57 protein-coding genes, 1 tRNA gene and 1 pseudogene (1 of these 59 running past the window's edge) are annotated in these 56,069 nt (G+C 59.4%); 35 read left to right on the top strand and 24 right to left on the bottom strand.

All coding sequences use genetic code 11. The features are described 5' to 3' along the window. Positions 1-45: the final stretch of a GGDEF domain-containing protein gene (locus tag CGA21_RS25375; protein ID WP_110752844.1), read on the top strand. The gene continues 1,062 nt to the left of window position 1, outside the view; 45 of the gene's 1,107 nt are visible here — the last part of the coding sequence; the start codon falls outside the window, past its left edge; the stop codon is at positions 43-45. Further along, a complete protein-coding gene (locus tag CGA21_RS25370) occupies positions 38-973 on the top strand; it encodes an iron-sulfur-binding ferredoxin reductase (RefSeq protein ID WP_188265301.1) in 936 nt (311 codons plus the stop codon). Before CGA21_RS25375 ends, CGA21_RS25370 begins: the two co-directional genes overlap by 8 nt. A 179-nt stretch (positions 974-1,152) precedes the next feature. Here the strand turns inward: CGA21_RS25370 and pyk are convergent, their stop codons facing one another. After that, complete coding sequence (pyk, locus tag CGA21_RS25365) at positions 1,153-2,604, bottom strand: pyruvate kinase (RefSeq protein WP_020797866.1); 1,452 nt, start codon at positions 2,602-2,604, stop codon at positions 1,153-1,155. 172 nt (positions 2,605-2,776) lie between these two features. On the opposite strand from pyk, the gene CGA21_RS25360 reads away from it, so the two are divergent. Continuing rightward, on the top strand, positions 2,777-3,151 hold the full coding sequence (locus CGA21_RS25360) for a tetratricopeptide repeat protein (protein ID WP_020797867.1): 375 nt from the start codon (positions 2,777-2,779) through the stop codon (positions 3,149-3,151). 238 nt (positions 3,152-3,389) lie between these two features. After that, on the top strand, positions 3,390-3,749 hold the full coding sequence (locus CGA21_RS25355; protein ID WP_110752848.1) for a PilZ domain-containing protein: 360 nt from the start codon (positions 3,390-3,392) through the stop codon (positions 3,747-3,749). 28 nt (positions 3,750-3,777) lie between these two features. On the opposite strand, the gene CGA21_RS25350 is transcribed toward CGA21_RS25355, so the two are convergent. From CGA21_RS25350 to CGA21_RS25325, 6 genes are read right to left on the bottom strand one after another with little or no spacing between them, the layout of a single operon-like run. Further along, positions 3,778-5,109, bottom strand: coding sequence for a DUF58 domain-containing protein (locus CGA21_RS25350; RefSeq protein WP_188265300.1), 1,332 nt, complete (start codon positions 5,107-5,109; stop codon positions 3,778-3,780). Continuing rightward, positions 5,106-6,107 carry an AAA family ATPase gene (locus CGA21_RS25345; RefSeq protein WP_110752852.1) on the bottom strand — a complete coding sequence of 334 codons (1,002 nt, stop codon included), beginning with the start codon at positions 6,105-6,107 and terminating at the stop codon, positions 5,106-5,108. Before CGA21_RS25345 ends, CGA21_RS25350 begins: the two co-directional genes overlap by 4 nt. Next, positions 6,104-7,267, bottom strand: a complete 1,164-nt coding sequence (locus tag CGA21_RS25340) for a DUF4350 domain-containing protein (RefSeq protein ID WP_411157090.1) — start codon at positions 7,265-7,267, stop codon at positions 6,104-6,106. Before CGA21_RS25340 ends, CGA21_RS25345 begins: the two co-directional genes overlap by 4 nt. Next, positions 7,264-8,811: a DUF4129 domain-containing protein gene (locus tag CGA21_RS25335; RefSeq protein ID WP_188265299.1), complete on the bottom strand. Its 1,548-nt coding sequence runs from the start codon at positions 8,809-8,811 to the stop codon at positions 7,264-7,266. The genes CGA21_RS25340 and CGA21_RS25335 overlap by 4 nt, the downstream gene beginning before the upstream one ends. Continuing rightward, positions 8,798-9,775 carry a stage II sporulation protein M gene (locus CGA21_RS25330; protein ID WP_110752856.1) on the bottom strand — a complete coding sequence of 326 codons (978 nt, stop codon included), beginning with the start codon at positions 9,773-9,775 and terminating at the stop codon, positions 8,798-8,800. The genes CGA21_RS25335 and CGA21_RS25330 overlap by 14 nt, the downstream gene beginning before the upstream one ends. Continuing rightward, entirely contained in the window at positions 9,772-10,497 is a 726-nt protein-coding gene (locus CGA21_RS25325; RefSeq protein ID WP_188265298.1) for an RDD family protein, read from the bottom strand. Before CGA21_RS25325 ends, CGA21_RS25330 begins: the two co-directional genes overlap by 4 nt. A 184-nt stretch (positions 10,498-10,681) precedes the next feature. On the opposite strand from CGA21_RS25325, the gene sbcB reads away from it, so the two are divergent. After that, a complete protein-coding gene (sbcB, locus tag CGA21_RS25320; RefSeq protein ID WP_188265297.1) occupies positions 10,682-12,112 on the top strand; it encodes an exodeoxyribonuclease I in 1,431 nt (476 codons plus the stop codon). Between the two features lie 97 nt (positions 12,113-12,209). On the opposite strand, the gene mvaT is transcribed toward sbcB, so the two are convergent. After that, positions 12,210-12,587, bottom strand: a complete 378-nt coding sequence (gene mvaT, locus CGA21_RS25315) for a histone-like nucleoid-structuring protein MvaT (protein ID WP_008058684.1) — start codon at positions 12,585-12,587, stop codon at positions 12,210-12,212. 328 nt (positions 12,588-12,915) lie between these two features. Here mvaT and purU point away from each other — a divergent pair, with 328 nt between their 5' ends. Beyond that, a complete protein-coding gene (gene purU, locus CGA21_RS25310) occupies positions 12,916-13,764 on the top strand; it encodes a formyltetrahydrofolate deformylase (RefSeq protein ID WP_020797876.1) in 849 nt (282 codons plus the stop codon). An 85-nt stretch (positions 13,765-13,849) separates the two neighbouring features. Then, complete coding sequence (locus CGA21_RS30035; RefSeq protein ID WP_110752861.1) at positions 13,850-14,029, top strand: hypothetical protein; 180 nt, start codon at positions 13,850-13,852, stop codon at positions 14,027-14,029. Here the strand turns inward: CGA21_RS30035 and CGA21_RS25305 are convergent. From CGA21_RS25305 to CGA21_RS30485, 5 genes and pseudogenes are all read right to left on the bottom strand, one after another. Further along, positions 14,007-15,002, bottom strand: coding sequence for a YbhN family protein (locus CGA21_RS25305; RefSeq protein WP_110752863.1), 996 nt, complete (start codon positions 15,000-15,002; stop codon positions 14,007-14,009). The genes CGA21_RS30035 and CGA21_RS25305 overlap by 23 nt on opposite strands. Beyond that, positions 14,999-15,775 carry a DUF2334 domain-containing protein gene (locus CGA21_RS25300; RefSeq protein ID WP_110752865.1) on the bottom strand — a complete coding sequence of 259 codons (777 nt, stop codon included), beginning with the start codon at positions 15,773-15,775 and terminating at the stop codon, positions 14,999-15,001. The genes CGA21_RS25305 and CGA21_RS25300 overlap by 4 nt, the downstream gene beginning before the upstream one ends. Beyond that, complete coding sequence (locus tag CGA21_RS25295; RefSeq protein WP_188265296.1) at positions 15,768-16,889, bottom strand: glycosyltransferase family 4 protein; 1,122 nt, start codon at positions 16,887-16,889, stop codon at positions 15,768-15,770. Before CGA21_RS25295 ends, CGA21_RS25300 begins: the two co-directional genes overlap by 8 nt. 163 nt (positions 16,890-17,052) lie before the next feature. Further along, complete coding sequence (locus CGA21_RS30490; protein WP_401313163.1) at positions 17,053-17,817, bottom strand: methyl-accepting chemotaxis protein; 765 nt, start codon at positions 17,815-17,817, stop codon at positions 17,053-17,055. A 93-nt stretch (positions 17,818-17,910) separates the two neighbouring features. After that, positions 17,911-18,942, bottom strand: a pseudogene (locus CGA21_RS30485) (cache domain-containing protein); the annotation flags it as partial. Positions 18,943-19,131: 189 nt separating this feature from the next. Here CGA21_RS30485 and CGA21_RS25285 point away from each other — a divergent pair. Next, a complete protein-coding gene (locus CGA21_RS25285) occupies positions 19,132-20,619 on the top strand; it encodes a helicase HerA-like domain-containing protein (RefSeq protein WP_110752915.1) in 1,488 nt (495 codons plus the stop codon). Between the two features lie 102 nt (positions 20,620-20,721). On the opposite strand, the gene CGA21_RS25280 is transcribed toward CGA21_RS25285, so the two are convergent. After that, the gene (locus CGA21_RS25280; RefSeq protein ID WP_188265295.1) at positions 20,722-21,177 is read right to left on the bottom strand and encodes a DUF721 domain-containing protein; all 456 of its coding nucleotides are present in this window, start codon (positions 21,175-21,177) and stop codon (positions 20,722-20,724) included. A 307-nt stretch (positions 21,178-21,484) separates the two neighbouring features. Between CGA21_RS25280 and secA the strand changes: the two genes are divergently transcribed. From secA to CGA21_RS25260, 4 genes are all read left to right on the top strand, one after another. Next, positions 21,485-24,220, top strand: coding sequence for a preprotein translocase subunit SecA (gene secA, locus CGA21_RS25275; RefSeq protein WP_020797884.1), 2,736 nt, complete (start codon positions 21,485-21,487; stop codon positions 24,218-24,220). Positions 24,221-24,341: 121 nt separating this feature from the next. Then, a complete protein-coding gene (gene argJ, locus CGA21_RS25270; RefSeq protein ID WP_020797885.1) occupies positions 24,342-25,559 on the top strand; it encodes a bifunctional glutamate N-acetyltransferase/amino-acid acetyltransferase ArgJ in 1,218 nt (405 codons plus the stop codon). A gap of 132 nt (positions 25,560-25,691) precedes the next feature. After that, the gene (locus CGA21_RS25265) at positions 25,692-26,324 is read left to right on the top strand and encodes a glutathione S-transferase family protein (protein ID WP_188265294.1); all 633 of its coding nucleotides are present in this window, start codon (positions 25,692-25,694) and stop codon (positions 26,322-26,324) included. Further along, the gene (locus CGA21_RS25260; RefSeq protein WP_188265293.1) at positions 26,321-27,265 is read left to right on the top strand and encodes a Nudix family hydrolase; all 945 of its coding nucleotides are present in this window, start codon (positions 26,321-26,323) and stop codon (positions 27,263-27,265) included. Before CGA21_RS25265 ends, CGA21_RS25260 begins: the two co-directional genes overlap by 4 nt. Before the next feature lie 114 nt (positions 27,266-27,379). On the opposite strand, the gene CGA21_RS25255 is transcribed toward CGA21_RS25260, so the two are convergent. From CGA21_RS25255 to CGA21_RS25245, 3 genes are read right to left on the bottom strand one after another with little or no spacing between them, the layout of a single operon-like run. Beyond that, positions 27,380-27,961, bottom strand: a complete 582-nt coding sequence (locus tag CGA21_RS25255) for a cob(I)yrinic acid a,c-diamide adenosyltransferase (RefSeq protein ID WP_110752875.1) — start codon at positions 27,959-27,961, stop codon at positions 27,380-27,382. Positions 27,962-27,963: 2 nt separating this feature from the next. Continuing rightward, the gene (locus CGA21_RS25250; RefSeq protein WP_110752877.1) at positions 27,964-30,000 is read right to left on the bottom strand and encodes a HAMP domain-containing sensor histidine kinase; all 2,037 of its coding nucleotides are present in this window, start codon (positions 29,998-30,000) and stop codon (positions 27,964-27,966) included. Positions 30,001-30,045: 45 nt separating this feature from the next. Beyond that, entirely contained in the window at positions 30,046-30,963 is a 918-nt protein-coding gene (locus CGA21_RS25245; protein WP_110752879.1) for a putative 2-dehydropantoate 2-reductase, read from the bottom strand. 142 nt (positions 30,964-31,105) lie between these two features. On the opposite strand from CGA21_RS25245, the gene CGA21_RS25240 reads away from it, so the two are divergent. Together CGA21_RS25240 and CGA21_RS25235 are read left to right on the top strand one after the other, a co-directional pair. Then, positions 31,106-31,591 carry a YajQ family cyclic di-GMP-binding protein gene (locus CGA21_RS25240; RefSeq protein WP_007977344.1) on the top strand — a complete coding sequence of 162 codons (486 nt, stop codon included), beginning with the start codon at positions 31,106-31,108 and terminating at the stop codon, positions 31,589-31,591. Positions 31,592-31,732: 141 nt separating this feature from the next. Further along, entirely contained in the window at positions 31,733-32,575 is an 843-nt protein-coding gene (locus CGA21_RS25235) for a mechanosensitive ion channel family protein (RefSeq protein ID WP_110752881.1), read from the top strand. 208 nt (positions 32,576-32,783) lie between these two features. Here CGA21_RS25235 and CGA21_RS25230 read toward each other — a convergent pair whose 3' ends face one another. Next, positions 32,784-34,112: an OprD family porin gene (locus CGA21_RS25230; RefSeq protein ID WP_188265292.1), complete on the bottom strand. Its 1,329-nt coding sequence runs from the start codon at positions 34,110-34,112 to the stop codon at positions 32,784-32,786. A gap of 906 nt (positions 34,113-35,018) precedes the next feature. Here CGA21_RS25230 and CGA21_RS25225 point away from each other — a divergent pair. Further along, complete coding sequence (locus tag CGA21_RS25225) at positions 35,019-35,444, top strand: HIT domain-containing protein (RefSeq protein WP_020798466.1); 426 nt, start codon at positions 35,019-35,021, stop codon at positions 35,442-35,444. A gap of 3 nt (positions 35,445-35,447) precedes the next feature. After that, complete coding sequence (locus CGA21_RS25220; protein WP_110752885.1) at positions 35,448-35,654, top strand: SlyX family protein; 207 nt, start codon at positions 35,448-35,450, stop codon at positions 35,652-35,654. Between the two features lie 71 nt (positions 35,655-35,725). Here CGA21_RS25220 and CGA21_RS30270 read toward each other — a convergent pair whose 3' ends face one another. Beyond that, complete coding sequence (locus CGA21_RS30270; protein ID WP_020798465.1) at positions 35,726-36,328, bottom strand: cold-shock protein; 603 nt, start codon at positions 36,326-36,328, stop codon at positions 35,726-35,728. Between the two features lie 306 nt (positions 36,329-36,634). Here CGA21_RS30270 and CGA21_RS25210 point away from each other — a divergent pair, with 306 nt between their 5' ends. The 19 genes from CGA21_RS25210 (at position 36,635) to nadA (ending at position 51,813) form a co-directional block, all read left to right on the top strand. After that, a complete protein-coding gene (locus CGA21_RS25210; RefSeq protein ID WP_020798464.1) occupies positions 36,635-37,105 on the top strand; it encodes a Dps family protein in 471 nt (156 codons plus the stop codon). Between the two features lie 248 nt (positions 37,106-37,353). Continuing rightward, on the top strand, positions 37,354-37,692 hold the full coding sequence (locus tag CGA21_RS25205) for a ribbon-helix-helix domain-containing protein (RefSeq protein ID WP_110752887.1): 339 nt from the start codon (positions 37,354-37,356) through the stop codon (positions 37,690-37,692). Between the two features lie 136 nt (positions 37,693-37,828). After that, entirely contained in the window at positions 37,829-38,050 is a 222-nt protein-coding gene (locus tag CGA21_RS25200; RefSeq protein WP_007977333.1) for an FmdB family zinc ribbon protein, read from the top strand. Between the two features lie 109 nt (positions 38,051-38,159). Further along, positions 38,160-39,935 (top strand): aspartate--tRNA ligase, encoded by a 1,776-nt coding sequence (gene aspS / locus CGA21_RS25195; RefSeq protein WP_020798462.1) that lies wholly within the window; start codon positions 38,160-38,162, stop codon positions 39,933-39,935. Between the two features lie 128 nt (positions 39,936-40,063). After that, on the top strand, positions 40,064-40,810 hold the full coding sequence (locus CGA21_RS25190) for a YebC/PmpR family DNA-binding transcriptional regulator (RefSeq protein ID WP_110752889.1): 747 nt from the start codon (positions 40,064-40,066) through the stop codon (positions 40,808-40,810). A 158-nt stretch (positions 40,811-40,968) separates the two neighbouring features. Beyond that, entirely contained in the window at positions 40,969-41,493 is a 525-nt protein-coding gene (ruvC, locus tag CGA21_RS25185; RefSeq protein ID WP_110752891.1) for a crossover junction endodeoxyribonuclease RuvC, read from the top strand. A gap of 114 nt (positions 41,494-41,607) precedes the next feature. Then, on the top strand, positions 41,608-42,216 hold the full coding sequence (ruvA, locus tag CGA21_RS25180) for a Holliday junction branch migration protein RuvA (protein WP_110752893.1): 609 nt from the start codon (positions 41,608-41,610) through the stop codon (positions 42,214-42,216). Next, positions 42,217-43,278, top strand: coding sequence for a Holliday junction branch migration DNA helicase RuvB (ruvB, locus tag CGA21_RS25175; RefSeq protein ID WP_110752895.1), 1,062 nt, complete (start codon positions 42,217-42,219; stop codon positions 43,276-43,278). A gap of 127 nt (positions 43,279-43,405) precedes the next feature. Beyond that, a complete protein-coding gene (gene ybgC, locus CGA21_RS25170; protein ID WP_110752897.1) occupies positions 43,406-43,873 on the top strand; it encodes a tol-pal system-associated acyl-CoA thioesterase in 468 nt (155 codons plus the stop codon). Continuing rightward, positions 43,863-44,558, top strand: coding sequence for a protein TolQ (tolQ, locus tag CGA21_RS25165; protein ID WP_007995636.1), 696 nt, complete (start codon positions 43,863-43,865; stop codon positions 44,556-44,558). The genes ybgC and tolQ overlap by 11 nt, the downstream gene beginning before the upstream one ends. A gap of 23 nt (positions 44,559-44,581) precedes the next feature. Next, positions 44,582-45,034 carry a protein TolR gene (gene tolR / locus CGA21_RS25160; protein WP_162276380.1) on the top strand — a complete coding sequence of 151 codons (453 nt, stop codon included), beginning with the start codon at positions 44,582-44,584 and terminating at the stop codon, positions 45,032-45,034. Next, positions 45,034-46,131 (top strand): cell envelope integrity protein TolA, encoded by a 1,098-nt coding sequence (gene tolA, locus CGA21_RS25155; RefSeq protein WP_188265291.1) that lies wholly within the window; start codon positions 45,034-45,036, stop codon positions 46,129-46,131. Before tolR ends, tolA begins: the two co-directional genes overlap by 1 nt. A gap of 17 nt (positions 46,132-46,148) precedes the next feature. Further along, complete coding sequence (tolB, locus tag CGA21_RS25150; protein ID WP_173667181.1) at positions 46,149-47,429, top strand: Tol-Pal system beta propeller repeat protein TolB; 1,281 nt, start codon at positions 46,149-46,151, stop codon at positions 47,427-47,429. A 52-nt stretch (positions 47,430-47,481) separates the two neighbouring features. Then, a complete protein-coding gene (gene pal, locus CGA21_RS25145; protein WP_003178634.1) occupies positions 47,482-47,979 on the top strand; it encodes a peptidoglycan-associated lipoprotein Pal in 498 nt (165 codons plus the stop codon). 6 nt (positions 47,980-47,985) lie between these two features. Further along, positions 47,986-48,837, top strand: coding sequence for a tol-pal system protein YbgF (gene ybgF, locus CGA21_RS25140; RefSeq protein WP_188265290.1), 852 nt, complete (start codon positions 47,986-47,988; stop codon positions 48,835-48,837). A 167-nt stretch (positions 48,838-49,004) separates the two neighbouring features. Beyond that, on the top strand, positions 49,005-49,652 hold the full coding sequence (queE, locus tag CGA21_RS25135) for a 7-carboxy-7-deazaguanine synthase QueE (protein ID WP_007995628.1): 648 nt from the start codon (positions 49,005-49,007) through the stop codon (positions 49,650-49,652). A 1-nt stretch (position 49,653) separates the two neighbouring features. Next, the gene (gene queC / locus CGA21_RS25130; protein WP_110752903.1) at positions 49,654-50,346 is read left to right on the top strand and encodes a 7-cyano-7-deazaguanine synthase QueC; all 693 of its coding nucleotides are present in this window, start codon (positions 49,654-49,656) and stop codon (positions 50,344-50,346) included. A 63-nt stretch (positions 50,347-50,409) separates the two neighbouring features. After that, a tRNA-Lys gene (locus CGA21_RS25125) sits at positions 50,410-50,485 on the top strand. 269 nt (positions 50,486-50,754) lie between these two features. Next, positions 50,755-51,813 (top strand): quinolinate synthase NadA, encoded by a 1,059-nt coding sequence (gene nadA / locus CGA21_RS25120; RefSeq protein ID WP_188265289.1) that lies wholly within the window; start codon positions 50,755-50,757, stop codon positions 51,811-51,813. A 134-nt stretch (positions 51,814-51,947) separates the two neighbouring features. Here nadA and CGA21_RS25115 read toward each other — a convergent pair whose 3' ends face one another. The 5 genes from CGA21_RS25115 to CGA21_RS25095 all read right to left on the bottom strand — a co-directional run. Further along, positions 51,948-52,436: an RDD family protein gene (locus CGA21_RS25115; RefSeq protein WP_188265288.1), complete on the bottom strand. Its 489-nt coding sequence runs from the start codon at positions 52,434-52,436 to the stop codon at positions 51,948-51,950. Between the two features lie 94 nt (positions 52,437-52,530). Then, positions 52,531-52,743 (bottom strand): cold-shock protein, encoded by a 213-nt coding sequence (locus CGA21_RS25110; protein ID WP_007977299.1) that lies wholly within the window; start codon positions 52,741-52,743, stop codon positions 52,531-52,533. A gap of 403 nt (positions 52,744-53,146) precedes the next feature. Further along, positions 53,147-54,271, bottom strand: coding sequence for a glycine cleavage system aminomethyltransferase GcvT (gene gcvT, locus CGA21_RS25105; protein ID WP_110752908.1), 1,125 nt, complete (start codon positions 54,269-54,271; stop codon positions 53,147-53,149). A 35-nt stretch (positions 54,272-54,306) separates the two neighbouring features. Then, positions 54,307-55,683, bottom strand: coding sequence for an L-serine ammonia-lyase (locus CGA21_RS25100; protein ID WP_110752910.1), 1,377 nt, complete (start codon positions 55,681-55,683; stop codon positions 54,307-54,309). A 183-nt stretch (positions 55,684-55,866) separates the two neighbouring features. Beyond that, a partial coding sequence (locus CGA21_RS25095) for a hypothetical protein (RefSeq protein WP_188265287.1) occupies positions 55,867-56,069 on the bottom strand: 203 nt, incomplete at its 5' end.

The raw sequence follows: 56,069 nt of genomic DNA, 5'->3' as shown, positions 1-56,069 counted from the left end.
GGCCGCAACCGTTGCGCGGCGGCATGGGAAAACGTCGATGCCTGAGTTGCGCGTTGGTAACCGCCAATGGTCGGTGGCAGCTGGCAGTAATCTGCTTGATGCCCTGAATCAGAACGGCGTGTCGGTGCCTTACAGCTGTCGGGCCGGCAGTTGCCATGCGTGCCTGGTGCAATGCGTGCAAGGGCTGCCGAGCGACAGCCGGCCCGATGCCTTGAGTGCGCTGCAGCGCCAGCAAGGCTGGCGGCTGGCATGCCAGTGCCAGGTGGTCGAGGATCTGCAAGTGCACACCTTCGACCCGCAGCAGGATGGCAGCCCGGCCGAAGTTGCGGCCGTCGATTGGTTGAGCGCCAGCGTGTTGCGCTTGCGCCTCACCCCGCAGCGTCCATTGCGCTATAGCGCAGGTCAGCATCTGGTGTTGTGGGCCGGTAATGTGGCGCGGCCGTATTCCCTCGCCAGCCTGCCGGAGGAAGACCGCTTCCTGGAGTTCCACCTCGATTGCCGCCTGCCAGGTGAATTCAGTGACGCGGCGCGTCAGCTGAGCATTGGTGATCCAGTCCGCCTCGGCGAGTTGCGCGGCGGGGCATTGCATTACGACCCGGATTGGCATGCCCGGCCGTTGTGGCTAATGGCCGCTGGCACCGGCCTGGGGCCGTTGTTTGGCGTGTTGCGCGAAGCGTTGCGTCAGGATCATCAGGGCGCCATCCGTGTCATTCACCTGGCCCATGATGCCAATGAGCATTACCTGGCCAAACCCCTGCAAGCCATGGCCGCCAGTCGTCCGAACCTCAGTGTCGAGTTCTGGACCCCAGCCGGGTTGCCAGCGGCATTGGCGCAAATGCGCCTTGTCTCTCGGCAAACCCTGGCCCTGGTTTGTGGAGCCCCCGACAGCGTTGACGCCTTCGCCCGGCGCCTGTACCTGGCAGGACTGCCGCGTAATCAACTGCTGGCTGATGTGTTCCTGCCCCGTGGTTGAGAGGCTACAGCTCAAGGCAATGGCGGCATTGAACCCAAAAAAGATCGCAACCTGCGGCAGCTCCTACAATGGAATGCATTCCCTGTAGGAGCTGCCGCAGGTTGCGATCTTTTGATCTTTAAAACAAAAAAGCCCCGCCATTCACATGGCGGGGCTTTCGTTTCTCAGCGAGCGGTCACTCAGACCATCGGATCGCCAACGTGCAGGATCTTCATGCCGTTGGTGCCACCGGTGGTGTGGTAGCTGTCGCCCTTGGTCAGGATGACCCAGTCGCCTTTCTGCACGACGCCGCGCTTGACCAGCTCGTCGATCGCCTTCTGGCTGACTTCGTTCGGTGCCAGCGAAGCCGGATCGAATGGAATGGTGTATACGCCACGGAACAGCGCCGCGCGGGCCTGGGCCTCACGGTGTGGAGTGAACGCATAGATCGGCACCGAGGAACGGATGCGCGACATGATCAGCGGGGTGTAGCCACTTTCGGTCAGGGCGATGATCGCCTTCACACCCGGGAAGTGGTTGGCGGTGTACATGGTGGCCAGGGCGATGCTCTCGTCGCAGCGCTGGAACTCCTTGCCAATGCGGTGGCTGGAGGTCTTGCTGGTTGGGTGCTTTTCAGCGCCGACGCAGATTCGCGCCATTGCTTGCACAGCTTCCAGCGGGTACAGGCCGGCGGCACTTTCGGCCGAGAGCATCACGGCGTCGGTGTAGTCGAGCACAGCGTTGGCTACGTCGGACACTTCGGCGCGGGTCGGCATCGGGTTCTGGATCATCGACTCCATCATCTGGGTCGCTACGATCACGGCCTTGTTGTGGCGACGCGCGTGCAGAATGATTTTCTTCTGGATGCCCACCAGTTCGGCGTCGCCGATTTCCACGCCCAGGTCACCACGGGCCACCATTACGGCGTCGGAGGCATTGATCAGGCCGTCGAGGGTTTCGTCGTCGGCTACGGCTTCGGCACGTTCGATCTTCGCCACCAGCCAGGCGGTACCGCCGGCTTCGTCGCGCAGTTGACGGGCGTATTCCATGTCGGCGGCGTCGCGCGGGAAGGACACGGCGAGGTAATCGACCTGCATTTCGGCAGCGAGCTTGATGTCTGCCTTGTCTTTCTCGGTCAGGGCCGGTGCCGTCAGGCCACCACCGCGACGGTTGATGCCTTTATGGTCCGACAGCGGGCCGCCGATGGTCACGGTGCAGTTCAGTTCGGTAGCGGTGGCGGTGTCGACACGCATCACCACGCGGCCGTCGTCGAGCAGCAGCTCGTCACCTACACCGCAGTCCTTGACCAGGTCCGGGTAGTCGATGCCAACCACTTGCTGGTTGCCTTCGGTCAGGGGATGGCTGGTGGAGAAGGTGAATTGATCACCGATCTTCAGCTCGATCTTCTTGTTGGCGAATTTGGCGATACGGATTTTCGGGCCTTGCAGGTCACCCAGCAGGGCAACGAAGCGGCCGTGCTTGGCAGCGAGGTCACGCACCAGCTTCGCGCGAGCCTTGTGCTCGTCGGGGGTGCCGTGGGAGAAGTTCAGGCGGGCTACGTCCAGGCCAGCCAGGATCAGCTGTTCGAGAACTTCCGGCGAGTTACTGGCCGGGCCAAGGGTGGCGACGATTTTGGTACGACGGACGGACATGCAAAGACTCCTGAGTTCAAGCGCTGAGTGAGGCTACTATGCTCTTGGGGTGTAGTCATTGTTCATGTGCACTACTTATTCGTTTGATTCTTTGAATGAACACTTTTGCTGACCTGCCACCTGAAGATTTTCGTCCACGGGTCGATACAGAGCTCAAGTCAGGAGAACTCCCATGCGATTCGTGCTCATAGCCGTCCTTGCCCTCAGTGTCGTGGGCTGCACCCGTTGGTCGATGAACCACCATTTGAACCTTGCCTATAGCGCCTATGACCGTGGCAATTGCGAGCAAGTAACGCTCGAGCTGTCCAAAGTTGAACGCGCCAGCCGCGCGCGTCCTTATGTATGGCCAGAAGTGTCAATGTTGCGCGGATTGTGCCTGGAACGGCAAAAACTGTTTGTCGATGCGGCGCAAACCTACCAGTTCATCATTGCTTCGTATCCGCAAAGTGAATACGCGTATCGTGCCCAGGCTCGCCTGGAAACCTTGCAAGCACTCAATCACTACCCGCTGCGAAGTTCGGCGACGGTACGTCCAACCCGCTTCTGATTACGCTTCTCATCTGGTGGCTGGCTCGCCGGCGACGGTGAGCTATAGTCGAATAGATCGGTTTGGAGCCTTGTCTGCAAACCGACGTAACACCTGTGATCGGCAGGAGTAAGCGGCAGCGGTTCATGGACTGTCGCACCAGGATCGGGGAGAGCGTGCCCATCGCCTGTCTATCAGGCCGGCCCGTTCCGAAGCATTAGTGCGGCCCTGCTTAAGGGCCTGGCATAGCGAATTCAGCATGTTCACTGACCGCCGGATCGAGCGGCATCAACTGCCGTATTTTCTGAAAGTGTTCAACCGCATTACCGACAAGCCCGTTGGCTATCTTGGCAACGTCTCCGAAGACGGGCTGATGCTTATCAGTCAATTGCCGATGATGATCGGCGTGGATTTCGATTTGCGCCTGAAAATCCCCGCGAGCAGCGGGTGCATGCAGGTCATCGATCTGCGGGCGTGTTGCCTGTGGTGCCATGAAGACGCAACTCCTCACTACTATGACGCCGGGTTCAGCCTGCAACGGGCACCCCCGGAGTATGGGCAACTGGTGGAGGCATTGAGGCAGTACTTCAGTTTTCAGCCCTTGCCGGCGTCTGCCTGATGCCGCATGTGTTGCGCTTGGAGCGTTGTTAAATTGTCCCTGCTTTTTTCCAGCTCAAGTACCGGGTGACCAACTCGGGGCCCAACGCCTCGGGTTGCCCATCCACTACCGGTACTCCGTGGGCGATCAAGCGCTCATGGAGTGCTGCGCGCGAATTTAGGTATTCGACCGTCCCGCAATAGGCCAACGCCTCTGACAAGGTTTGAACCGGCAATAGTCGCGTCGTATCCAGGACGTTCTCACGCAAGCTTGCGACCAACACCTGGTGCTGCTTGCTCAAGCGCTTGACGGCAGTCAGCAGTTCATCATCGTCTTCATCGCGCAGGTTGGTGACCAGCAGCACCAGCGCCCGCCGTTTCTGCCGGGACAGCAGTTGGCTGGCAGCGGCTTGATAATCGGCGCTGCGTTGAGTGCTGTTCAGATCGTAGACCGAGTTGAGCAGCACGTTGAGCTGGCCAGCGCCTTTCACCGGGGCGAGGAAGCGCGGATGATCACTGGCAAAGGTGCAGAGGCCTACCGCATCCCCTTGGCGCAGCGCGACGTAGCTCAACAACAGGCAGGCATTGAGCGCATGATCGAAATGCGCCAGCTCGCCGTCCTGGCTGCGCATGCGTCGACCGCAATCGAGCATGAAGATGATCTGTTGGTCACGCTCGTCCTGGTACTCCCGGGCAATGGGTGTGCGTTGGCGGGCAGTGGCTTTCCAGTCGATCTGGCGCAGGCTGTCACCCTCGCGAAATTCCCTTAGCTGATGAAACTCCAGGCCCAGGCCACGTCGTTGGCGCTGGCGAACCCCGAGTTGGCTGAGCCAGTTGTCCACCGCCAACAGTTGGCCGCCGTAGAGTCGGGCGAAGTCGGGATAGACCCGGGTGCTGTCAATCACGCTCAGCAGGCGTTTGCCGTGCCATAGCCCCAATGGACTGGGCAGGCTGATTTCGCAGTTCTCGAAGCTGAAGTGGCCGCGCTTGAGCGGGCGCAGGCGATAGTCGACGCCGCTGTGCTGGCCGGGTTGAAGTTTCACCGACAGCGGCAGGTTCTCGAAGCTCAGGCCGTCGGGTACGTGGTCGTAGAGCTGGATGCTCAGTGGCAGGGAAAAGTCGTGCTCGACTTGCAGTCGCACGACACTCCAACGGCCGAGGGCCAGGCTGCCGGGCAGTTGACGTTGTGCGCGGGGCGACGGCAGGCGCTTGAGACGGATGGCGTCGATTATTGCCAGGGCCAAGAGAGCCAGGAGCAAGCCCCAGCTGATCGAGAACAGCGTTGATGGAACGGCGATGTCCAATGCGTGCAATGTGCCCAGAATGAGACCGATGCCCAGCAAGGTCGCAAGCCAGGCCAGTAGCAGGCGCGAGGGTTTCACAGCCTTGGCGCCGGTACTTGATCGAGCAGTTGCCGCAACACCTGATCGACGTCCAGCCCTTCGATATCCAGTTCCGGCGCTATGCGCACACGATGGCGCAGAACGGCCAGGGCGCAGCCTTTTATGTCGTCAGGGATCACAAACTCGCCACCGCGCAACAATGCCCGTGCCCTTGCGCAGCGCACCAGCGCAATGGACGCCCGAGGCCCGGCACCGAGGGTCAGGCCGGGCCAACTGCGGGTGGTGCGGGCCAGGCGTACGGCATAGTCGAGGACCTGGTCGTCCAGCGGCAAATCGCTGGCAATGCGCTGCAAGGCCAGGACCTCCCTGGCTTGCAGCACCGTGCGCAGCGGTTGCACATCGAGCATGTCGGCCCGGGTCGAGCGGCTGACCTGGCGCACCATGTCCAACTCCTGCTCCGCGTCGGGGTAGTCCATGCGCACCTTGAGCATGAAGCGATCGAGTTCGGCTTCCGGCAACGGGTAAGTGCCTTCCTGTTCGATGGGGTTTTGCGTGGCGAGCACCATGAATGGCTGCGCGATGGGCAGGGCGCGGCCTTCGAGGGTGACTTGGCGTTCCTGCATGGCTTCGAGCAGCGCGGCCTGGGTTTTTGCCGGGGCACGGTTGATCTCGTCGGCGAGCAACAGGTTGGTGAACAACGGTCCCTTGCGCAGCTTGAATTGCTCGGTCTGCAAGTCGTACACCGCATGCCCGGTGACATCGCTTGGCATCAGGTCCGGCGTGAACTGGATACGCGCGAATTCGCCGCCGAAACAACGTGCCAGCGCCCTGACCAACAGCGTCTTGCCCAGCCCCGGCACGCCTTCGAGCAATACATGGCCGCCAGCAAGCAGGGCGGTGAGAACGTCGTCGATGACGGTGTCCTGGCCGATCACGGCTTTTTGCAATTCATGGCGCACCGCCTGGGCCAACTGGCAGGCACGCTGGCGTTGCCGGATGGCGTGGTCGATTGCATCGGGCTCGATCGGTTGACTCATAACGCATTCCTCAAGGTTTGCAGGTGGGCGACCTGGCGGCTGAATTCAGCACTGGAAAACCGCTGTTTTGACCGCGGGCCCATGGCTTGGCTGATTGCGTCTGCGGGCTGGCCGCTCAGACGGGCGAGCACCCGCCATTGTTCGGCGACATCGAGTTGTTCATAGCCAGGATGACGATGTCTCACGCGGCGCAGTATGTCTTGCTGCAAGGCCTGCAACAGGCTGTCCTGGCCACTGTGTCGCAACATGAAATCGGCGCTGGCGCGCAGGTGTTCCTGCAATTGGCGGCGAGCTTTGGCTTGCGGTTGCAACAGTGGCCCATGGCGCACGCCGAAGTGCCAGCAACCCAGGCCGATCAGGGCGGCCAAGGCGACCAACGCCTGGGGGAAATGGCGCAGCAGCAGTGTCAGCAGGCTGTCGTGCTCGGTATTGAACAGCAGGGTCACTCCGGTATCGGCGGTCAGGTACCAGAGCAGCCAGGCGTTGTCGTATTGATCGATGGCCGGGGTTTTCCACAGGTCGGCGTCGGTCACCACAATTATCGAGCCAAGCCCGTGGTTCAGTTGCATCATATGGGTTGCCTTGGCACTGTTGGCCCAGGCCTGGGCGAGGTTTTTCGGGTCTTCGAGATGGAACGTGGTATCGAAGCCGGCGTAGGCCGGTGCGTCTTCATCATCCAGATAGAGTTTGGTCAGTTGTGGGTAGGGATCATCCGGAGTGTCGGGCGGTGGGTCCTTGAGGTCTTTGCTCAGCGACTGTTGCAGTTGCACCCGATCCAGCAACAGGTCATTGCTTTGCCCGGTCTTTTCATCCCACAGCGACTGGGCAACGAACAGCAGGCGCCCGCCAGCTTGGGTCCAGGCCAGCACCTGATCGATCTGCCTGGGCGTCATGTTGTAGCGATCGCCTAGCAACAACAGGCTGTGATGCTGCGGCGCGAGGGTTGGCAGGATATCGAGGCTGTTGGCATGGCTGACATTCAGGCCCTGCTTGCGCAAGAAAAGCTCGGCGGCCAGGTACGGATTGGCCAGGGCTTCAGGCGCCGGGCCATGGTCGATTTCGGCCGGATAGGGCGTTGCCTTCAGGTACAGATAAATCATCAACACGGCCAGCAGGACAGCCGTCATCGTGCTGATGAATGGCCAGGCGCGCCGGTTCAATGGGGGATTCCCGAGTCAAATACGCCACGCCAGCCGTTACACAGTTCGCGCTGTACATGCGCGGGTGGCAATTGGTGCCCATAGGCCATGTTTTGCCAGTGCACGGTCAGGTCTTTGCTGAAGGCCAGCAGGGCCGGTTGCTGTAGTTGTTCGATGCGTTCAAGCACCTGGCCTTCGGTGTCGGCGGCTTTGAGTGGCATGTCGAAATCGTGCAAGAGGCGGCTGAGCAGGGCGCGATAGAGCAAGCCAAGCGCTGCACGCGGGTTGTTCTGCCAGAGGCTTTCGGCACTGGAGGCGATGTCGCAGGGCAGGGTCTCGCGGCTGAGGTCAAGGCCAAATACCTGAGGGGCAGGCGGGTGGGGGGCTTTTTTAGCGGGACGCGGTCGACGGCTGACGAATGCCTGCAACCCCTCACGGTAGTACCAGATCAAGCCCCCGATGGCGGTGATCACGGCTGCCCACAGCACAACTTCGATCAGCGTGGCCAACGCGCCGAAGTCGCGGTTATCAATCATCTGGAGCAGCGCCTTTAACCATTGGGGTGTGTGGTCTTCATTCGCGCCTTGGTCCGCGGCCTGGTTTTCGCCAAATCGATAGCGGGTGACGGTTTCCCTGTTCTTGAACGGAGGCTGGTCGAGGATGGCCTTGATGCTGTCCCTGGACCCCTGGCTGGTCAGTGGTTGCTGCAGCAAGCGCGGACTGTCGGGCGTCGCAAGCGCCGACTCGGACGCCATGGCGGTGGGGGTGATCGGCAGCAGCAAGGTCGCCGCCAGTAACAGGGCAAGGGTTGCTTCGCTCAAACGACGGGACAGGCTGCGAAACACCAGCTCGATATCCCAGGCTTCGAGCGCGGTGCGTCGGTTCAGGTACAGGCTGAAGCCTGCGGCCACGTAGACCGGTTCCCAAACCACCAGCACCAGGACGTAGAAACCATTGGACAGGTGCTCCAGCCAGCGCCAGTCCTGCGTTGCGGCGCTGACCAGCGACTGCCAGCTCCAGTCCAGGGCGACCTGTTGTGGCAGCAGCAGATAAAACAGCACCATCAAACCGATCCATAACGCGCCTTCCAGGTGCGCACCCATCACGGTCAGCCAACGTGCCGCGCTGGCGTCACGTTGCAACAACACTTGCAACCGCTGTTGGCGCGCATCACCGCTCAGGCCTTCGAGCTGTAACACGGGCAGCGTGAAGCTGCGACTCAGGCTCAGGCGTCGCCAGGTCAGGCTGGCCAGCAGTTGTGGCTTGAGCAACCGTGGCCACTGATAAAGCGCCTGCTTGAGGGTGGGCGTGTCTGCAAAAATGGCTTTGGAAAGGATGTACAACGGCAAGCGTTCAAACGCCGGTTTCAGCCACCAGAAGATGAACACGGCCAAGGTCGGCGAATCCCACAGCAACCAGGTGAGCAGCGCGAAAACCGGCAAGGTGACAATCGCCCAACTGCTCATCAGCAGGCGCCGGTGGCGCTGGCTCAACAGCACGCCCAGGTCAATGGCTTCCCAGGTCGGTCTTGGGCGAATGACCACAGTGGTGTCACTCAGGCGCATGGTGCGTCCGTCCGGCGAATATCAAGTAAATCGCCACCAGCACCCAGAGGGCCGCACCGACCAGGTATTTGGTCAGGGGGGCCGGTGTCGTCATCGACGACCAGTAGGCTTCTATAAAGGCCGCAATCAGCAGAAACAACATGACGCCGCAAATCAGCAGAACACTCTTGCGGGCCGCCAGGCGCAAGGCTTCGGCGCGGGGCAGGCGGCCTGGTGCAATCAACGCCCAACCCAATTGCAGGCCGGCGGCACCCGCCAGGGCAATGGCCGTCAACTCAAAGGCACCGTGACCGACCACGAACGACCAGAAGCTTTGCCCGTAGCCGATATGCGTCAGGTGTCCGGCGACCGCGCCGATCATCAAGCCGTTGAAGAACAGGAAAAACGCGCTGCCCAGGCCGAACAGCAATCCGCTGGCGTAGGTCTGAAAGGCGATCCCGATGTTGTGCATGATGTAGTAGCCGAACATCGCCCAGTCTTCACTGGCCGCACGCTCCATGGAGCGTCCCAGGTGACCGGCATCGGGGTCGTACATGCTTTGCATGTCGCTGACCTGATCGGCCGGAATCAGGTTGTAGACCAGTTCCGGAAACAGATAAACCAGCCCTGCAATTGCGAACAGGCTGCCGAAAAACATCAGGCTGGCAGCGAGCACGAAGCGCCATTGTTCACGTACCAGCCGGGGGAAGCCCGCCAGGATGAAACCCAGTGCATGGGCTCCAAAATGGCTGCGATGTCGATACAGCTGCTGATGCCCACGCAACACTTGTTGCTGCAATGCGTCATTCAGGAAACTGCTGTAACCGCGCTCGCGGGCCAGCGCCAGGTGTTGGCAGATGCGCCGATAATCGGCCAGAAAATTGTCGGCCCCTTTGGCTTTGCTGTCCTGCTCCAGCTTGTCCAGCAGCAGGGAGAACTGCTCCCATTCAGCCATGTGCCGATGTTCGAAAAGGCTTTGTTTCATGTCGGACCCAACAAGCCGTGTGCAATGCCGTTGAGTTCGGCCACGGCGCGGGGAGCCGGAACCTGCAAGGGGCGCGCGAGGATCGAGGCCAGCTCATTGACCCTGGCATCGGACAGTCCGGCCTGGCGTTCGGCAAAACCGAGGATGGCACGTTGCTCGGTCAGTGTCAGGGCAAAAGGAGGACGACGGGGTTGCGAGGGTGGGAGTTGGGGACGGGTAAGCGGCTGCTCGCGGTAGACCACCAGCGTGCCGGCGGCCAGGTCACCGAGGCGCTTGAAATTGGGGTGTTGCAGGCAACTGATAGCGCCGAGAAAGTAGCCAAACGGCAACATGTCGACAAATCGCAGCAGGTTGCGCAACAGTGACGTTGACCAGTCTATAGGCGTGCCATCGTCCTGAATGACCCGCAGGCCCATCCATTGTTTGCCCGGTGAGCGCCCCTGGTTGAAGACTTCGAACAGCACCATGTACCACCAGCTCACGCCGAAGAGCAGGATCGAACCCAGTCCCGCACCGAGTTTCCCGAGCATTGCCAGGGCGATGAACATCAGGCCCAGGATCAACCCGCGTATCGCCAGGTCGATGGAAAACGCCATTGCGCGCACCATCAAGCCGGCCGGTCGCAGCGGCAAGTCTATGCCTTCGGGCGTTTCCACCTGATACCGCGTGTCCAGTGGTGGTGGCAGCGTTGCTTTCCGTGGCAGTGCTGTGGTGTCGAGCATGGGCAACCTGATGGTGTGGCCTGATCGGTTTGTCTCTTCACCGGATGCTAGCAGCCTCGCCGGAAAAAACGACATAACTATGTATTGCATATTACGTGGCCAGGGGTGATTCAATGGCACGATTGCTGGCCGGAGCGGGACGGGAACGCCTAGACTTCGCCAATCTTCAGTTCAGGAATAGCCCGTGACCTCCATCTTCTGGTACGACTACGAAACGACGGGTATCAATCCCCGTTGCGACCGCCCACTGCAAATGGCGGGGTTGCGTACTGACTTCGAGCTCAATGAAATCGACGAGCCTGTCAATCTCTTTTGCCGGCCCAGCGACGATATCCTGCCGCATCCCGCGGCTTGCGCAATCACCGGCATCACGCCCGCCCAACTGGCCGAGGACGGGTTGAGCGAAGCCGACTTCATGACCCGGGTGCATGCCCAACTGGCGGCGCCGGGTACTTGCGGCGCCGGGTACAACACCTTGCGTTTCGACGATGAGATGACTCGCTACAGCCTGTACCGCAATTTTTTCGACCCCTATGCGCGGGAGTGGCAGGGTGGTAACAGTCGCTGGGACCTGATCGATGTCGTTCGCGCAGCCTATGCGTTACGCCCCGATGGCCTTGTCTGGCCGACAGACGAAGAAGGGCGAGTGACACTCAAGCTCGAACGGCTGACCGCCGCTAACGGGATCGATCATGGCAGCGCCCACGAAGCGCTGTCGGACGTTCGCGCCACGATTGCCCTGGCGCGCCTGATCCGGGAAAAACAGCCAAAGTTGTATGACTGGTTGTTTCAGCTTCGCAGTAAGCAAAAGGTTCTGGACCAGGTGCGCTTGCTGCAACCGATGGTGCATGTTTCAGGGCGCTTTTCTGCTGCGCGCAACTATGTCGGCGTAGTGTTGCCCTTGGCCTGGCACCCACGCAATAAGAACGCACTGATTGTTTGCGACCTGCACCTCGACCCGCAGGGTTTGCTCGATCTCGATGCCGAAACCTTGCGCCAGCGTTTGTATACCCGCCGCGACGAGCTGGCAGAAGGTGAATTACCCGTACCGCTCAAGCTTATCCACATCAATAAATGCCCCGTGGTCGCGCCGTTATCGGTTCTTCGACCCGCAGATCAGCTGCGCTTGGGGATGGATGTTGCGCTCTATCAGCAACGTGCACTGCGGCTAAGTGACGCGCAGCAGGATTGGCAAGCTAAAGTTCTGGCGATTTATGCCCGGGAAGATTTTTCCTCGAGCGAGGATCCTGAGCAACAGTTATACGACGGATTTATCGGGGACCGTGATCGGCGTTTATGCGAGCAAGTCAGAACAGCCGACCCGCTGCAATTGGCGCAACAGCAATGGCCTTTCGATGATGAACGTTTACCGGAGCTATTGTTTCGATATCGAGCACGTAACTTTCCCGATACCTTGAATCTCGACGAGCAAGAACGCTGGCGAATATTCTGTCAGAAACGTCTATCAGTGCCTGAATGGGGCGCGCCAAATACCCTGGATAGTTTTACAGAGGCGGCAGCCCAGTTGGCCCTTACAGCTACATCGTTGCAGCAGGCGGTTCTCAATGATTGGCGGGAATATGTTCAGGGTCTTCGCAATCGTTTGAATCTTTGAAATCGAAAATGCCCCGGGGCTAAACTCCGGGCATAAAAAAACGCCAGCGTATGCTGGCGTTTTTTTGTCGCAATTGATCCGCGACAAGCGCGTGAGCTTAGCCCAGCAGGGTAGCCCAGCCTTCAACCACGTCACCGCCCCACTTGGCTTTCCACTCTTTCAGTGTTTTGTGGTTGCCACCTTTGGTCTCGATGACTTCGCCGTTGTGCGGGTTTTTGTATTGTTTAACTTTGCGAGCACGCTTGGTGCCAGTAGTTTTTACTGCACCGCCACGTGGCGCTTTGGTTTTGGCTTCTGGATCCAGCAGCGCGATGATGTCGCGCAGGGACTTGGAATATTCGCCCATCAGGGTGCGCAGTTTGCCTTCGAATTCCAGCTCGGTCTGCAGTTTGTCGTCTTGGGACAGATTCTTCAAACGGGCTTGCAGCTCTTTGATAGCTTCTTCGGTGGCGCGATATTCGTTGATCAAGGACATGATTACTACCTTATGTAGGGCGCTGGATGGCAGGTGACAGTGCGGCAATAATAGTCAGGCTGTTTCATCAAGTAAACATTAAACCTGAGTTTATTTAATTAAATTCCAGTGAGTTCAGCGCACATTGGAGGCGCACTTAAATAATGCGCCGCCTGTGCTACAGATATTTACAAATCAGTGCTGGTCGATGGCCAATTAGGGGCGTTCGCCTGGTGCTATGCGAACGTTGGCGCAGGCCGTTGGGGAAGGCGGCGTGTCATCAATACTGCAGTTTTGCTGCACAATCGCTAGAATGCCCGCCTTTGCGAAGTTCTGGAGTTTCCCCCTCATGCGCACTTTTCGGCTGGTGATTTCTTGCCCGGACCGCGTCGGCATCGTTGCCAAAGTCAGTAACTTTCTGGCGTCACATAACGGCTGGATCACTGAAGCGAGCCACCACTCGGACAATCTCAGTGGTTGGTTCTTCATGCGTCACGAAATTCGTGCCGACTCGCTGCCTTTCGGGATCGAAGCCTTGCGCGAAGCCTTTGCGCCGATTGCCGAAGAGTTCTCGATGGACTGGCGTATTACCGATACCGAGCAGAAGAAGCGCGTCGTGTTGATGGCCAGCCGCGAGTCTCACTGCCTCGCCGACTTGCTGCATCGCTGGCACAGCGATGAACTGGATTGTGAAATCGCCTGCGTGATTTCCAACCACGACGACCTGCGCAGCATGGTCGAATGGCACGGCATTCCCTACTACCACGTACCGGTTAATCCCCAGGACAAGGAGCCGGCATTTGCCGAGGTCTCGCGCCTGGTCAAGCAGCATGATGCCGAAGTGGTCGTATTGGCCCGCTACATGCAAATCCTGCCGCCTGAGCTGTGCCGTGAATATGCGCACAAGGTCATCAACATCCACCACAGCTTCCTGCCGTCGTTCGTCGGTGCCAAGCCGTACCACCAGGCTTCCCTGCGCGGGGTAAAGCTGATCGGCGCTACTTGCCACTATGTGACTGAAGAGCTGGACGCCGGCCCGATCATCGAGCAGGACGTGGTGCGTGTCAGCCACAGCGACAGCATCGAAGACATGGTGCGCTTCGGTCGAGATGTCGAGAAAATGGTGCTGGCCCGTGGCCTGCGTTACCACCTGGAAGACCGGGTACTGGTACACGGCAACAAAACCGTGGTGTTCTGACCGCTGCACGACAGGGTTGAAATTCGAAGGGCCTGGGCGTTCAATCGCACAGGCCCTTCGCCGTTTCTGCACCGAGGACATGAGCATGGCCGATCCACTGGATAAAGCCACCTGCAAGGCACCCGCCACCTTGGGTGAGGGTTGCTTGAGTCGGTACGACCCCGATGAACTGAGCCCTGAAGATGGCACGGAGTTTTCGGGGGCTGCCGAGTTGTGGGAGGCGTTGCAGCTAGAGCCTGGGCCTACGGATACACATTCTTCATGAGCTTCTTGAGCAATGGTCGGCCCAGCATCAGTAAAAACACCGGTCCACCCACCAGCAAATAAAAGTAATAGGTCACTGCCCGCCAGATCAGAATGGCGGCCGCCGCCGTGGATTTACCCACCATGGGCGCCAACAGTGCCGCTGACGTCAGTTCAGCCGCCCCCGCACCGCCTGGCAACAGGCTGAACTGCCCCGCACTCAATGAAACCATCTGGATCAGGAAGCTCCAGGCCCACTGCAAGTCCGCGCCGAGCCCGCGCAGCGCCAGGTACAACACGCTGTAACGCAAGATCCAATGCACGCACGTCAAGCCAAACACGGTGATCAATGTCTGCGGGGGTAACTTCAGGGTGTCGGTAAACGCCGCCAGGAAGTGCAGGAGTTTGCGTGCCCAACGCATGCGGGTCGAGGGCTCGACGTTGAGGCGTGCCAGCAGTCGGCCCCCCATACGGATTACCAGGCGGTGATAGCGCGCCACCACCACGCAACTGACCAGCCCACCCAACATCGACAGGGCACTGATGAGCAGCAACCACGCCATGTGCTGGCTGAGATGCTGGAACAGGGCGTAAATCAGAATGCCGGTCAATGCGCAGAGAAAAAACAATAGATCGCTCAATTGGTCCATGGCAAACACGGCGCTGCCCTTGGCCGGTCGCACGCCATTGCGCGCCAGCAAGGCCATGATGGTCAGTGGCCCGCCGCTGCCACCCGGCGTGGCGCAATAGGCAAATTCGGCGGCCATCACCACGCCAAGGCTCTTGACCGGGCTGACCTTGTCGCGCTGATCGCCCAGCAACAGGCGCAAACGCAGGGTATTGACCACCCAACACAGCAAGATCATGCCGAGCATGACCAGCAAACTGCTCAGTGGGAAGTCATTGAGCCGTGACCAGGTTTCGCTGCCGCCCAGGAGCCAGGGAATCAGTAACGCGGCGAGTAGACCGATGCACAGCAGGATCGAGCGGCTCATGCCGCACGCCCCATGCGCTGGCTCTGCAGGGCCAGCCAACGGGTCTTGGTCATGGGTACGCGGCCCTCATCGATCAGGCGCTTGAGGGTTTGCAGCCAGTATGTACGCGAGAACTCATGACGCATGTCCACCGGGTGCAGGCCCAGTCGTATTACCGGCGCCGTTCGCCAGCGCTGTTCGAGTTGCTGGCTGACCAGTTTCGATACGCCACGCCGCCAGGCACTGCGCGCACTCCAAACCAGTCCGGGGGCATCGATTGCAGTGAAATCAGGCAGGCGAAACAGATGCCGGGCGTCACTGGTGTAATCCAGCGGTAATTGGCGCAAGGCCTGGCGCGTGCCTTCGCTCATCAACCAGGCGGGAGCGACGAAACCCTGGAGCGGCCAATCGTATCGCTGGAACATTTCAATGCCGGCGTGCAAGCGGTTGAGAGCGGCTTCGCGAGACAAACTGTAGAACTCGCCTTCGTGGGTGTAGATCCGGCGCATGAACCAGTCGCGGGGGTTGCTCGCCTTCGGCGCGTCATCGCAGTGAAAATAACCATGCAGCACCAGTTCATCGCCGCGCTCGAGCCGTGCGCCGAGCTGGCGACAAAATTGCGGTTGGGCTCGCAAGTCGAACTGTTTGTGGAAGTCCGGCACAACAAGCCAGGTGATCGGCACGCTGCCAAGCGCATCGACGGCGTCGATAAAGGGCTGGTAATCGGCCCAGGTCGGTGGCGCGACATCGTGCAGTACCAGCAGCAGGCTCGGGGCGCTCATAGGTTCAACCATTGGCCGCTCGCGGCCATTGGCTGCCGAGGACGGCGTGATAATGGCCGAGCAGGCTGTTGACCACCGCGTCCCAAGCGTAATACCGCTCGACATGGCGTCGGGCTTGCTGGCCGAGGGCTACGCTGCCCTGGCTGAACAGTTCGCGCACGGCGTTGGCCATGGCCAACGGATCGTTGGGGGCGCACAAGACGCCACATTGATCGGTGATGATTTCCTCAAAGGCGCCCGCAGCCACCGCCACCACGGGGATACCGCAGGCCATGGCTTCGAGGGTCACCAGGCCAAAGGTTTCCTGATCACCGGCATGCAGCAACGCGTCGGCACTGGCCATCAGGCGGGCGACTTGGGTGGCAGGGCGGAACCCGTCGATGACCGTGACGTTTCCCGGCACAGAGGTCGGCATCGACGAACCGACCAGCAGCAAGTGATAGCGTCGGCCCAGGCGCTTCATGCATTCGAGCAGCACCGGCAGGTTTTTCTCCTTGGAACCGCGCCCCGCGAAGATCAATAGATGAGTGTTTTCGTCCAGGCCCAGCTCGGCCCGAAGGTCGCTGTCCCGTTCATCGGGATGAAACACCTGGAGATCGACCCCCAGGGGCTGCACGAACACGTTCTTCACGCCAAGGCCGGTCAGTTTATCGGCCATGACCCTGCTCGGTGCCAGTACCCGGTCGAAGTTTCCGTAGAGCTTGCTGACATAGGCCTCGACGTTTGGCGTGACCCAATTGCCCATTCGATTGCGGGCCAGCAGTGGCAGGTCGGAGTGATAAAAGCCGATGACGGGCACATCCAGTTGGCGACGGGCGTCCAGGGCCGCCCAGGCGGTGAGGTAGGGGTCGCCGACTTCAATCAACTCGGGCTGCAGATCCTGCAGGACGTTGCGCCAGGGCGCGAGACGCAGAGGGAAGCGATAACCTTTGCCGAAAGGCAGGGCGGGAGCCGGAACCGTATAAATGCCATCCTGTTCGCTGAGAACGGCCCCCGGTATCAACACGCTGTGGCGGATACCGGGCCTGGTGCACAGGCGATGATGCTTGGCATCCAGATAAGTGCGTACGCCACCGCTGGCAGGGGCGTAGAACATGGTTATGTCAGCGATATGCACGATGAACATTCCTCCGGTCCGTTGTTCTCCTTGGTTGACCTTAATGAAGAATAGATGTTCGGTCAGGATTTGGCGGGGATGGGGAGGGGAGGGTGTATGGAGGGATTGGTGTCAGGGTATTTCTCTTCGCGGGCGAGCCGGATCGCCGCCCGCGAAGAGGCCAGTCAAAACGCTAGATGCGGAAGCTGCCCACTAGCTGCTTCAATCGCGCGGCCTGCTGCTCAAGGTCCGTACATGCACGCAACGTTGACTGCAGGTTTTCTACACCTTCCTGGTTCAGGGTGTTGATTTCGGTGATGTCGACATTGATCGACTCGACCACGGCAGTCTGTTCCTCAGTGGCGGTTGCCACCGACTGGTTCATGCCGTCGATTTCACCGATGCGTTGCGTCACGCTGCTCAGGCGCTCGCCGGCCAGGTTGGCAATTTCCACGCTGTCCTGACTGTGGCGCTGACTGTCGCTCATCGTGCTAACCGACTCGCGGGCGCCGACTTGCAGCTCTTCGATCATGGTCTGAACCTGCTGCGCCGATTCCTGGGTGCGATGCGCCAGGTTTCGCACTTCATCGGCCACCACGGCAAATCCACGCCCGGCTTCACCGGCCCGTGCCGCTTCAATGGCGGCGTTGAGCGCCAGCAGGTTGGTTTGCTGGGAAATGCTGGTGATGACCTCAAGAATCTGACCAATGTTCACGGTTTTGCTGTTGAGCGATTCGATGTTGCTGCTCGAGGCGCTGAGCATGTTCGACAGTTGGTTCATGGCGGCAATGCTGCGGTCCACCACTTGCTGGCCGTCTTCGGCCAGGTTGCGGGCATCGCTGGCCTGGCTCGACGCTTGCGCGGCATTGCGGGCGATTTCCTGGGCGGCGGCACCGAGCTGGTTGATCGCCGCTGCCACGCTGTTGGTGCGCGACGCCTGCTGGTCGGAGTTGTACATCGACGAGTTCGAGGCGGCGACCACACGTAATGCCACTTCATTGACCTGGCCCGTGGCCGAGGACACTTCGCGGATCGATCCGTGGATACGTTCCACGAAGCGGTTGAACGCGGTGCCGAGGTTACCGAACTCGTCGTTGTTCTGGATCACCAGGCGTTTGGTCAGGTCGCCTTCGCCGTCGGCGATGTCGGCCATGGCCCGGGTCATCACGTGCAGCGGCTGAATCAACAGGCGGATCAGCATGCCCAGCAGGGCGATGATGATGGCGACGGCGATCACCGTGGCAATCACCGCTGAGGTGCGGAATTCGCTGAGCATCGAGAAGGCCTTGTCCTTGTCCACCGACAGGCCGATGTACCAATTGACCGACGGCAGGCCCTTGATCGGGGTAAAGGTGACGATGCGGGTCTTGCCGTCGACCACGATTTCACTGAAGTCGCGGCTGATGCGCGGGGTATTTTGCGGGTATGCCTCGCCCAGGGACTTCATGACCAGGGCTTTGTCCGGGTGGACCAGGATCTTGCCGTCGGCGCTGACCAGAAATGCGTAGCCCATGCCGTCGAAATCCCGGGCGCTGAGGGTATCGATCAAGGTTTGCAGGCTGAGGTCGCCGCCCACTACGCCCACGCCTTGCCCGGCTTTCGTCGAGGCCATGGCCAGGGAAATGATCGTTTGTCCGGTCGCCGCATCGACATAGGGTTCGGTCAGGGTCGGCGTGCTGCTGTTTTGCGCACCCTTGTACCAAGGGCGAACCCTGGGGTCGAAACCGTCCGGCATCTTCGCATCCGGACGGATGGTGAATTGCCCGGTAGCGTCGCCCAGGTAGGACGCCATGAACGTCGACGTCAGAGCTTTCTGTTCCAGCAGGGCGGCGACGTTGGCTTGTTCCGGGTTGATGGCAATGTTTTGCGAGAGGTTCTCGATCAGCAGGATACGGCCGGTCAGCCAGGTCTGGATATTGCTGGCGGTGACGTCGCCCATCTCGTTGAGATAGTTGTCCAGGTCTTCGCGGATGGCATTGCGCTGTAAATAGTCGTTATACAGGGTGAATGAGGCGAAAGTCGCAATGACGATAAGGGCGGCGGCAAGCAGGATTTTGTGGCTGAAGCGTAGATTTTTGTTCATGGCTTGGGGTTCCGCTAAGGTCTTAATGCCCAGCGCGTGCTTTTATAAAGGAACGCACGATGGGCAATGTTGAAAGCAAGTGATATTTCCGTCGCTCCTTAAGGGAAATGTCCGACAGATTTGTGTCTGTCTGCTTTGTCGATATTTCTATCGGCCGTGTAGGACCAAAGATTAACCATGGGTGACCAAATGCCTGATTCATTGCAACTTGTTATCGGCGCCGATCTCGCGGGGCAGCCGATCGCCCAGGCCATGCGCCTGGCGAACCGCCACGGATTGATCGCAGGCGCTACCGGGACCGGCAAGACCGTCACGTTGCAACGTCTGGCCGAAGCCTTCAGCGATGCCGGCGTGGCGGTCTTTGCCGCCGACATTAAGGGTGACCTGTGCGGCCTGGGTGCTGCCGGCAACCCCCAGGGCAAGATCGCCGAGCGCATTGCCGGCATGCCCTGGCTGAGCCACAAGCCTGCGGCCTATCCGGTGACCTTGTGGGACATTCACGGTCAGTCCGGTCATCCTTTGCGCACGACATTGAGTGAAATGGGGCCGTTACTCCTCGGCAGCCTGCTGGAATTGACCGACAGCCAGCAGTCGGCGCTGTATGCCGCGTTCAAGGTGGCCGACCGCGAAGGCTTGTTGTTGCTGGATTTGAAGGATCTCAAGGCGCTGCTCAATCACCTCAAGGACCACCCCGAACTGCTGGGGGATGACGCTGCGCTGATGACCACCGGCTCCAGCCAGGCCCTGCTACGACGCCTGGCAACCCTGGAACAGCAGGGCGCTGAGGCGCTGTTTGGTGAGCCGGCGCTGCAACTGGAGGATATTCTGCAACCGACCGCCGATGGCCGCGGGCGCATCCACCTGCTCGATGCCAGTCGTCTGGTGCATGAAGCCCCCAAGGTCTACGCAACGTTCCTGCTGTGGCTGCTGGCCGAACTGTTCGAGCAACTGCCAGAACGTGGCGACGCGGACAAACCGTTGCTGGCGCTGTTTTTCGACGAGGCACATTTGTTGTTCGCTGGCACGCCCAAGGCGCTGCAGGATCGACTGGAGCAAGTGGTGCGGCTGATTCGATCCAAAGGGGTGGGGGTGTATTTCGTCACCCAGTCACCGGGCGATTTGCCCGATGACGTGTTGGCCCAGTTGGGCCTGCGCATCCAGCACGGCTTGCGCGCGTTCACCGCCAAGGAGCAGAAATCACTGCGAGCGGTGGCCGATGGCTTCCGACCGAACCCGGCGTTCGACGCCCTGTCGGTGCTGACCGAGCTGGGCATCGGCGAGGCACTGGTGGGCACCTTGCAGGACAAGGGCACGCCGGAAATGGTCCAGCGCGTGCTGGTGGCTCCACCGCAATCACGCATCGGGCCGCTGACGGAAACGGAGCGCACGCTGCTGATAGCCGGTTCGCCGTGCAAGGGGCGGTATGACAAGCCGATCGATCGTGAATCAGCCTATGAAATACTGATGGGGCGCAAGGGGCTGGCCCCCGAACCTGAGGCTGCGCCGGCAAAACCGGCTGCGCAGGAGCCGAGTTTCACCGAGCAAGCCGGAGAGTTTCTCGGCACGGCCGCAGGGCAGGCATTGAAATCAGCGATGCGACAGGCGGCTAATCAGCTGGGACGGCAATTGGTGCGCGGGTTGATGGGGTCATTGTTGGGCGGCAGCAAACGCCGCTAACTGTGGGAGCGAGCCTGCTCGCGAATCCGATGTTACATTCAACATTTATGTTGACTGAAGCACCGCTTTCGCGAGCAGGCTCGCTCCCACAGGGGTTTTATGTCATGCCTTGGACTTGGCGTGCGCCGCCAAGCGCTCCAGCGCCGCCCGCAGATTCGGATCGCTGATGCCGTCGGCCGTGGCCTGGATGGTCGCGGCCGCATCATTGGATAAATCCATGGTATGCCCGGTCGCCCCTTGTTTTACGGTAGGCGGCTGGACCTTGAACAGGATTCGCGTGAGGCTGGCGAACTCATCGAACATCTGCAGTTGCCGCTGCAGGCGTTTTTGCTGGTAGCGCAGGCGGGTGGCCCAATGACCATCGGTGACAATGAGCAACAAGCTGCCTTCGCGCCAGGACGCCACGTGGCAATGCGCGCGTGCGGCGGGTTGCAGCTGGCTCTCGAGCAAGCGTTGCAAATGACCCAGGCGTTGAGCATGGCCTAGAATGGCCTTGAGTGGCTTGGCTTCGCGAAGCAGGACGGCGGGTGCTCTGGCCGTAAGAGGGCGAAATGCCATGATCAGACACCTGAAGTAACAGAGCCGCCATGGTAGCAGAAAGCACCGGATGCGCCCGACCCATTGCTTTGCGCGCGCTTTACCCATTAAATCAACCAGTAACTTCTGCCGTGAATGGCTTGAAGTTCAGCGATTTGCCCTTATTTTAAATGAGCCCCGTCACAACGCTGTGCCAGCATCGTGGAGTAACGCCACTTTCCTCACCACCGTTTCCGGGTAGAATGCTCGTTCGCATGCGGCCATGAGGGCTGCTCGGGCGACTCACGGGGCCGCCCTCCATCCCTTTAGTGTGGAAGATCCTGCCGATATGTTTGCGCCTTTGTTAAAAAAACTTTTTGGAAGCAAGAACGAGCGTGAAGTCAAACGCATGCTCAAGACGGTGCAACTCGTCAATGCCTTCGAAGAGCGAATGGTGGCCCTTTCGGACGATCAATTGCGTGCCAAGACAGACGAGTTCAAGGCCCGCTTCGCCAAAGGGGAAACCCTCGACCAGCTTCTGCCGGAAGCCTTCGCGGTTGCCCGTGAAGCCGGCAAGCGCGTCATGGGGATGCGTCACTTCGATGTCCAGCTGATCGGTGGCATGACCTTGCATGAAGGCAAGATCGCCGAGATGCGTACCGGTGAAGGCAAGACCCTGGTGGCAACGCTGGGTGTTTACCTCAACGCATTGTCCGGCAAGGGCGTGCACGTTGTGACGGTGAACGACTACCTGGCCCGTCGTGACGCCAACTGGATGCGCCCGCTCTACGAATTCCTCGGATTGACGGTCGGCGTGGTCACGCCATTCCAGCCGCCGGAAGAGAAGCGCCTGGCCTATGCCGCCGACATCACCTATGGCACCAACAACGAGTTCGGTTTCGATTACCTGCGCGACAACATGGCGTTCAGCATGGAAGAAAAATTCCAGCGCGAACTCAATTTTGCCGTAATCGACGAAGTCGACTCCATCCTCATCGACGAAGCCCGCACCCCGCTGATCATTTCCGGTCAGGCCGAGGACAGCTCCAAGCTGTATATCGAGATCAACAAACTGATCCCGCAGTTGGAGCTGCACGTCGAAGAAGTCGAAGGCGAAGTTACCAAGGCCGGTCACTACACCGTTGACGAGAAGACCCGCCAGGTCGAGCTCAACGAAGCCGGTCACCAGTTCGTCGAAGACGCGCTCACCCGTCTTGGGCTGCTGGCGGAAGGCGAGAGCCTGTATTCGGCGCACAACCTGGCCCTGCTGACCCACGTTTATGCCGGTCTGCGTGCGCACAAACTGTTCCATCGCAACGTTGAATACATCGTGCAGGACGGCCAGGTCGTCCTGGTCGACGAGCACACCGGTCGCACCATGCCCGGCCGCCGTCTGTCCGAAGGCTTGCACCAGGCCATCGAAGCCAAGGAAAACCTGAACATCCAGGCCGAAAGCCAGACGCTGGCCTCGACCACCTTCCAGAACTACTTCCGTCTGTACAACAAACTGTCCGGCATGACCGGTACGGCCGACACCGAAGCGTTCGAGTTCCATCAGATCTATGGCTTGCAGGTCATCGTCATTCCGACGAACAAGCCGCTGGCCCGTAAAGACTACAACGACCTGGTGTTCCTGACCGCCGACGAGAAATATGCGGCAATCGTCACGGACATCAAGGAAAGCATGGCCGCGGGCCGTCCGGTGCTGGTGGGTACTGCGACCATCGAAACCTCCGAGCGCATGTCCGACCTGCTCAACAAGGAAGGCATCGAGCACAAGGTCCTGAACGCCAAGTTCCACGAAAAAGAAGCCGAGATCATCGCCCAGGCCGGTCGCCCGGGTGCACTGACCATCGCCACCAACATGGCCGGTCGCGGTACCGACATCCTGTTGGGCGGCAACTGGGAAGTGGAAGTGGCCTCGCTGGAAAATCCGACCCCTGAGCAGATTGCCCAGATCAAGGCGGACTGGCAGAAACGTCACCAGCAAGTGCTCGAGTCGGGTGGTTTGCAGGTGATCGCGTCCGAGCGTCACGAATCGCGCCGTATCGACAACCAATTGCGTGGTCGTGCCGGTCGTCAGGGTGACGCCGGTTCCAGTCGTTTCTACCTGTCGCTGGAAGACAGCCTGATGCGCATCTTCGCCTCTGATCGGGTGAAGAACTTCATGAAGGCCCTGGGCATGCAGCCTGGCGAAGCGATTGAGCACCGCATGGTGACCAACGCCATCGAAAAGGCCCAGCGCAAGGTTGAAGGTCGCAACTTCGATATTCGCAAGCAACTGCTGGAGTTCGACGACGTCAACAACGAACAGCGTAAAGTGATCTATCACATGCGTAACACGTTGCTGGCTGCCGACAACATCGGTGAAACCATTGCCGACTTCCGCCAGGACGTACTCAACGCTACCGTCAGCGCGCACATTCCACCGCAATCGCTGCCAGAGCAGTGGGACGTGGCGGGTCTGGAAGCTGCCCTGGAAAGCGATTTCGGTGTGAAGCTGCCGATCCAGCAGTGGCTCGACGAAGACGATCACCTGTACGAGGAAACCCTGCGCGAGAAGCTGATGCAGGAGCTGATCGCCGCGTACAACGAGAAAGAAGACCAGGCGGGCGCGGAAGCGCTGCGCACCTTCGAGAAGCAAATCGTCCTGCGCGTGCTGGATGACCTGTGGAAAGACCACCTGTCGACCATGGATCACCTGCGTCACGGCATCCACTTGCGCGGTTATGCGCAGAAGAACCCGAAGCAAGAGTACAAGCGCGAGTCGTTCACGCTGTTCTCCGAACTGCTGGATTCGATCAAGCGCGACTCGATCCGTGTGTTGTCACACGTTCAGGTGCGTCGCGAAGATCCGGCCGAGGAAGAGGCGCGCCTGCGCCAGGAAGCCGAGGCACTGGCGGCGCGCATGCAGTTCCTGCATGAAGAGGCCCCGAGCCTGGAGCAGCCGGAGCAGTTGGGTGAAGAGGTCGATGTGGCCCTTGCCACCGCCCCGGTTCGCAACGAGCAGAAGCTGGGCCGTAACGAACTGTGCTACTGCGGTTCGGGCAAGAAGTTCAAGCATTGCCACGGGCAGATCCAGTAACCCCCGTTTCATACGCTGAAATACCCGCGCCGCGACCGGCTCATGCCGTCGCGGCGTTTTGCCATTTTTACCATCGCTTTTGCTGAAGCGGTGCAGACATCATCTATAAAGGAGCGCATTCATGGCTGTTGGTCTTGGTCCTTTGCCAACGTTGCACCCGGTTGCCGGTTTTGAACTCGGTATCGCCTCGGCCGGTATCAAGCGCCCGGGGCGCAAGGATGTGGTGGTCATGCGTTGTGCCGAAGGCTCGACAGTGGCGGGTGTATTCACCTTGAACGCCTTTTGCGCCGCCCCGGTGATCCTGGCCAAGCAGCGCGTGCAAGGTCCGGTGCGTTACCTGCTGACCAATACTGGCAATGCCAACGCCGGTACCGGTGAGCCGGGCCTGGCCGCGGCCGAGCGCACCTGCGCCAAGCTGGCAGAGTTGACCGGCGTAGACGCCAGCCTGGTGCTGCCGTATTCCACTGGTGTGATCGGCGAGCCGCTACCGGTCGAGAAAATCGAGGGCGCACTGCAAGCCGCCCTCGACGATCTGTCGGAGAACAACTGGGAAGCTGCCGCCACTGGCATCATGACCACCGATACCCTGCCCAAGGGTGCCAGCCGCCAGTTCCAGCACGACGGCGTGACCATCACCGTCACCGGTATCAGCAAGGGCGCGGGCATGATTCGCCCGAACATGGCGACCATGCTCGGCTATATCGCCACCGACGCCAAGGTTGCTCGTGACGTGCTGCAAAACCTGATGCTGGACGGCGCCAACAAGTCGTTCAACCGCATCACCATCGACGGCGACACCTCGACCAACGACTGCTGCATGCTGATCGCCACCGGTCAGGCGGCGTTGCCGGAAATCACCCGTGCCGAAGGCGAGCTGTTCGCCAAGCTCAAGCAGGCGGTATTTGAGGTGTGCATGGAAGTGGCCCAGGCGATCGTTCGCGACGGCGAAGGCGCGACCAAATTCGTTACCGTTGAAGTCAACGGCGGCGGCACTCACCAGGAATGCCTGGACGTTGGCTACACCGTGGCCCACTCGCCATTGATCAAGACGGCGCTGTTCGCTTCCGACCCGAACTGGGGCCGCATCCTCGCGGCTGTTGGTCGTGCCGGCGTGCCGAACCTGGACGTGAGCAAGATTGATGTGTTCCTCGGTGAAGTGTGCATCGCCAGCCGTGGCGCCCGCGCTGCGACCTACACCGAAGCCCAGGGCGCAGCGGTGATGCAGCAGGAAGAAATCACTATTCGTATCGAATTGGGTCGTGGTGATTGCAGCGAAACCATCTGGACCACCGACCTGTCCCACGAGTACGTGAAGATCAACGCCGAGTACCGTACGTAACGGTGCAAAACCTGTAGGAGCCGGCTTGCTGGCGAAGGCATCCTCTGCGGTGATAGATGTGTCGAGGCCGCTACCGTTTTTGCTGGCAAGCCAGCTCCTACAGGACTCCTTTATGCTTGAGGACTCTTGAACATGAGCCTGCACCTGATCATCGGCGACAAACTGCTTTCCTCCTGGTCCCTGCGTGGCGCCCTGGCCCTCGATCTGACCGGCGCCTCCTACACCGAAGAACTGATCAAGCTGAACCAGCCGGACACCCGTGAGCGTCTGCTCAAGCATTCGCCCACCGGCAAAGTCCCGTTGCTCAAGACCGCGCACGGCACCATCGCCGACTCCCTGGCGATTGCCGAATACCTGGCGGAACAGTTCCCCGACGCGGGCCTGTGGCCCAAAGATACCGCCGCCCGTGCCCAGGCGCGTTCGGCGTGCGCACAAATGCACAGTGGATTCTTCGCCATGCGCGGCAATATGCCATTCGACCTGAGTCATGACGCACCGCTGTCGCCGGTTCCGGCGGATGTGCAGGCAGACATCGAGCGCATGTCGGCGTTGTGGGCTGAATGCCGTTCTGTCGCGACCGAGCCTGGGCCCTACCTGTTCGGTCGCATAAGCCTTGCCGACGTGTTTTTTGCTCCCGTTGCCGTGCGCCTGCGCACCTATCAGGTCACTCTGTCGGCAGTCGACGAAGCCTATGTTCAAACCCTCTACCAATGGCCAGCGTTCAAGGCTTGGCAGAAGGCCGGCCTGGAGGAGATCAAGCGGTGAAACGAGTACACGTAGCAGCCGCCGTTATCCGTGATGGCAGCGGCAAGATCCTCATCGCCCGTCGTGCCGATACTCAGCACCAGGGCGGCCTGTGGGAATTTCCCGGTGGCAAGGTCGAGGCCGACGAGTCGGTCGAAAGCGCCTTGGCCCGTGAGCTGCAGGAAGAGCTGGGTATCGTGGTCGGCGCGGCGCGCCCGCTGATCAAGGTCCGTCACGATTACCCGGACAAGCAGGTGTTGCTGGATGTCTGGGAAGTCTCGGCGTTCACCGGTGAGCCTCACGGCGCCGAAGGTCAGCCACTGGCCTGGGTGACGGCGCGTGACCTGTCGGGTTACGAGTTCCCAGAGGCCAATCGGCCAATCGTGGCGGCCGCGCGCTTGCCCGAGCAATACCTGATCACGCCTGAAGACCTGGAACCCCCGGCCCTGTTGCGAGGGATCCAGAAAGCCATCGCAGGCGGCATCAAGTTGATCCAGTTGCGCGCCCCCAACGGTTACGACCCCAAATACCGCGATCTGGCTGTGGACGCGGTCGGGCTGTGTGCCGGCAAGGCACAGTTGATGATCAAGGGGCCGTTCGAGTGGCTGGGAGATTTCCCCTCCGCGGGCTGGCACATCACCTCGGCCCAACTGCGCAAGTACGCGGCCGCGGGTCGGCCGCTGCCGGCATCGCGCTGGTTAGCGGCGTCCTGCCATAACGCTGAAGAGCTGGCGCTGGCCGAGGAGATGGGTGTGGATTTCGTGACCCTGTCGCCGGTGCAGCCGACCTTGACACATCCGGACGCTCTACCGCTTGGCTGGGAGCAGGCTTCGAGCTTGATCGAGGGTTTCAGCAGGCCGGTGTTTCTGCTGGGTGGGGTTGGCCCGGCGGAAGTCGAGAAAGCTTGGGCGGCAGGTGCGCAGGGCGTGGCGGGGATTCGGGCGTTCTGGCCTGAGACTTGATTCTCTGGTGTAGCCATTGACCCCTTCGCGAGCAGGCTCGCTCCCACAGTTGACCGCGTACTCGGTCAACTGTGGGAGCGGGCTTGCTCGCGAAGGCGGTTTGGCAGGCGCAGCTTAAACTTCAGGTTTCACCGCCGGCTGCCACAAAATCTCGGCAACCCCCTGACGCCGGGCAATCAATCTTGCCACCACAAACAACAAATCCGACAGCCGATTGATATAAGCCAATCCCACCCCGCCCAAAGGCTCAACAGCATTCAAATGCTGGCAGCGGCGCTCGGCACTGCGAGCCAGGCTTCTGCACACATGCGCCTGGGCGATCAGCATCGACCCACCCGGCAGAATGAAATTCTCCAGCGGCCCAAGCTCTTCATTCCATACATCGATCGCCGCTTCCAGTCGTTCGATTTCCGCGGCGTTCAGCGCCTGATACTCCGGCATGGCCAGTTCACCGCCGAGGTCAAACAACCGGTGCTGGCAGGGCGCCAATACCTCGATCACTTCCTTCAAGCCCGGATGCAGGGCAACTTCTGCCGCCAGTCCAGCCAGTAACACTCCGACCTGACTGTTGAGCGTATCCACCTCGCCAATAGCCTCGATCCGTGGGTGGTCCTTGGGCACACGGCGACCGTCGCCCAGGCCGGTTTCGCCTTTGTCGCCGGTGCGGGTGTAAATCTTCGACAAGCGAAAGCCCATGGTTACCTCGTTAACTGGTTGAGTTCTTGAGAGACGAGCGGGGTGCTCGCCAATGGCAGGCGCAGGGTAAAGCAGGTGCCCTGGCCTTGGGTCGATTGCACTTCCATCTGGCCCTTGTGGTTGTTGGTGATGATGAAATACGAGACCGACAGGCCAAGGCCGGTACCCTGACCGATTTCCTTGGTGGTGAAAAACGGTTCGAAGATGCGCTTGCGCACGCTTTCGCTCATGCCGATGCCGTTGTCTTCGACCTGGATCTCTGCCCACGGCGGATTCAGCTTGGTGCGCAGGATGATGCGCCCTGGTTCGCTGTCGTCTTCACGTTGGTGAATGGCTTGAGCGGCGTTTTTCAGCAGGTTGAGCAGCACCTGTTCCAGCTCGTTGGCGGTACCGGGCACTGGCCCCAGCGCCGGGTCGAACTGGCGAATGATCGCCTGGCCCTTGAAGTCGAAACCAATTGCCAGGTCGAAGTCGTTTCCGGCGATTTCCACCGCCTGGTCGATCAGCGCTGGCAGATCGCACGGGGCCATTTGGCGGGTACTGCGCCGACTGAAGCTGAGCATGTGCGTGACGATCTTAGCCGCCCGGGCGCCGGCCTGCTGGATGCCGTCGAGCAGTTGTGGCACTTCGCGTGCTTGCAGGTACTGGTTGACGGTCGACAGCTCGACACCGATCTGCTCGGCCTGTTCCAGGTTCTTGGGCAGTTCAGGGGACAGCCGGCGGCGGATATTCTGCACGTTGTGCAGGATCGCACCGAGCGGGTTGTTGATTTCGTGGGCCATGCCGGCGGCGAGGCCACCGACGGAGAGCATTTTCTCTGACTGCACCATCATTTCTTCAAGGGACAGGCGCTGGGTAATGTCGTCGATGCGGATCACCACGCCACGTCCGGCACCGCCCATCAACGGATAGAAGGTCAGGGCGTAGTGGCGGGGTTCATCGTCCTTGACCCAGGTCACGCGCTCGATCTTGGCCACCGTGTGCTGCTCGACGGTTTGCTTGAGCTGCGGCAGGAAGGGCTTGAGCGGTTCGAAGGCGAGGAAGATCGGTTGGTTCAAGGCTTCGTCCAGGCGTGTACCGGACAGGGCGCTGGCTTCCTGGTTCCACTGCGTTACGTAAAGCTGTTCGTCGAGGGCGATCAGCGCCGATGGCATGGAGTCGATGATGCTGTTGAGGTAATTCTGGAAACCCGTGAGTTTTTTCTCGATCTTGCTCCGTACCTGGACTTCGAGTTCCAGCTTGCGATTGGTGTGGCGGGTTTCTTCGGCCAGTCCCTGGGCCTGGTCATACGCGGCCTGAGAGTCATCACGGGCACGCTTGAGTTGCTGTTCCCGGGCCTCGATTCGCGAGAGCATGGTGTTGAACGCCTCGGCCAGGCTGCCGATTTCATCGTGATTGCCCCGGGAGGCGCGCAGGGCATAGTTCTCTTCCCGGGTCACTTGGCGGGAGAGCTCCTCCAACTGATGAATCGGCCGGGTAATCAGGCGTTTGATCTGTCGCGCGATGACCAGCCACAGCAGCACACTGAAAATCAGGATCCCCAGGCTGGCGGTCAGGGTCCCGGTATAGAACGCCATCGGCAGCTCGCTACTGGCCACCAGCAGCAGGTGGCCGGGTGCGGTGCCGGGGCGGGGCAGGGTGATGACCTGGTTACTGCGAAACTCGGTGACTTGCCAGGATTCGATGTTGCGGTAATGCTTGGGCAGGCTCAGGTGATCGCCATGTTGCAATTGCGCCAGGCGCTCGCCCTTGCCGTCATACAGGGCTGCAGCGCGCAATGGTGAATAGCTGTCGAGCTCATCGAGCAGGCGTTGGGCGCTTTGCGGTGATTGCAGTGCCTCAGACACCAGGCTCGGGTTGGAGACCAGTCGGCCGATGGTCTGCAGGGCCTGGGGCGCCATGCTTTCCTGGGAAATGTAGTAAGCGGCGCTGATAAAGGTCAGGTTCGCAACCAGCAGTACAGTGGTCAACAGCACCAGCAGGGCGGCCAGCAGTTTCTGGCCGACAGGGAGGTTTTCAAGACGCTGGCGCAATGGCATCAGGTTTATCGCTGCAAGGGAACAAGTGGCCAGCGTAGCCGCTGCTCAGTCGCTGGGCAATCCAAGGCTGAGCAGGCGCGCGATCAACTTGGACTCCAGTTGATTGAGGTGTGGCAAGTTCAGTTGATGCCGCGCCGCGACTTTACAGGCATGGCCCAGCAGGTAGCTGATTTCGGTGCGGCGCCGGTTGCTGACGTCCTGGTACATCGAGGAGTAGTTGGCAGCGGTCGCGTGGATCACCCGTTCAACCTCCTGTTGCAGGTTTTCGGCGGCTGCTGGCTGGCCGCACCGCTCAAGCAGCTCGATGAGTTCACCGCACAGGGTGGCGACCTCACAGTGGTGCTCCTGCAACCCCCCGTTGCGACAATCGTGCAGCACCGTCAACGGATTGATCGCGCAGTTGAGCGCCAGTTTGCGCCACAACCGGGTGAGAATCTCGGTGCTCCACTCATGGGGAATGCCCGCGGCGTCGAGGTCGTCCAGCCAGATCGGGGCGACGGGATGGCCGGCATCCCCCAGCCAGGTAAACCCGTGCCCGGCAAAGACTACACGCCAGTCACCGTCGCGAAAGGCGCCTTCAGTGCTTGACGCATAAATGCAGCGCGCCTGGGGGACTTGCGCCGCCACGGCGTCCTGGCTGCCCAGGCCGTTCTGCAGCAGGATCAGCTCGGCGCCGGGCGCCAGTCGGGGTGCCAGCTGTGCCACGGCCAGCTCCGCATCGTAGGCTTTGCAGGCGACCAGTAGTCGATTAATCGGCGCGAGGCTGTCGGCCGTTTCGGCACTTACCGGGTATAGCTGTGCCTGGCCATGTTCGACCAGCGTCAACCCGCCTGCCGCCTCGTACGCCCGCAGCCGGGCTGCGTCACGCAGTATCAGGCGCACCGGCACTGCGGCCCGGGCCAGGCGAGTGGCCCACAACGTGCCGAGGCTACCGGCGCCTAGAACATGCCAGGTGGTGGACATCAGCTTTTTGCTCTGTTTGAGGCGCGCATGGGTGGCTCGCAGTGAATGATCGGAAAGACCCGTTATAATCAGCGCGGATTTTAACCGCAAGCCAGGCGTGCTCCATCTTGATCGAGCGCGCCCTATTTATTGGAGAGATTACATGCCGTCGTTCGACGTGGTATCCGAACTGGACAAACACGAAGTCACCAACGCGGTCGAGAACGCCGTCAAGGAACTCGATCGTCGCTATGACCTGAAAGGCAAAGGCAGCTTCGAGTTCAAGGAAAAGGACCTGACCGTCAACCTGACCGCTGAAGCGGATTTCCAGCTCGAGGCGATGATTGAGATCCTCAAGCTGGCCCTGGTCAAGCGCAAGATCGATGTGCAGTGCCTTGAGGTCAAGGATGCGTTTGCATCGGGCAAGCTGATGAAGCAGGAAGCTGTGCTCAAGGAAGGCATCGACAAAGAGCTGGCGAAGAAAATCGTCGCTCACGTCAAGGACGCCAAACTGAAGGTGCAGGCCGCCATCCAGGGTGAGCAGGTGCGCATCACCGGCAAGAAGCGTGACGACCTGCAGGAAGCCATTGCAGTGCTGCGAGCCAAGGAATTCGGCATGCCGCTGCAGTTCAACAACTTCCGCGACTGACGTGCAAGGCGGGAACCTCCAGGCGTTTTCGGCGTCCGAGGGCCAAGCAACGGCAGAAACGATCGATCCGCACAGGGTTCGGTCTTTCTGCCGCTTTATTTTTCGCGTGCCGGGTAGCCGGAAAAATGCAGGAGAAAGCAGATGGACTTAAATGCTGAAGTAGACAATCTGGTCAGGGTGTCCCAATCCTGGATCCCGATGATCATGGAATATGGCAGCCGTGTGCTGCTGGCAGTGATTACCCTGGCGATCGGCTGGTGGTTGATCAACAAGGTCACGCACAAGCTCGGTGGCCTGATAGCCCTGCGTAACGCTGACCTTGCGCTGCAAGGCTTTATCAGCAGCCTGGCGAACATCATTCTGAAGATCCTGCTGGTCGTCAGCGTGGCGTCGATGATTGGTGTGGAAACCACTTCGTTCGTGGCGGCGATCGGTGCGGCTGGCCTGGCCATTGGCCTGGCATTGCAGGGCAGCCTGGCGAACTTCGCCGGCGGCGTGCTGATCCTGCTGTTCCGTCCTTTCCGTATCGGTGACTGGATCGAAGCCCAAGGCGTAGCGGGTACTGTCGACAGCATTCAGATCTTCCACACCGTGCTGCGCACCGGCGATAACAAGACCATCATCGTGCCTAACGGCAATCTGTCGAACGGCATCATCACCAACACCAACCGTCAACCGACCCGCAAAGTGGTGTTCGATGTGGGTGTCGATTACGAAGCGGACTTGCAGAAGGCCCGTGAAGTCTTGCTGGAGTTGGCCAAGGACCCGCGCGTGTTGGACGACCCGGCACCGCAGGCAGTCATTTCGACCCTGGGTGACAGTTCAATCACCGTTTCCCTGCGTGTCTGGGTGAAAACAGCGGATTACTGGGACGTGATGTTCATGTTTAACGAACAGTCCCGTGACCGATTGAAAACGGCGGGTATTGACATTCCATTTCCACAGCGTGTAGTTCGAGTGGTTCAGGAGGCGGCCGTACAGTAAGCCTGTTTTGTTAGCGGATACATAAACCCGAGAGATTAAAAGTCTCTCGGGTTTTTTTGTGACTATTGATCAGTTCATTGAAAAAAGTATTAACGTTATGCGAGGAAGTTGCTTGCTGTAGTGTTTGGCATATGGCAGGCATAAAAAAACCGCCCACCTGAAAAGGTGGGCGGTTCTTGATCTACTCAGTTGCCTACTTACACCCTGATTACAGGATGCTCAGTGGGTACTCGATGATCAGACGGGTGTCGTAGACGTCAGACGAGTAGCCGCTGTACGCGCCGTTCGAGCGGTAGTTGGCGAAACGTGCACGGAACGACAGGTCTTTTGCTGGACCTTCCTGTACGACGTACTTGGACTCCAGGTTCCACTCGTTTTCCTTACCTTCACCCAGACCGTTGGTCTTGATGTTGTCACCCATTACGTAACGGGTCATGAAGCTCAGGCCAGGAACGCCGTATTGCGCCATGTTCAGGTCGTAGCGAGCTTGGTAGGATTTTTCCTCGCGGCCCACGAAGTCGGAGATCTGAATGGAGTTGGATACGAAGATGGTGCTGTTGCCGTCAACGCCGTAGTAGTAAGCGTTGTCGCCGCTCGACTGCTGGTAGGCCAGGGTGAATTTGTGAGCGCCCAGGCTGTAGGCAGCCGCCAGGGACCACAGGTTGTTGTCCACACCCAGGGTGCCGTCGCCGATTGCGTCAACCAGGTCGCCACGCTTGTCGCCCTTGGTTTTGTAACCGTTGAGGTCGAAGTTCAGCGACTGTTCGTCGTTGATCGGCACGGTCAGGTTCATGTTGACGTAGTACTTCTTGAAGTACTCTTCAGCATCCGACGCAGCCACGGCAGCGGTGAAGTTATCGGTGAAGGCGTAGCTGGCACCGAAGATGTTGATGCCGTCGCTCAGGCCCTTGGAGTGGAAACCGTCTTCATCTGGCAGGCCGCCGATGCTGTCACGGGCCATACCGGTTTGTTTGCTCAGTGCGGTGAAGCGACCGGCGCTCACTTCCAGGCCTTTGATTTCCTTGGAAGTGATCAGGGTACCGGTAGCCACTTCCGGCAGCATACGGCTGTCGTCAGTCGCGAACACTGGGCTGGCAACGAACTGCTGGCCGTATTTCAGGACGGTGTCGGACAGACGCAGTTTCACTGCACCGCCAACCTTGCCCTGGGATTTTTCCGGGTTGCCGTCGCTGTCGTTAGCGAACAGGCCGTTACCACGCTTGCCCGAACCGCCGTCCAGTTTCACTGCGCCCATGGCCATGGCGTCGAGGCCGAAACCAACAATACCTTGAGTGAAGCCCGACTCGTAAGTGAGCAACTGGCTCAGACCGGAGTCCTGACGATAGCCGGCAGTGCCGCTCGATGGGTTGCTCGCGCCGTTCTTGTAGTCGCGGTTCATGTACTCAAAACGGGTTTTGAGTTTCAGGCTTTGGTCGCCGAAGAAACCCTTGGACTCGTCCTGGGACGACGCCACTGCGAACTGCGAGGTACCAGCTGCAACAGCCAGTGCGATCATGCTCCACTTCATCACGCGCATCGTGATTTGCTCCTTTGGTTTTTAGAAGAGTACTGCCGCTCCACCTGTTTTATTATCTGGGCGGCTCTTTCTTTTTGTGTCGGCGCAAACTTATATCACGCCGACAATGTTGGCGATACTTGCGCATCTATCCTTTCAGCTTCTTTACGACCCTGTCGTAAACGGCTAGCTAGATGTCGCAAATTTACAGCCCCGATGCAACCGGACTGACAACTTTAATGCTGTTTTTCTGGACTGGCGCATCGATAAAAAGAGTCCCTGGTGAAACGTTTGAATCTCCATCGGGCTACCCTGCCACTGTTTTTTTGGGTCTCAAGGCTGGCCGCTTCCCGCGGTGCCTTATAGACGATGTGGGTATCAATGCAACAAGCGTGCACAAATCAGAACTCCATCGATGTTTTTTTCTGTCTGGCTGCTTGAAGCGGTAAAAACCTCATAAAACCGGGGGGCTCATGCTGCTTTACTTCAGGCTTGACGCAGGGGTGGGCATCGTGTTTGACCTCCATGTCTGGCCGCGTGACATTCAAAAGCGTTACCGGTTCACCCCGCCAGTGAGTAAATGGCGGATATGCGAAGCACTCAGCGTAGACGTACTGTGCGGTTTTGGTGCAAAAAATTTCAATCACTGTGCTGATTCAAACAGTCGGCAGTTTTTACGCGGCGTGAGCGGGCGGTGGTTTGTTGGTCACTTTCGCGTTTTTTGCGGTGCGTTGGTTCTGTATTGGTGCGGTTTCGCAGGAAATGTGTCAACTCGGGGCGCGCATGTGCCATTTGTAGATCCTTGGGCGGCGTAGGCGGTGGTTCGGTGTGAAGCTGGCAGGGTATGCTGCCGTTCAGTGGCTTGGCGTACGATCTTTCTGGAAGGGCGCTAAGCTGAAGAATGACGACCTGGCGGGAGTAAGTGCAGTGTTCGCTTTAGATCCACGACTTCAACAAGACACACTACCGATTGGCGATTTCCCGCTTTGTCGGTTGCTGTTGTCCAATGATTCGAACTATCCCTGGTTCATCCTCGTGCCACGCAGGGACGATATCAGCGAGATATTTCAGTTAAGTGTCGCCGATCAGCAGCAACTGTGGCAGGAAACGACCTCGTTGGCTGAGTTGCTCAAGGACTCGTTCGATGCCGACAAGCTGAACGTCGCTGCCTTGGGCAACGTGGTCAGTCAGTTGCACATGCATGTGATCGTGCGCAAGCATGAAGACGCGGCCTGGCCGGCACCTATCTGGGGCAAGCACCCGGCCAAACCTTACAGTGCAGAGCAGGTCGAGGCGATTCGCGAACGGCTGCGTCTGGTGTTGACCGATGATTTCAAGTTTGAGGAGGGTTGAATCATGAACCTCGAAGAGCGCGTCACCGACCTTGAAAGCCGCCTGGCGTTTCAGGATGACACCCTCCAGGCATTGAATGATGTCCTGGTGGCGCAGCAGCGGGTTGTCGAGCGCCTGCAGCTGCAAATGGCCGCGCTCCTCAAGCGGCAAGAGGAAATGGTCGGCCAGTTCGAGTCTTTCGAAGAAGAAGCGCCACCGCCGCATTATTAAGTAGTAGCGCCGGCAGAAACGCAGGCATAAAAAAACCGCGAACTCGTTCGCGGTTTTTTTGTTGCCGTTGATCAGCGTCGCGGCAGGGCGGCGATGACGTCTTCGGCTTGCAGGCCTTTGTCACGATTCATGACGGAGAACTCGACGCGCTGGCCTTCGACCAGAACGCGATGGCCTTCACCGCGAATGGCCCGGAAATGCACGAAAATATCATCGCCGGAGTCGCGTGAAATAAAGCCGAAGCCTTTGGATGTATTGAACCACTTGACGGTACCGGTATCACGGTTGCTCATGTCATAGCTAGGCGAAGCGGCGGCCGGTGACGATTTGTAGAAGCTGATGGCCAGGTGCAGGGCAACAGCGATCAGGGCTGCAACCAGGCTGAACAGCACGGCAGGCTGACCGGCAATGACCGAAATCTCCGCGATCAGCGTCAGGGTTTGCAGGACGACAGCCAGCACCAGCAGGGCGCTGACCAGGTTCTGCAATTGATGGCGCGGGCCTTTGTTCCAGTAAGGGATAACTGGAGCAAGTGTCAGGTTGAGCAGGCCAAAAAAGGCCAGGTACAGCGCCTCGGGTTGTTGCAGGTAAGGCAGGGCTTCAGATCGCAGGCTAGGGAAGAAGGACAGCAGCAAGGCCGCTGCGCCTATCAGCAGGTGGACGATTTTCAACATTTTGATTAACTCACGTTAAGACAGCTCACAAGGAAGAGCTGATGGCGCACGGTTCGCTTCGGAATAAATAAGAGGCGTTGGACACGTGCCCGGTATCAGCCTATGCGCAGCGCCCGAAAAAATAGGCACTGACGACACGCGGTCTATTTAACAGCAAAGCTGCAGGCTACTCAAATCAAGGAGTCCAGCGGTGCATCGCGGCCCTTGCTGTCGCCCGACGAGGCTTGCGGGCTGCAGCCTGGCGACAGGCTTGCTAGAGTGGTCCTGCACCTGTTGGATGAACTTCATCACCTTTAGGGGAAAAACATGGCAATCGATATCGGTATCAGTGAAGAAGATCGCAAGTCCATCGTCGACGGACTTTCTCGTCTGCTGTCGGACACCTATGTGCTTTACCTGAAAACCCATAACTTCCATTGGAACGTCACCGGCCCGATGTTTCGCACCCTGCATTTGATGTTCGAGGAGCAATATAACGAGTTGGCCTTGGCGGTCGATTCGATTGCCGAGCGAATTCGCGCGCTCGGGTTCCCGGCCCCGGGCGCCTATTCTGTTTATGCGCGCTTGTCTTCCATCAAGGAGGAAGAGGGGGTGCCGGCCGCCGAAGACATGATCAGGCAACTGGTGGCGGGCCAGGAGGCTGTCACGCGCACCGCCCGAGGGATCTTCCCGTTGCTCGAAAAAGTCAGCGACGAGCCTACGGCTGACCTGCTGACCCAACGCATGCAGGTCCACGAGAAAACCGCGTGGATGCTGCGCGCTCTCTTGGATCAATGATGCGCCGATGGCATCGTTGTTCGCGCGCTCCTTTTCGTCAGGATGGCACCTAGTTGCTTGAGCGAATCTTCGCTCGTTTCTGTAGGAAAAGTGCCGGACTAGGACGCTCTCCCTCATCCGCCTTCCGTTGTTGGCTTATCCTACGCGGATGGTCATAAAGTCATCTGGCTATAACTTTGCCCTGGCGTTTTTATAAGCACTCACATTGCTTTTATAGAAACCGCAAATGGCAAAGGAGTGTCAGCGATATGGAATATGAAGGCGGAAGAGGTGAGGGAAGGGGCGGGCTGACCAAGGATATAGCGGTCGATCCATTTGTCAGTGAGTTCGATATGGGGTTGGCCCGGCCGTTGTCCCGATCGGTGCGATTGAATGGCTTTGCCACCTGTTTGCGGCTTGAGCAGGTGTATTGGGATATTTTAGCCGACATGGCCAGGGTCAATAGCTGTTCGGTCAGCGCGTTGCTGTCCCATGTCGATCGCCAGGTGCATTTGCGTCATGGCGGGGTGAGAAATTTCAGCGGGCTGGTGCGGGTGGTCTGTGTTGTCCACAGTCGCAAGGAGGGGCGTTGCCCGGGTCTGGCTTGAACCTGATGTATCAAGGAGCAGCGTGTCGATCTGTGCAGTCTTACGGCTGCACAGGCTGCATTTAATGGATATAATCCCGCTCTTTGCCGCAAAACCCAGCGTGCGCGGTAGCAATCTGATCGCCGAGACAACCCCCATGCCGATGTACGATTACCAATGTGCTTCCTGTGGTCATCAGTTGGAAGCCATTCAAAAGATCAGCGATGCACCGTTGGTCGACTGCCCTGCGTGCCAGGCGCCAGAGCTTAAGAAGATGCTGTCCATGCCAGGCTTCCGCCTCAGCGGCACAGGCTGGTACGAGACCGATTTCAAGACCGGTTCCAAGAAGAACCTGGCCGGCGGCGACAAAGCTGACTAGGTTTCAGGGCCTGAGTTGAACCACACGCGCGAGCTCTTGCGTCATCCGCCAGCGGATCGGCGCAGGAGTTCCAAACGAATGTCGAATTACGAGAAGTGAAACCACTACCATGATGCGCAGCCATTATTGCGGCCAACTGAACGAAAGCCTGGACGGCCAGGAAATTACCCTTTGCGGATGGGTCCATCGTCGCCGTGACCACGGTGGGGTGATTTTCCTCGATATCCGTGATCGTGATGGTCTGGCCCAGGTGGTGTTCGATCCGGACCGCGCTGAAACCTTCGCCGCCGCCGATCGCGTGCGCAGCGAGTACGTCGTGAAGATCACCGGCAAGGTTCGCCTGCGTCCGGCCGGTGCCACCAACGCCAACATGGCGTCGGGCATGATCGAAGTCCTGGGCTATGAGCTGGAAGTGCTGAACGAGTCGGAAACCCCGCCGTTTCCGCTGAACGAGTTTTCCGACGTCGGCGAAGAAACCCGCCTGCGCTATCGCTTCCTGGATCTGCGTCGTCCGGAAATGGCCGAGAAGCTGCGCTTGCGTTCGCGCATGACCACCAGCATCCGTCGCTTCCTGGACGAGAACGGTTTCCTCGACGTCGAAACGCCGATCCTGACCCGCGCCACTCCTGAAGGCGCGCGTGATTACCTGGTGCCAAGCCGTACCCACGCCGGTTCGTTCTTTGCCCTGCCGCAATCGCCACAGCTGTTCAAGCAGCTGCTGATGGTGGCTGGCTTCGACCGCTACTACCAGATCGCCAAGTGCTTCCGTGACGAAGACCTGCGTGCCGACCGTCAGCCGGAATTCACCCAGATCGACATCGAGACCAGTTTCCTCGATGAAAAAGAGATCATGGGCCTGACCGAGCAGATGATCCGCAACCTGTTCAAGGAAGTGCTGGGTCTGGAATTCGGCGAGTTCCCGCACATGACTTTCGAAGAAGCCATGCGCCGCTACGGTTCCGACAAGCCAGACCTGCGTAACCCGCTGGAACTGGTGGATGTTGCCGACCAGCTCAAGGAAGTCGATTTCAAGGTGTTCAGCGGCCCGGCCAACGACCCTAAATGCCGCATCGCCGCTCTGCGCGTGCCAGGCGGGGCGAGCATGCCGCGCAAGCAGATCGACGATTACACCAAGTTTGTCGGCATCTACGGTGCCAAGGGCCTGGCGTACATCAAGGTCAACGAGCGCGCCAAAGGCGTCGAAGGCCTGCAATCGCCAATCGTGAAGAACATTCCTGAAGCCAACCTCAACGTGATCCTCGATCGCGTTGGTGCGGTCGATGGCGATATCGTGTTCTTCGGTGCCGATAAAGCCAAGATCGTCAGCGAGGCCCTGGGTGCCCTGCGCATCAAGCTCGGCCACGACCTGGAACTGCTGACTTGCAAGTGGGCGCCAATGTGGGTTGTCGACTTCCCGATGTTCGAAGAGAACGACGACGGCAGCTTCACCGCGTTGCACCACCCGTTCACCGCGCCGAAGTGCACCCCGGCAGAGCTGGAAGCGAACCCGGCTGGCGCCCTGTCCCGTGCCTACGACATGGTATTGAACGGTACCGAGCTCGGTGGCGGTTCGATCCGTATTCACCGCAAAGAGATGCAGCAGTCGGTGTTCCGTCTGCTGGGTATCAACGAAGCGGAACAGGAAGAGAAGTTCGGCTTCCTGCTCGACGCCCTGAAATACGGCGCGCCGCCGCACGGTGGCCTGGCCTTCGGCCTGGACCGCCTGGTGATGTTGATGACCGGTGCCCAGTCGATCCGTGAAGTGATCGCCTTCCCGAAAACCCAGAGCGCGGCGGACGTCATGACTCAGGCACCGGGTCAGGTTGATGCCAAGGCATTGCGCGAACTGCACATTCGTCTGCGCGAAACGCCCAAGGCAGAGTAAGGTTCACCTGAAGGGCGCATCTGCGGATGCGCCCTTTGTGCATATGTAGAGCAATCCAAGATTTTTGTTTGCCGGCCGAAGCGATGCAGCGGGGCGGGCAATGTGTCAAAGAGAATTCGGAGCGAGTTATGGCAGGTCATTCCAAGTGGGCGAACATCAAGCACCGCAAAGAACGTCAGGATGCCAAGAGAGGCAAGATCTTCACCAAGTGGATTCGTGAGCTGACCGTCGCGGCCCGCCAGGGTGGTGGCGATCCAGGCTCCAACCCGCGCCTGCGCCTGGCGCTGGACAAGGCCCTGGGTGCGAACATGAGCCGCGACATCATTGATCGCGCCATTGCTCGTGGCGCTGGCGCGACCGAAGCCGACAACGTCGAGGAACTGACCTACGAAGGTTACGGTCCCGGCGGCGTGGCGGTGATGGTCGAGTGCATGACGGACAACCGCAACCGGACCGCGGCGGCTGTTCGCCATGCGTTTAGCAAGTGCGGCGGCAACCTCGGCACTGACGGTTCCGTGGCCTATCTTTTCGAGCGCAAGGGGCAAATCAGCTTTGCGCCAGGCGTCGATGAAGAGGCCTTGACCGAAGCTGCGCTGGAAGCCGATGCCGATGACGTGGTCAGCAACGAAGACGGCTCTATCGATGTGTTCACCTCGTTCACCGGATTCTATGCGGTGCGTAATGCGCTGGAAGCGGCGGGATTCAAAGGTGATGACGCAGAAATCGTCATGTTGCCAACCACCAGTGCCGAACTGGATCTGGAAGGCGCGGAAAAAATTCTCAAGCTGATCGATATGCTTGAGGACCTGGATGACGTGCAGAACGTCTACTCCAATGCGGACATCCCGGAGTCGGTCGCCGCACAGCTCGGTTAACGGCGACCAGGATTCAATGTGGGAGCGGGCTTGCTCGCGAAAGCGGATTTTCAGGCAACATAGTTGCTGAATGTGAAGCCGTATTCGCGGGCAAGCCCGCTCCCACATTTGTTATTCGTTGTATTGAAAAAAGTGTTCTTTCCTAAGCTGCAGGCGTTATGACTTTAATTCTTGGTATCGACCCCGGTTCGCGCATTACCGGTTATGGTGTGGTGCGCGATACCGGCCGTGGCTGTGAGTACGTGGCTTCCGGTTGCATCCGCACCGGCGCCGGCGAGTTGCACGAGCGCCTGCAGATCGTTTATCGCGGTGTACGGGAAATCATTCAGACCTACTGTCCGGTGACCATGGGCATCGAAAAGGTATTCATGGCCCGTAACGCCGATTCCGCCCTGAAGCTGGGGCAGGCCCGTGGCGCGGCCATCGTGGCCGGCGCGGAAGAAAACCTGGAAATTGCCGAATACACGGCCACCCAGGTCAAGCAGGCTGTGGTCGGTACCGGCGCAGCCAACAAAGAGCAGGTGCAGATGATGGTCATGCACATGCTGAAGCTGACCAGTAAACCGCAAATCGACGCCTCCGACGCATTGGCCATTGCCATTTGCCATGCGCACACCCGCTCCAGCCTGTTGCCCCATGGCCTGGGCGCGGCACGCAGTCGTGGCGGGCGCTTGCGTCTCTGATAGCATCAGCAATCATTTTTCTGGAATAAGGGGCATGCGCCTGGGTTGTCGGCGCAAAACCCTTGTTCTGTCAGCCGCTGTCGCAGGGCTGGTCAACGCTCAAGGATCTGTAACGTGATTGGACGCTTGCGCGGCACACTGGCTGAAAAACAGCCGCCGCACCTGATTCTGGATGTAAACGGCCTGGGGTATGAGCTGGAAGTGCCCATGACCACGCTTTATCGCCTGCCGTCGGTCGGTGAGCCGCTCACGCTGCACACCCATCTGGTCGTGCGCGAAGACGCGCAGTTACTCTATGGCTTCGTCGGCAAGCGTGAGCGAGACTTTTTCCGCGAACTGATCCGTCTCAATGGTGTAGGGCCAAAACTGGCCCTGGCCTTGATGTCGAGCCTGGAAGTCGACGAGCTGGTGCGTTGCGTGCAGTCCCAGGATACCTCGGCGCTGACCAAGGTGCCGGGCGTGGGCAAGAAAACCGCCGAGCGCCTGCTGGTGGAGCTCAAGGATCGCTTCAAGGCCTGGGAAACCGTACCGGCCATGTTTGCCCTGGTACCTAACCAGCCGGATGCACCTGTGCCGGTCAATACCGCCGAAAACGACGCGGTCAGCGCGCTGATCTCCCTGGGTTACAAGCCGCAGGAAGCCAGCAAGGCGATTTCCGCCATCAAGGAGAAAGGCTTGAGCAGCGAAGACCTGATTCGTCGCGCCCTGAAGGGAATGATCTAAGTGATTGAAGCTGATCGTCTGATCGCCGCCACGGGTGCCCCCCGTGATCGCGAGGAAGTCCAGGACCGCGCGATTCGTCCCGTCAGCCTGGCCGAATACATCGGCCAGCCGACCGTTCGCGAGCAAATGGAACTGTTCATCCAGGCCGCCCGAGGGCGTAGCGAGTCCCTTGACCACACCTTGATCTTCGGTCCGCCGGGCCTGGGCAAGACTACCCTGGCCAATATCATCGCCCAGGAAATGGGCGTGTCGATCAAGAGCACGTCGGGGCCGGTCCTCGAGCGTCCGGGCGACCTGGCGGCGCTGCTGACCAACCTTGAGCCACACGATGTGCTGTTCATCGATGAAATCCATCGTTTGTCGCCGATTGTCGAGGAAGTGCTGTACCCGGCGATGGAGGATTTTCAGCTCGATATCATGATTGGTGAAGGCCCTGCCGCGCGGTCGATCAAGCTTGATTTGCCGCCGTTCACGCTGGTCGGTGCGACCACGCGGGCGGGGATGCTGACCAACCCGCTGCGTGACCGTTTCGGCATCGTCCAGCGCCTGGAGTTCTATAGCAACGCCGACCTGTCGACGATTGTCAGCCGTTCGGCGAGCATCCTTGGCTTGCCACTGGATCCGGAAGGCGCCTTTGAAATCGCTCGGCGTGCCCGCGGTACCCCGCGGATCGCCAACCGCTTGCTGCGCCGGGTGCGGGACTTCGCAGAAGTTCGTGCCAAGGGCCATATCACCAAGCCAATCGCCGACCTGGCCCTGAACCTGCTGGATGTCGACGAGCGTGGCTTCGATCACCAGGACCGGCGCCTGTTGCTGACCATGATCGAGAAGTTCGATGGCGGGCCGGTCGGGGTGGACAGCCTGGCCGCGGCCATCAGCGAAGAGCGCCACACCATTGAAGACGTGCTGGAGCCCTACCTGATCCAGCAGGGCTACATCATGCGTACCCCGCGGGGCAGGGTAGTGACGCGACATGCGTACCTGCACTTCGGCTTAAACATTCCGTCACGATTGGGCGAGATGCCCGTGGTAGACGAGTTTCCTGATGCCGTGGACGATTAATTAACATTGCGAGCTGATTTTTTCGGGCATTGTGTGGTCCCAGGACCGTACTTTTGCGCGAAAGCCGCAGAACATTGAAAAACAGTTGCCTGGCCGGATTGGCAACCCGAGGAGTAAGCACTAGAGTATGCGCGCGCAAAACGGGCTTGAGCCTTTCGCACATCGTTGTCGCGTTTATTACGAGGACACCGATGCGGGCGGCATCGTGTATTACGTCAATTACCTCAAGTTTATGGAACGGGCTCGAACCGAGCGACTGCGAGAGCTGGGCTTTGCCCAATCTACGCTTGCCGGGGAGGACCTGTTGTTCGTCGTGCATTCCAGCGAAGCGCGCTATCACGCGCCGGCGCGACTGGACGACGAGCTGCTGGTAAGCGCTGAAGTAGTCGAATTGAACCGTGCCAGCCTGCGCTTCAAGCAGCAGGTCAGGCGGGCCACCGATGATGTATTGCTCTGTGAAGGGCAGTTTCTGGTGGCCTGTGTGCGCACTGAAAGTTTAAAACCCCGGGCCATTCCCGAAGCTCTACGAGCGGCCTTTGCCGCCGTGAGCGGCGCGGGTACACACTCAAAGCAGGAGATAAAGCGTGGAAGCTAACGTCGTCGACCATTCCTCCATGTGGAGCCTGGTCAGCAATGCCAGTATCGTGGTGCAACTGGTAATGCTGACCCTGGTAGCCGCATCGGTGACCTCATGGATCATGATCTTTCAGCGCAGCAACCTGCTGCGCGCCGGTCGACGCGCCCTGGAGAGCTTCGAAGAGCGCTTCTGGTCGGGTATCGACCTGTCCAAACTCTACCGCCAGGCGGGTAGCAACCCGGACCCGGATTCCGGCGTCGAGCAGATCTTCCGTGCCGGCTTCAAGGAATTCTCCCGTCTGCGCCAACAGCCAGGCGTTGACCCGGAAGCGGTCATGGAAGGCGTGGCCCGTGCCATGCGCGTTGCCATTTCCCGCGAAGAAGAGAAGCTCGAGCAGAGCCTGCCGTTCCTCGCCACTGTCGGTTCCGTGAGCCCGTATATCGGTCTGTTCGGTACCGTCTGGGGCATCATGAACTCCTTCCGTGGCCTGGCGACTGCCCAGCAAGCCACCCTGGCCACCGTGGCACCGGGTATCGCCGAAGCCCTGATCGCCACTGCGATCGGTCTGTTCGCCGCCATTCCAGCCGTTATCGCTTACAACCGTTTTGCTGCCCGCAGCGAAACCTTGCTGGGCCGTTACTACACCTTCGCCGACGAATTCCAGGCGATCCTGCACCGCAAAGTGCACACCAGCGAAGAATAAGCAGGTAATTCCCAATGGCTTTAATCGCTCGAGCTCGCAAAAAGCGCAAGCCGGTCGCCGAGATGAACGTGGTGCCCTACATCGACGTGATGTTGGTGCTGCTGGTCATCTTCATGGTGACCGCGCCAATGCTCAATCAGGGCGTGAAAGTTGATCTGCCGAAGGTTTCCAGCGAAGCCTTGCCGCAGGACAACAACACCCAGGTCCTGACCATTTCGATCAAGGCTGACAAGACCTACTACTGGAACCTTGGCAGCGAAGTCGATACAGAGAAGCAACAAGACCGCGCCATGACCCTGCCGCAGATGACTGACGCGGTGACCAAGATCATTCGCGTGGGCAACGAAGGCGGCAAGCGTACCCAGGTCTTCATTCGTGGCGACAAGAGCGTCGACTACGGGTCTGTCATGGGCGCGATGGGCGGGTTGCAGAAAGCCGGCGTCGGTAATGTTGGCTTGATTACCGAGGCGCCCTGATGCAGCAACAGCGAGAGCCGTCCGCCTCGGAAAGCTACTTCTGGCCTAGTGTCTGGGCGATTGGCTTGCACGTGCTGGTGTTCGGCATGCTGTTCGTCAGTTTTGCCTTCACTCCGGAGTTGCCGCCGGCCAAGCCGATTGTCCAGGCGACCCTGTACCAGCTGAAATCGAAAAGTCAGGCAACCACCCAGACCAATCAGAAGATTGCGGGTGAGGCGAAGAAATCCGCCGCGCGCCAGACCGAAGTCGAGCAGTTGGAACAGAAGAAGGTCGAACAGGAAGCGGTGAAGGCTGCGGAACAAAAGAAAGAAGAAGCGGCTCAAAAGGCCGAGGAAGCCAAGAAGGCCGACGAGTCGAAGAAAGCGGAAGAGGCGAAAAAGGCTGACGAGGCCAAGAAGGCCGACGAAGCCAAGAAAGCCGATGAAGCGAAGAAGACCGCCGAAGCCAAGAAGGCAGAAGAGAAACAATTGGCTGATATAGCCAAGAAGAAAGCGGAAGAAGAAGCCAAGAAGGCTGCTGAAGAAGAGGCCAAGAAAGCGGCCGCTGAAGAAGCGAAGAAAAAGGTCGTCGAAGACGCGAAGAAGAAAGCCGCCGAAGACGCCAAGAAGAAAGCTGAAGCTGAAGAGGCGAAGAAGAAAGTCGCCGAAGAAGCGAAGAAGAAAGCTGCTGCCGATGCTGCGAAGAAGAAATCGCAGGATGCGGCGCGTAAATCCGCTGAAGACAAGAAGGCCCAGGCCTTGGCAGATTTGCTTTCCGACACGCCTCAGCGTCAGCAGGCCTTGGCGGATGAGCAGGGCGACGAAGTCGCCGGCAGCTTCGATGATCTGATTCGATTGCGTGCAGCGGAAGGCTGGGCTCGTCCACCTTCGGCCCGCAAAGGCATGACGGTTCAGCTGCAAATCGGCATGTTGCCGGACGGTACGGTGACTTCGGTCAAGGTGCTCAAGTCCAGTGGCGACGGTCCGTTTGACGCTTCAGCCGTAGCGGCAGTGAAGAATATTGGACGTTTGACAGAAATGCAGGGAATGAAGCCGAGCGATTTTGCTCCGTATCGTTCATTCAAGATGACATTCACACCTGAGGATCTAGCCCCGTGAGAAACCTCCTTCGAGGAATGCTCGTCGTGATCTGCTGCATGGCAGGGATCGCGATGGCAGATGAGAAAAACATTCTGGTCACCAGCGGCAGCGATCGGGCTACTCCGATTGCAGTCGTGCCGTTCGGCAACCAGGGCGGCAGCGTGCTGCCGGACGACATGGCGGAAATCATCGGTAACGACCTGCGCAATTCGGGTTACTACTCGCCGATTCCAAAACAGAACATGATCAGCCAGCCAAGCCAGGCGAGCGAAATCATCTTCCGTGACTTCAAGGCGCTGGGTGCCCAGTACGTCATGGTCGGCAGCATTGCGCCAGCAGGCGGTCGCCTGCAGGTTCAATACGCCTTGTTCAACGTCGCCACCGAGCAACAAGTGCTCACCGGCAGCGTGTCGGGCAGCGTCGATCAGTTGCGCGACATGTCGCACTACATCGCCGACCAGTCGTTCGAAAAGCTCACCGGTATCAAGGGTGCGTTCTCGACTCGCCTGCTGTACGTGACGGCCGAGCGCTTCTCCGAAAAGAACACCCGTTACACGCTGCAGCGTTCGGACTATGACGGTGCCCGTGCCGTGACCCTGCTGCAATCGCGCGAGCCGATCCTGTCGCCGCGTTTCGCTCCCGATGGCAAGCGTATCGCCTACGTCTCGTTCGAGCAGAAGCGTCCGCGTATTTTCATGCAGAACATCGACACCGGTCGCCGTGAGCAGATCACCAACTTCGAAGGCCTGAACGGTGCGCCAGCCTGGTCGCCGGATGGCAATCGCCTGGCATTCGTGTTGTCCAAGGACGGTAACCCGGACATCTACGTGATGAACCTGGGCTCGCGCCAGATCAGTCGCGTCACCAACGGCCAGGGCATCAACACCGAACCGTTCTGGGGCAAGGATGGTTCGACCATCTACTTCACCTCCGACCGTGGCGGCAAGCCGCAGATCTACAAGACCAGCGTGGGCGGCGGTGGTGCCGAGCGCGTGACTTTCGTCGGTAACTACAACGCCAACCCTAAACTGTCGGCCGATGAAAAGACCCTGGTGATGATCCATCGTCAGGAAGGTTTCACCAATTTCAAGGTGGCGGCCCAGGATTTGCAACGCGGTAGCGTAAAAATCCTCACTGATAGCACTCTGGACGAGTCGCCCACTGTTGCGCCCAACGGCACCATGGTAATCTACGCCACCCGCCAGCAGGGCCGGGGAGTCTTGATGCTCGTGTCTATCAATGGACGCGTGAGGCTCCCGCTTCCTACCGCTCAAGGCGAAGTCAGAGAACCTTCCTGGTCCCCTTACCTGAACTGACGCGGCGCTATACGTTGTACTTAACACACTGGGGTTCATTAGGAGTTTCACGATGGAAATGCTGAAGTTTGGTAAATTTGCTGCGCTGGCACTGGCCATGGCTGTAGCTGTAGGTTGCTCGTCCAAAGGCGGCGACAATGCCGGTGAAGGCGCGGTAGATCCAAACGCTGGTTACGGCGCAAACACTGGTGCAGTTGACGGCTCCCTGAGCGAAGAAGCTGCACTGCGCGCTATCACCACTTTCTACTTCGAATACGACAGTTCGGACCTGAAGCCAGAAGCCATGCGCGCTCTGGACGTTCACGCCAAAGACCTGAAAGCAAACGGCGCTCGCGTTGTTCTGGAAGGCAACACCGACGAACGTGGTACTCGTGAGTACAACATGGCACTGGGCGAGCGTCGTGCGAAAGCCGTTCAGCGCTACCTGGTACTGCAAGGTGTTTCCCCAGCTCAGCTGGAACTGGTTTCCTACGGCGAAGAGCGTCCAGTTGCTACCGGCAACGACGAGCAGTCCTGGGCTCAAAACCGTCGCGTCGAACTGCGTAAGTAATTCGTCATGCGAACGTGCCGTCGTGCTGTAACTGTCCTGGCTCTCAGTCTCGCGCCGCTTGCGGCGTGGGCTGCGGTTCCTGTGGTCGAAAACGATTCCGGCTATAACAATAGCGGGACCAGTTATCCGCCTGCAGGTTACGGTACGAACGGCGCCTATGCCGGGGGAGGGGTTTCGGCCCCTGTCTCGGCACAGGGCGAGCTGTTCAACCAACTGCAATCAATGCAGCAACAGATCGAGCGCCAGCAAGGTGCGATCGAGGTTCTGCAAAATGATGTAGCGCGCATGAAGCAGGAAAGCCTGGAGCGATACCAGGATCTTGATCGGCGCATAGGAACCGGCGTTGCACCTGCCGCGACTCCTGAAAATTCTTCCACCGGTGGCGATTTGAATGCCCCTGGTGCAGCAGCTGGCGCAGCTGCAGCTGCAGGTGCGGGAGCGGCTGCCGCTCAAGCACCCGCCTCGGGTAGCGAGCCGGCAGATCCGGCGAAGGAAAAGCTCTATTACGACGCTGCCTTCGACCTGATCAAGGCCAAGGACTTCGACAAGGCCAGCCAGGCTTTTGCCGCTTTCCTGCGCAAGTACCCGAACAGCCAGTACGCAGGCAATGCCCAGTACTGGTTGGGCGAAGTGAACCTGGCCAAAGGCGATCTGCAAGGTGCGGGTCAGGCATTTGCCAAGGTTTCGCAGCTGTACCCCAAGCACGCCAAAGTGCCTGACTCGCTGTACAAGCTCGCTGACGTAGAACGCCGCCTGGGTCATCCCGACAAGGTAAAAGGCATTTTGCAACAGGTTGTGTCGCAGTATCCGGGCACTTCCGCCGCTCAGCTGGCCCAGCGTGACTTGCAAAAAATGTAAGGGCTGCTTGACCCGTTTCGAAGAAACCCGCGCTTGTCGCGGGTTTTTTCGTTAGAATTCAAGCCCATTTTCTGAAACACGCTTCTTGGGGCCTGCGCATTGCCGGGGTTCCTTGAAGTGCCTGACGGAGGCGGACAGCCTGTTTAGCTGTTACGCCCGTGGCGACTATGCAAGACACATTGAGAATTACCGAAGTTTTCTACTCGTTGCAGGGGGAAACGCGGACTGCTGGCCTGCCCACTGTTTTTGTGCGTCTGACCGGTTGCCCTCTGCGTTGCCAGTACTGCGACAGCGCCTACGCATTCACCGGTGGGACTATTCGCACCCTCGACGATATCCTCGAGCAGGTAGCCGGCTTTCGGCCGCGTTACGTCTGTGTCACAGGTGGCGAGCCCCTGGCCCAGCCCAATGCCATTCCATTGCTCAAGCGCTTGTGCGATGCCGGTTACGAAGTGTCACTGGAAACCAGTGGCTCGATTGATATCTCGGCGGTAGATTCCCGGGTCAGTCGCGTTGTCGACCTGAAAACCCCGGGTTCGAAGGAGGCGCACCGCAATCGCTACGAAAACATCGAGCTGCTGACGCCCAACGATCAGGTGAAGTTTGTCATCTGCTCGCGTGAAGACTATGACTGGTCCGTGTCCAAGTTGATCCAGTACGGTCTGGACCAGCGCGCCGGCGAAGTCCTGTTCTCGCCAAGCCACCACGATCTCAATGCGCGAGACCTGGCGGACTGGGTGGTGGCCGATAACCTGCCAGTGCGTTTGCAGTTGCAGCTGCATAAATATCTTTGGAACGACGAGCCGGGGCGCTGAAATGACTGAACCACTCAACACTGCAGAAAAACGCGCAGTCATCCTGTTGTCCGGCGGCCTTGATTCGGCAACCGTCGTGGCCATGGCGCGTGCCGAAGGCTATAGCTGCTACACCATGAGCTTCGACTACGGCCAGCGCTCTCACGCCGAGTTGTACGCTGCCGAACGCGTTGCCCGCGACCTGGGTGTGATCGAGCACAAGGTCATCGGCCTTAACCTGAACGGCATGGGCGGCTCGGCGCTAACCGACACCAGCATCGATATTCCAGAAGAGTTGGGCGAGGGCATTCCGGTGACCTACGTGCCGGCGCGTAACACGGTATTCCTGTCCTTGGCGTTGGGCTGGGCGGAAGTGCTCGGTGCACGGGATATCTTCATCGGCGTCAACGCGGTGGATTACTCCGGTTACCCGGATTGCCGTCCCGAGTTCATCGAATCATTCGAGCGCATGGCCAATCTGGCGACCAAGGCCGGCGTGGAAGGCAATGGCTTCCGGATTCAGGCGCCGTTGCAAAACCTCAGCAAGGCACAGATCGTCCAGGCCGGTGTAAAGCTTGGCGTGAACTACGGCCTGACCGTTTCCTGCTATCAGGCCGACGATGAGGGCCGTGCCTGCGGCAAGTGCGACAGCTGCCGACTGCGCGCAGAAGGCTTTGCGGCGGCCGGAATCAGCGACCCGACACCTTATTTTTGAATTATTTTAAAATAGGTGTTGAATAGTCCTTAAAAATCAGTATTATACGCGCCACCACACAGCGGGTCGTTAGCTCAGTTGGTAGAGCAGTTGGCTTTTAACCAATTGGTCGTAGGTTCGAATCCCACACGACCCACCATTTTTGGCGGTTTAGAAAATCCGGAAGGCCCACGCAAGTGAGGATTTCCGGGTTTTTTTTTGCCTGCGATTTAACGCCCACCTGTTCCTTGGCTGCACTGCAGGGCGCAGGTCAGAATCATCTTTTGCATCCTGCCGATATTCTGTAGCCTTGCGCAGCTTCAGCGCTGTCCGTGCCTGATCAACTCACTTTCCCGGCGGTACCCTGTTGGGGCCGGAGCCGGGTGTATACTCGACTTTCGCGCGAATGCGCCTGCAGGTCTTGCGAACATGACGCAGATTTCCGAACGCCTTCTGGTTCAAGCCCACCTCGACGCCAAGCAGCCCAAGCCGCTGACCGCCGATGAGGAAGCTTATTATCGTGCCGCCATCGCTGCCGAGCTCAAGGCTCAGGACGCGGTACTGGTGGCGCACTTCTATTGCGATCCGGTGATTCAGGCCCTGGCCGAAGAGACCGGAGGCTGTGTCTCCGACTCGCTGGAGATGGCCCGCTTCGGCAACGCCCACCCGGCCAAGACGGTGGTGGTCGCCGGTGTGAAGTTCATGGGCGAGACAGCCAAGATCCTCAACCCTGAAAAACGCATCCTGATGCCGACCCTGGAAGCGACGTGCTCGCTGGACCTTGGGTGCCCCGTCGATGAGTTTTCCGCGTTCTGTGACCAGCACCCGGAGCGTACGGTGGTGGTCTACGCCAATACTTCGGCGGCGGTCAAAGCCCGCGCGGACTGGGTGGTGACTTCAAGTTGCGCGCTGGAAATCGTCGAAAGCCTGATGGATAACGGTGAAACCATCATCTGGGGGCCGGACAAGCACCTGGGTACTTACATCCAGCGACAGACCGGTGCCGACATGCTGCTATGGGACGGTGCCTGCATCGTTCACGAAGAGTTCAAGTCCAAGCAGCTCGAAGACATGAAGGCGCTGTATCCGGATGCAGCGATCCTGGTACACCCGGAGTCACCGACCTCGGTGATCGAGCTGGCGGATGCCGTCGGGTCCACCAGCCAGTTGATCGCGGCGGCACAGAGCCTGCCGAACAAGACCCTGATCGTCGCTACCGATCGCGGTATCTTCTACAAGATGCAGCAGCTATGCCCGGACAAGGTCTTTATCGAAGCGCCAACGGCCGGTAACGGCGCGGCATGCCGCAGTTGCGCGCATTGCCCCTGGATGGCGATGAATACCCTTGAGCGCACGCTCAAGAGCTTGAAGGAGGGCGCGAACGAGATCTTTGTTGATCCGGCGTTGATTCCGCAGGCGATTCGGCCGCTCAAGCGCATGCTGGACTTTACCCAGGCGGCGCGGATGAAGTTGGCCGGCAACGCCTGAGGTCTCTCATTCAGCAAAAAAACTTGTGGGAGCGAGCCTGCTCGCGAAGACGGTGTAACAGTCAAAGTTGATAGTGATTGACACACCGCTTTCGCGAGCAGGCTCGCTCCCACAGTGGTTTTCGTATGGCTGAATTATTTGGTCTTCTTCGGGACCCGCACCAACTGGGTGTTGGAATACATGTCATGCCAGCTGCGCTTCTGCTTGTCGAACAGCGACCAGAAGAAACCCAGGCCTACGCACAGCAACGATGCGATCGCCACCACAAAGCGCAGCAGCGCCTGCCACAGGCTGATGGATGAGCCATCGGCATTCTGTACCCGTACGCACCACACCTGCATCCCCAGGGTCTGGCCTGAATAGGTCCAGAACTTGGCGAAGAAGCCAAACAGTACGAACAGCAAGACCGTCGAGAGCAGCGGGTCACCGTCCAGCGCGCCAGCTTCGGTCAGGGTGCGCATTTTCTCTTCGCCGATGATCGCCATCTGGACCATCTTGTAGACGCCGCTGGTGACGATCAGCAGGGCGGTGCACAGCAGGAAATCATAGAACATTGCTGCCAGGCGACGACCCAGGCCGACGGCGGGAAAGTCGCCCTGGGGTTTGAGCAGGTGTTTCGACATGGCAGCCTCTGGGCGCAAAAGAAGCCATTTTACGGATTTACGCGCACAAAAAAGCCCCTGATGTCAGCATCAGGGGCTTTTTCGTTACAGAAGATTAGGCTTCTGCTTGTACTTCGTCAGCCTGCATGCCTTTCTGGCCTTGCACGGCGATGAAAGTCACTTTCTGGCCTTCTTTCAGGCTCTTGAAACCGTTGCCCTGGATGGCGCGGAAATGCACGAACAGATCCGGACCGCTTTCAGGAGTGATAAAACCAAAACCTTTCTCGTCGTTAAACCACTTGACGGTACCGCTCTGACGTTGGGACATTTCTTATTTCCTTTGACGCAAAAAATTAATGACAGTCTCTTTCTCATGAAAGAGTACTGGGGCTGGTTGCAGGAGAGTAAGAAGACGTCGAACGGGATGTAGCTAACTTGTAGGCTACTGCCCAGGTCACGATTCCAAGCGACCCATGCAAACACAGTGAACAAACTCTACGCCAACTACGGGAGAAAAAACAAGCCCCTTTGGAGGCCCCGGATTTGCTCAGGTTGCTGACACCACTGACAACTAGCGCGGGCTTATGCGTTGACGGTGTTCAAATGTTTTCGATCGTTATAAGCAAAGTTCATAATCGAAGCTTAGAGCCAAACGATGCACTATTTTATGGCGGTTGCGTTACACATTAGTGCAGTGTAAGCGCAACCGCGTTACTTATAGGAACAGTCAATCAACCGCGATAGTAGCGTTGTGGAACAAATGGCATTTTGCTTACAAGCAAAGGCACCTTTTTCCCACGAACGATTGCCCATACTGGCGTATCGATGGCGGTGTAGCCGCTGTCCAGATAACCCATGGCCAAAGGGGCGCCCAGGGTTGGTCCGAAGCCGCCGCTGCAGACGCTGCCGATGATCTCGCCTGCTTCGTTGACGATTTCAGCACCTTCGCGCACAGGTGTGCGTTCCTGCGGCAGCAGGCCAACGCGCTTACGGGTAACACCGGTTTGTTGTTGTGCGAACACACTTTCTGCGCCAGGGAAGCCACCGGCGCGCGCGCCATCGGCACGACGCGGTTTGGAGATGGCCCATAACAGGCTGGCTTCGATTGGGCTGGTATCGGTATTCATGTCATGGCCGTACAGGCACAGGCCGGCTTCCAGGCGCAGGGAGTCACGTGCGCCGAGGCCAATGGCCGCGACTTCAGGCTCGGCCAGCAAGGCCCGGGCGAGGGCTTCGGCGTTGGCGGCCGGTACCGAGATTTCGAAACCGTCTTCACCGGTGTAACCCGAGCGGCTGACAAAGCAGTCCACACCCAGCAGTTTCACGGGGGCGAACTGCATGAAGGTCATCTTTGCCACTTCTGGCGCCAGACGTGCCAGTACAGTCACCGCGGCAGGACCTTGCAGGGCGAGCAGGGCGCGTTCTTCGAACAGGGGCTCGATAGTGCACTGGTCACCGATGTGCTTGCGCAGGTGGGCCAGGTCCTGGTCCTTGCAGGCGGCGTTGACCACCAAAAACAGTTCGTCGTTACCCAGGTTGGCGACCATCAGGTCGTCAAGGATGCCACCGGTCTCGTTGGTGAACATCGCGTAGCGCTGCATGCCCACCGGCAAGTCGACGATGTCCACTGGCACCAGGGTCTCCAGTGCCTTGGCGGCATTGGCGCCGGTCAGGCGAATCTGGCCCATGTGCGAGACATCGAACAAGCCGGCCTGCTCGCGGGTGTGCTGGTGTTCCTTCATCACGCCCAGCGGGTACTGCACTGGCATGTCATAGCCGGCGAACGGCACCATGCGCGCGCCCAATTCGACGTGCAGGGCGTGCAACGGCGTTTTCAACAGTTGTTCGGTGGACATATTCAGCTCCTGGAGAAGTGTGAGATGAGCGCGCATCAGCACTCGATAATGTTGACCGCCAAACCGCCACGGGCGGTTTCCTTGTATTTGCTTTTCATGTCGGCGCCGGTTTGGCGCATGGTGCGGATGACCTTGTCGAGGGACACGAAGTGCTGCCCGTCGCCGCGCATGGCCATGCGCACGGCATTGATGGCCTTGACCGAGCCCATGGCGTTGCGCTCGATGCAAGGCACTTGCACCAGCCCGCCAATCGGGTCGCAGGTCAGCCCGAGGTTATGTTCCATGCCGATTTCCGCGGCGTTTTCCACTTGCTGCACGGTGCCGCCAAGCACCTCGCAAAGGGCGCCCGCCGCCATTGAACAGGCCACGCCGACTTCGCCCTGGCAGCCGACTTCGGCGCCCGAGATCGAAGCATTTTCCTTGTACAGAATGCCAATGGCCGCGGCGGTCAGCAGAAAGCGCACCACCCCGTCATCGTTCGCGCCGGGGATGAAGCGCATGTAGTAATGCAGTACTGCCGGGATGATCCCGGCCGCGCCGTTGGTCGGGGCAGTTACCACGCGTCCGCCGTTGGCGTTTTCTTCGTTGACCGCCAGGGCGTACAAGTTGACCCAGTCCAGTACCGACAGCGGATCGCGCAGCGACGATTCGGGGTTCTTGCACAATTGCCGGTGCAGCGCGGCTGCCCGGCGCTTGACCTTCAGGCCACCGGGCAGGATGCCTTCGTTGCGGCAACCGGCGGCGACGCAGTCCTGCATCACTTGCCAGATCTTCAGCAGGCCGGCGCGGGTTTCCGCTTCCGGGCGCCAGGCACTTTCGTTGGTCAGCATGACCTGGCTGATGGACAAGCCGTAGGTGGTGCAGTGACCGAGCAGGTCCTTGGCGCTTTTGAATGGGAAAGTCAGGGGGGTAGCGTCTTCGACGATGCGGTCGGCGCCGGCGGCGTCTTCATCGACGACAAAACCACCGCCGACCGAATAGTACTCGCGGCTGCGGATTTGCAAGCCCGCGGCGTCGAAGGCGCGAAAGATCATGCCATTGGGGTGATAGGCCAACGGCTTGCGAATCATCGCCAGGTGTTCTTTCTCATTGAACGCAATGCTGTGTTCGCCGAGGAGGTTCAAGCGGCCATTGCCGCGAATTTCGTGCAGGCGAGCGGCGACGGTTTCGGTATCCACGGTGTCCGGGTGTTCGCCTTCCAGGCCGAGCAACACAGCCTTGTCGCTGCCGTGGCCTTTACCGGTGGCGCCGAGTGAGCCGTACAGCTCGACTTTGACGCAAGCGGTCGCGGCGAGCAGCCCTTCACGGCGCAAACCTTCGGCGAAACGTGCGGCAGCGCGCATCGGGCCGACGGTGTGGGAGCTGGAGGGGCCAATGCCAATCTTGAACAGGTCGAACACGCTTAACGACATGGTTGTTCTCCGGTTTCTTGTTATAGGCGTTTCACGGGAGATGCTTTGTGTAGGAGCTGCCGCAGGCTGCGATCTTTTGATCTTGTTTTTTCAAGATCAAGATCAAAAGATCGCAGCCTGCGGCAGCTCCTACAGGGGGTGTGGTGTGCTTGATAGGGGCGAGTAAACCCGCCCCCTGCTGGTTTAAGCGTAGCTTTCGATCGACGGGCAGGCGCAGACCAGGTTGCGATCGCCGAAGACGTTATCGACGCGGCCGACCGGCGGCCAATACTTGGCGTCGATCAGGGTCTCCAGCGGATAAACCGCCTGCTCACGGCTGTACGGATGCGACCACTCGCCGACCAACTCCGCCGCGGTGTGCGGGGCGTTTTTCAGTGGGTTGTCGT

This window comes from Pseudomonas sp. PSB11, from assembly GCF_014596605.1.
In the GTDB taxonomy this organism is placed as follows: Bacteria; Pseudomonadota; Gammaproteobacteria; order Pseudomonadales; family Pseudomonadaceae; genus Aquipseudomonas; species Aquipseudomonas umsongensis.
Note: the sequence above shows the minus strand (reverse complement) of the source record. Positions and strands in the feature narration are given on the sequence as shown.

Coding starts and splice junctions, on each gene's coding strand:
- mvaT (WP_008058684.1), bottom strand. CDS start 12,587: ATGTCCTTGATCAACGAATATCGCGCCACCGAAGAAGCTATCAAAGAG.
- argJ (WP_020797885.1), top strand. CDS start 24,342: ATGGCTGTTGGTCTTGGTCCTTTGCCAACGTTGCACCCGGTTGCCGGT.
- CGA21_RS25370 (WP_188265301.1), top strand. CDS start 38: ATGCCTGAGTTGCGCGTTGGTAACCGCCAATGGTCGGTGGCAGCTGGC.
- aspS (WP_020798462.1), top strand. CDS start 38,160: ATGATGCGCAGCCATTATTGCGGCCAACTGAACGAAAGCCTGGACGGC.
- CGA21_RS30490 (WP_401313163.1), bottom strand. CDS start 17,817: ATGTACAACTCCGACCAGCAGGCGTCGCGCACCAACAGCGTGGCAGCG.
- CGA21_RS25355 (WP_110752848.1), top strand. CDS start 3,390: ATGTTCACTGACCGCCGGATCGAGCGGCATCAACTGCCGTATTTTCTG.
- CGA21_RS25245 (WP_110752879.1), bottom strand. CDS start 30,963: ATGTCCACCACCTGGCATGTTCTAGGCGCCGGTAGCCTCGGCACGTTG.
- ybgF (WP_188265290.1), top strand. CDS start 47,986: ATGCGAACGTGCCGTCGTGCTGTAACTGTCCTGGCTCTCAGTCTCGCG.
- CGA21_RS25190 (WP_110752889.1), top strand. CDS start 40,064: ATGGCAGGTCATTCCAAGTGGGCGAACATCAAGCACCGCAAAGAACGT.
- CGA21_RS25285 (WP_110752915.1), top strand. CDS start 19,132: ATGCCTGATTCATTGCAACTTGTTATCGGCGCCGATCTCGCGGGGCAG.
- CGA21_RS25295 (WP_188265296.1), bottom strand. CDS start 16,889: ATGTTCATCGTGCATATCGCTGACATAACCATGTTCTACGCCCCTGCC.
- CGA21_RS25240 (WP_007977344.1), top strand. CDS start 31,106: ATGCCGTCGTTCGACGTGGTATCCGAACTGGACAAACACGAAGTCACC.
- pal (WP_003178634.1), top strand. CDS start 47,482: ATGGAAATGCTGAAGTTTGGTAAATTTGCTGCGCTGGCACTGGCCATG.
- gcvT (WP_110752908.1), bottom strand. CDS start 54,271: ATGTCCACCGAACAACTGTTGAAAACGCCGTTGCACGCCCTGCACGTC.
- CGA21_RS25115 (WP_188265288.1), bottom strand. CDS start 52,436: ATGTCGAAACACCTGCTCAAACCCCAGGGCGACTTTCCCGCCGTCGGC.
- CGA21_RS25235 (WP_110752881.1), top strand. CDS start 31,733: ATGGACTTAAATGCTGAAGTAGACAATCTGGTCAGGGTGTCCCAATCC.
- CGA21_RS25110 (WP_007977299.1), bottom strand. CDS start 52,743: ATGTCCCAACGTCAGAGCGGTACCGTCAAGTGGTTTAACGACGAGAAA.
- CGA21_RS25220 (WP_110752885.1), top strand. CDS start 35,448: ATGAACCTCGAAGAGCGCGTCACCGACCTTGAAAGCCGCCTGGCGTTT.
- tolA (WP_188265291.1), top strand. CDS start 45,034: ATGCAGCAACAGCGAGAGCCGTCCGCCTCGGAAAGCTACTTCTGGCCT.
- CGA21_RS25325 (WP_188265298.1), bottom strand. CDS start 10,497: ATGCTCGACACCACAGCACTGCCACGGAAAGCAACGCTGCCACCACCA.
- CGA21_RS25100 (WP_110752910.1), bottom strand. CDS start 55,683: ATGTCGTTAAGCGTGTTCGACCTGTTCAAGATTGGCATTGGCCCCTCC.
- CGA21_RS25255 (WP_110752875.1), bottom strand. CDS start 27,961: ATGGGCTTTCGCTTGTCGAAGATTTACACCCGCACCGGCGACAAAGGC.
- CGA21_RS25345 (WP_110752852.1), bottom strand. CDS start 6,107: ATGAGTCAACCGATCGAGCCCGATGCAATCGACCACGCCATCCGGCAA.
- CGA21_RS25250 (WP_110752877.1), bottom strand. CDS start 30,000: ATGCCATTGCGCCAGCGTCTTGAAAACCTCCCTGTCGGCCAGAAACTG.
- CGA21_RS25210 (WP_020798464.1), top strand. CDS start 36,635: ATGGCAATCGATATCGGTATCAGTGAAGAAGATCGCAAGTCCATCGTC.
- ruvC (WP_110752891.1), top strand. CDS start 40,969: ATGACTTTAATTCTTGGTATCGACCCCGGTTCGCGCATTACCGGTTAT.
- queE (WP_007995628.1), top strand. CDS start 49,005: ATGCAAGACACATTGAGAATTACCGAAGTTTTCTACTCGTTGCAGGGG.
- pyk (WP_020797866.1), bottom strand. CDS start 2,604: ATGTCCGTCCGTCGTACCAAAATCGTCGCCACCCTTGGCCCGGCCAGT.
- CGA21_RS25330 (WP_110752856.1), bottom strand. CDS start 9,775: ATGAAACAAAGCCTTTTCGAACATCGGCACATGGCTGAATGGGAGCAG.
- CGA21_RS25360 (WP_020797867.1), top strand. CDS start 2,777: ATGCGATTCGTGCTCATAGCCGTCCTTGCCCTCAGTGTCGTGGGCTGC.
- CGA21_RS25300 (WP_110752865.1), bottom strand. CDS start 15,775: ATGGTTGAACCTATGAGCGCCCCGAGCCTGCTGCTGGTACTGCACGAT.
- tolB (WP_173667181.1), top strand. CDS start 46,149: ATGCTCGTCGTGATCTGCTGCATGGCAGGGATCGCGATGGCAGATGAG.
- nadA (WP_188265289.1), top strand. CDS start 50,755: ATGACGCAGATTTCCGAACGCCTTCTGGTTCAAGCCCACCTCGACGCC.
- CGA21_RS25280 (WP_188265295.1), bottom strand. CDS start 21,177: ATGGCATTTCGCCCTCTTACGGCCAGAGCACCCGCCGTCCTGCTTCGC.
- CGA21_RS30270 (WP_020798465.1), bottom strand. CDS start 36,328: ATGTTGAAAATCGTCCACCTGCTGATAGGCGCAGCGGCCTTGCTGCTG.
- CGA21_RS25265 (WP_188265294.1), top strand. CDS start 25,692: ATGAGCCTGCACCTGATCATCGGCGACAAACTGCTTTCCTCCTGGTCC.
- CGA21_RS25200 (WP_007977333.1), top strand. CDS start 37,829: ATGCCGATGTACGATTACCAATGTGCTTCCTGTGGTCATCAGTTGGAA.
- CGA21_RS30035 (WP_110752861.1), top strand. CDS start 13,850: ATGGCCGATCCACTGGATAAAGCCACCTGCAAGGCACCCGCCACCTTG.
- CGA21_RS25230 (WP_188265292.1), bottom strand. CDS start 34,112: ATGCGCGTGATGAAGTGGAGCATGATCGCACTGGCTGTTGCAGCTGGT.
- ybgC (WP_110752897.1), top strand. CDS start 43,406: ATGCGCGCGCAAAACGGGCTTGAGCCTTTCGCACATCGTTGTCGCGTT.
- CGA21_RS25305 (WP_110752863.1), bottom strand. CDS start 15,002: ATGAGCCGCTCGATCCTGCTGTGCATCGGTCTACTCGCCGCGTTACTG.
- CGA21_RS25335 (WP_188265299.1), bottom strand. CDS start 8,811: ATGCGCCTGAGTGACACCACTGTGGTCATTCGCCCAAGACCGACCTGG.
- queC (WP_110752903.1), top strand. CDS start 49,654: ATGACTGAACCACTCAACACTGCAGAAAAACGCGCAGTCATCCTGTTG.
- purU (WP_020797876.1), top strand. CDS start 12,916: ATGCGCACTTTTCGGCTGGTGATTTCTTGCCCGGACCGCGTCGGCATC.
- CGA21_RS25205 (WP_110752887.1), top strand. CDS start 37,354: ATGGAATATGAAGGCGGAAGAGGTGAGGGAAGGGGCGGGCTGACCAAG.
- secA (WP_020797884.1), top strand. CDS start 21,485: ATGTTTGCGCCTTTGTTAAAAAAACTTTTTGGAAGCAAGAACGAGCGT.